The following is a 55,120-nucleotide window of genomic DNA, read 5'->3' as shown; positions in this document are numbered from 1 at the left end:
CGGTGCGCCGGTGAGGCACAGCTCCAGGGCCGCGGCACGCCCGGCCAGGCGCAGCAGGCGCTGGCTGCCGCCGAAGCCCGGGATCAGGCCGAGGTTGATTTCAGGCTGGCCCACCTTGGCGGTGTCGGCTGCGATGCGCAGGTGGCAGCACATCGCCAGTTCCAGTCCGCCGCCAAGCGCGAAGCCGTTAAGCATCGCGATGACCGGCTTCGGCATCTTTTCCACCCGCCGCATCATGCGCTGCCCGCGCAACGAGAAGTCGCGGCCCTGTACTGGCGTGAGCGAGTTCATCTCAGCGATGTCGGCGCCGGCGACGAAGGCCTTGGCGCCGCTGCCCGTCAGCACCACGGCGCGAACCGACGCATCGTCAGCCGCCTCATCGAACGCCCTGTGCAGGGCGTCCAGGGTGGCGACGTTCAAGGCATTCAGCTTGTCGGGACGGTTGACGGTGAGCAGGCGGACCGCGCCGTGGTCGGCGCGCAGCAGGGTAGGTTCGGACATGCGATGGCGTCTCGGTAGATAAAACGGGAGAAATGTCCCGGAATCCCGGCAAAAGCCCGCCGTGGAACTTCACCGGTGCGGTCCTGGTCATAGGGCCAGGTCGTCAGTGGCGGTTAAGCCGGGTGGCCGTTATCCTAGCGCGTCCATTTGGTTCACCCAGTTTCAGGGCATCCGATGGCGTACTCCTTCGGGGCGGCGTAACCCGCTTCGTTCTGCCAGGCGGCCCAGGCCGCCTTATTTTCAATGCGAGGTTGTTCCGAATGAAGTTGCGTTTGCCCGTCGCCGCCCTCGCGGCACTGACCTTGACCGCCGGCGCCGCCATGGCGCAGACCGCACCCGCCAAGCCCGCTGCTCCCAAGCCGGCCACGTCGACTGCAGCACCGGCAGTCGACAAGAACCACGCAAGTTATGCGTTCGGCTATTCGCTGGGCCAGGATCTGGCGCGCTCCGGCGAACCGGTCGACATCGCCACCGTGGTGCGGGGCCTGCAGGACGCCTACGGGAAGAAGCCGCCGGCCTACACCGAGCAGCAGTTGGAGGCGGCCTATTCCGGGTTCCAGCGCCGCGTGCAGGCCAAGATCGAAGACTCGTTCAAGAAGGCGCTGGCCGACAACCAAGCCAAGTCGGCTGAATTCCTCACCAAGTACAAGGCCGAGCAGGGCGTGGTCACGCTGCCGAGCGGCATCATGTACCGCGTCGTCCAGCCTGGTACCGGCGCCAAGCCGACCACTGCCAGCACGGTGGGCATTGCATTCCAGAGCTACCTCGCCGCTGTCGGCGTGCCGCTCAGCGACGTCCAGCAGCCGGCGCCGTTCAAGGCCGGTGAAGCACCGATCCCGGCGCTCAAGGAAACCCTGCCGCTGATGCAGCAAGGTTCGACCTGGGAAGTCGTGCTGCCGCCGGGCAAGGGCCTTGGCCCGGACAATGCCAAGTTCGCCAATCAGGTCATCCTGATGCGTTTCCAGCTTGGCAGCGTCAAGTAAACTCGACGCGCCACGTTATTCGACAACGCCGGCTCCGTGCCGGCGTTGTTTTTTAAGGGATTTTCGACTCAATGAACGCCCCCTTCCGCGCCGTGCTCAGCCCCTGCATCGGCGTGTGCAGCCTCGATGACGATGGCCTCTGCTCCGGCTGCCATCGCACGACTGCGGAGATCGCTCGCTGGGCGCAAATGGATGACGACGAACGCCTGCGGCTGATGGAAGCACTACCGCAGCGCGAATTGCGAATGCCCCGATGATGGCAACGTCCGACCTGCAGCGCTTGCGCGCCGCGTTGCACCCGTTGCACGCGCCGCCGAAGGGGCAGGGCTGGAACCACGATGAACTCGAAGGCCTGCTGTCGGACGACCCGCTCCGTGAAGCCGCCGTGCTGGTGGGATTGGTGCCACGCGAGGCAGGCTGCCAGGTATTGCTGACCCGACGTACCGATGCCCTGCGTCATCACGCGGGACAAGTGAGTTTTCCCGGTGGTCGGATCGAGCCCGGGGACATCGATGCCGTTGCTGCAGCGTTGCGGGAAACCGAGGAGGAAATCGGCCTGGCCCCGACGCTGATCACGCCACTGGGCTTCCTCGACCCTTTGTGCACGATCACCGGCTTCCGGGTCCTTCCGCTGGTCGCGCAAGTCGATCCCGCGTACGAGGCGCGCCCGGATCCCAACGAGGTCGCCGCGGTGTTCGAAGTACCTCTGGCCTACCTGCTAAATCACGACAATCTCACCACCCACGACATCGAATACCGCGGACGACCGCGTCGGGTGCTGGAATTCCGTTCTTCCGAGCATGCCCCGGAGCAGCGGATCTGGGGCGTGACTGCATCGATTCTCTACAACCTGCGCGAACGCATCGGAGGAGAGTGATGGCCGGCTGGAACACCCTCGTGCAAGCGGAAACCCTGTCGGTCGCACTCGGCCGCCCGGATCTGGCGATCGTCGATTGCCGCTTCTCTATCATCAACCCTGGCGCCGGCGAGTCCGCCTACCTGCTCGGACACATCCCGGGGGCGGTGTACGCGCACCTGGATCGCGACCTGTCGGACATGAGCAAGCATGGCGACGGTCGCCATCCGTGGCCGGACGCCGACACCTTCACCGCCAAGCTTGGCGAGTGGGGTATCGCCCCACATCACCAGGTCATCGCCTATGACGATGGCGATGGCGCGCACGCAGCGCGCTTGTGGTTCCTGTTGCGTGCGCTGGGGCACGAGAAAGTCGCCGTACTCGATGGCGGATGGGCGCGCTGGACGGTGCTCGGCTTGCCGATCGACACCCAGGTCCGCAACCCCGCCCCGCTGCGTTACACCGGCAGCTTCGACCGCACCCGTTTGCTCGACCCCGAAGCAGTGCAGGCACGGCTCGACGCCGGCGAACTGCTGCTCGACGCACGCGCCGCCGATCGCTTCCGCGGCGAGAACGAAATGATCGACCGTGTTGCCGGCCACGTGCCCGGCGCGAAGAGTCGGCCATACGCTGAGAACCTGATCGATGGCCGCTTCAAGGCACCGATGCAGCTTGCCGACGAGTTCCGCGCGCTGCTCGGGACGCGCACGCCGGACCAGGCGATTGCGATGTGTGGCTCCGGCGTCACTGCGTGCCACCACCTGCTGGCGATGGAACGCGCTGGCCTGAAAGGCGCGAAGCTGTTCACTGGCTCGTGGAGCGGCTGGATCAGCGATCCGTCGCGGCCCATCGCAACAGGGGCGGATTGATGTCGTTGCCGGGCACGGCCCGATAAGGCGCAGCGGTTACTTCCCGATGCGCGCCAGCATCGCGCGTAGGCCTGCCTGCGTATCGGGCATGGACCAGCAATCGATGAATAGATCGAGATTGATCCGTTTTGGATCGGTAATCGCTGCGATCAGATCGGCGCGGGCGATTTCACGGGTGGCCCGCAACGGGGTCTGCGGCAGCTTCAGTCGCGGCTGCAGCCAGGCCAAGGCGTGCTGCATGGCATCGCCGAATGCGCAAACCTCATCAACGATGCCCAGGGCACGCGCTTCGTCGGTGGTGAGCATGGTGCCGTCGGCGAGCAGGCGTTCGCTGCGCTGGTAACCGACGATGCGCTGCATCAGGTATTGCACGGCTTCCGGCGCGACCAGCCCGACAGCGACTTCGTTGAGACCGATGCGGAACGGCTTCGCGTCATCCGGTGCGCGCGCCATGATCCGGTAGTCGCAGCACAACGTCAGCACGCAACCACCGGCGGGATTGTGGCCGTCGATCGCAGCGACGATCGGCACTGGGCTGCGCGCGATCGCACCGCAGGCGCCGAAGAATGCACTCCAGGCCGCCATCAGCCCGGAACGATCGTCGCCAAGGCCGAGGAGGTAGGGCACGTCCAGCCCCGCCGAGAACACGCCGTGCCCGCCTGACAGCACGATCGCGCGCGCACCGTTGCCAGGCGCCGCTTCCACCGCGTCGCGCACGGCATTGCAGAGGTCGGGATCGAGCGCATTGACCGGCGGGCGCACGAGCCTGATTTCGATGATGTCGCCGACGTGATGGATGGTTTCGGTGGTCATGGACGGAAGCGTATGGAAGCAGTCGCTATCATAGGCGGATGAACCTGCTCCGCGCCTGCGTCATCTCGTTCTCGCTGCTCTTCATCGCCATGCCTGCCTGCGCGCGCGAGTGCGCACCCCAGGTACGTGAAGGCTGGCTGCGCTTGCCGCCCCTGCCTTTATCGAAAATGCCAATGCCAATGCTGGCCGGTTTCGGCCGCATCGAGAACAGTTGCCCAACCCCGGTCACCATCGTGGGTGTCAGCAGTCCCGCTTTCGCCGACACGTCGCTGCACGAGACCCGCATCGTCGATGGCGTCAGCAAGATGCGCGCGCTGCCCGAATTGCGCATTGCCCCCGGCAGCGCCGCCACCCTCAAGCCCGGCGGCATGCACCTGATGCTCATGCAGCCTCACGCGCAGTTGAAGCCCGGCAGCAAGGTGGTGGTGGAGTTCGCGCTGAAGGACGGCGGCATGCTGCGGGGCGAATTTGAAGTGCGCAAGCCGACGGAATAGGCCGGGCTGCAGACCCAGCTGTGCGCCGCGACTACAACGCGGCGCGCAACGCCGCGTCGTTCATGCCGCAGACTTCCGCTTCGCGGGTTTGGTTTCGACGCCCAGCGTCTTGGCGAGGAAGCGGCCGGTATGCGAATGCGTCAGTTTCGCCAGGTCTTCGGGCGTGCCGGTGGCGAGGATGGTGCCGCCGCGATGACCGCCTTCGGGACCGAGGTCGATCACCCAGTCGGCGGTCTTGATCACGTCGAGGTTGTGCTCGATCACCACGATGGTGTTGCCGTCGTCGCGCAGCTTGTGCAGCACGGCGAGCAGGTGCTCGATGTCGTGGAAGTGCAGCCCGGTGGTCGGCTCATCGAGGATGTAGAGAGTCCGGCCGGTATCGCGCCGCGAAAGTTCCTTCGACAGCTTGACGCGCTGTGCCTCGCCGCCTGAGAGCGTGGTCGCCGGCTGGCCGAGCTTGATGTAACTCAGGCCGACATCGAGCAGCGTCTCCAGCTTGCGCGCGATCGACGGCACCGGCTCGAACAGCGACAGCGCATCCTCGACCGTCATTTCGAGCACGTCGTGGATGCTGTAACCCTTGTAGAGGATCTCCAGCGTCTCGCGATTGTAGCGCTTGCCGTGGCAGACGTCGCAGGGCACGTACACGTCGGGCAGGAAGTGCATCTCGACCTTGATCAGGCCATCGCCCTGGCAAGCCTCGCAACGGCCACCGCGCACGTTGAACGAGAAGCGCCCGGGCGAATAGCCACGAGCGCGCGCTTCCGGCACCTGCGCGAACAACTCGCGCAACGGGGTGAACAGGCCGGTATAAGTCGCGGGGTTTGAGCGCGGCGTGCGTCCGATCGGCGACTGGTCGATATCGACGACCTTGTCGAACAGATCGAGTCCTTGCACCTCGCGGTATGCCTTCGGCTTGTGCGAGGCGCCGTTGATCTCGTTCGCGGCAAGCGCGTACAGCGTGTCGTTGATCAGCGTCGACTTGCCGGAACCTGAGACGCCGGTGACGGCGGTGAACAGTCCGGCCGGGATCTCGAGGTCGACGTCCTTCAGATTGTTGCCGGAGGCGCCAAGCAACTTCAGGAGCATCTTCTTGTTCGGCTTCTGTCGCGTCGCCGGGACTTCGATCTGTTTCTTGCCGCTGAGGTATTGCCCGGTGAGCGAACGCGGCGCCTTCAGGATGTCGGCGTAACTGCCTTGCGCTACGACTTCGCCGCCGTGCACGCCAGCGCCAGGGCCGATGTCGACGATGTAGTCGGCGAGGCGGATCGCGTCTTCGTCATGCTCGACCACAATCACGGTGTTGCCGAGATCACGCAGGCGGGTGAGGGTGCCGAGCAGGCGCTCGTTGTCGCGCTGGTGCAGGCCGATCGACGGTTCGTCGAGCACATACATGACGCCGACCAGGCCCGCGCCGATCTGCGAGGCCAGGCGAATGCGCTGGGCCTCGCCGCCCGAGAGCGTGTCGGCCTTGCGCTCGAGCGTGAGGTAATCGAGGCCGACATCGACCAGGAAGCGCAAGCGATCGCGGATTTCCTTGACGATCTTTACAGCGATCTCGCCGCGCCAGCCGGCGAGGCTGAGTTCGCCGAAGAACGCCAATGCCTCGTCCACCGGCAGCACAACGATTTCAGGCAACGGCTTGTCGGCGACGAACACGTTGCGCGCGCTGCGATTCAGGCGCGCACCGCCGCAGTCGGGGCAGGGACGCTCGCTGATGAACTTGGCCAACTCCTCGCGCACCGCAGAGGACTCGGTGTCGCGGTAGCGGCGTTCGAGATTGGGCAGGATGCCCTCGAACTTGTGCTTGCGCTGGTGGCGCGCGCCGCTGTCGCTGATGTAGTTGAAGCTGATCAGGTCGTTGCCGCTGCCGTACAGCACCGCCTGGCGCACGTCTTCGTCGAGATCCTGCCAGAGCGTATCGACGTCGAAACCGTAATGCTTCCCTAGCGACACGATCATCGCGAAGTAATACGCGTTGCGCCGATCCCACCCGCGCACCGCACCGGCGGCGAGCGAAAGTTCCGGATGCACGACCACGCGCGCCGGATCGAAGAACTGCGACACGCCGAGGCCATCGCAGGTCGGGCAGGCGCCGACAGGCGAATTGAACGAGAACAGTCGTGGTTCCAGTTCCGGCAGCGAGTAATCGCAGACCGGGCAGCTGTATTTCGACGAGAAGAGCAGGGGCGCGGCCGGGCTTTGTCCAGGCGCGGGGTCGTCGAGCGATTGCACCGCCGCCATCCCGTCGCCGAGCTTCAACGCTGTTTCGAACGATTCGGCCAGGCGCTGCTTCAGATCGTCGCGCACCTTGAAACGGTCGATCACCGCTTCGATCGTGTGCTTGACCCGCAGAGCCAGCGGCGGCACCGCATCGATCTCGTGCAAGACGCCATCGACGCGCACGCGCACGAAGCCCTGTGCACGCAATTGCTCGAACACCTGCACATGCTCGCCCTTGCGCTCGCGGATCACTGGCGCGAGCAGCATCCAGCGTTGTTCGCTCGTCTTTGGATCGTTGCCCAGCGCCAATACCTGGTCGACCATCTGGCTGACGGTCTGTGCTTCCAACGGATAGCCGTGGTCGGGACAGCGCGGCAGGCCGACACGCGCGTACAGCAAGCGCAGGTAGTCGTAGATCTCGGTGATGGTGCCGACCGTGGAGCGCGGATTGTGCGAAGTCGCCTTCTGCTCGATCGCGATCGCCGGCGAGAGGCCTTCGATGTGATCGACGTCGGGCTTCTCCATCACACTGAGGAACTGCCGTGCATAGGCCGACAGCGATTCGACGTAGCGGCGCTGGCCCTCGGCGTAGATGGTATCGAACGCCAGCGACGACTTGCCCGAGCCCGACAGGCCGGTAACGACGATCAGCTGATCGCGTGGCAAGTCGAGGTCGATGTTCTTGAGGTTGTGCGTCCGCGCGCCGCGGATGCGGATGAAGTCCATCGCCATCTAGGGGGAGATCCGTGCCGGGGCGTGCTGGGAAATGGAGGAGCGAACAGGGAAGCGTAACGAGCTGGCGATTTGGGGGCAAATCGCCAGGACGCCAGCTTGCGACAGGGCCGTCGCACGTCATGCGACGGTTGCGGTTCAGGGCGGCAATGCGCAAGCGGACGTCGAAGCGCCACTGTTGGCGCCGGCACTCAGCCGCGGAAATACGCGAAGGCACCGACCAGTAATGCGCCGATCAACAACCAGGGCAGCCATTTGCCCAAGCCCCCGCCGGCGCGTGCGGTGTCGTCGGTGGCCTGGTCGGTATCAACTGTTGCCGCGCCGGCCATGGCTGAGGTCTCGACAGCGGTTGGCACCGAGCCGAAGTGGCCAAGTTCCTCGAGCACATTGCCGAGCCAACCCTTCAATCTGTCCGGGACGTTGACGCCCAGGTCGCCGTGCTCGCTCAGGGTGTCGACGGCATCCGGCAACATTGCCGCGGCGGCGCTGCTGACCGTCTCGCGTGACAGGCCCAGCTTGGCGCTGATCGAAGAGATGGCATCCGCACCGAGCACGCTTTCGAGCTGACTGGGGGTGATCGACTGGTTTGGCCCTCTCCCGAGCCACGAGCCAACCACGCCCCCCAGGTCCTGGTCGCGAAACGCGTTCACGAAGCCCGCTGGACCACCGCGCTTGGGGTTGAAGATCTGGCCGACCAGCATGCCCAGCAATTGCTTGGTTTTTTCCTGACTGAGACTGAAGCGGCTGGCCGCTTGCTGGACTATCCGCTCGTACATGGCGTTCCCTTCCCCATCCTGGGTTGAGTGGGCCGCGGCCGTGGCTGCAGCGGGCCGAGTACAGCACGGGATTGGTTAAGGCCTGGGCAAGCCCACTCCGGGGCGTGGCCCCTGGCCTACCCCATCCGGGCAATTACGGCCCCTGGAGGCCGGTTAAGACCCACCCTGACGACTTTGCTGGCTGGGATAGTTGCCGTAAGCCACTGATACCCCGTACAATTCCGCTTCTGTCCGCCCTCGATGGCAGGCAGGCGACCACAATAACTACAGAGGAAGTCTGGTCATGTACGCAGTTCTAGTCACCGGCGGTAAGCAATACCGCGTGATGAAGGGCGAAACGCTCCGCGTTGAGCTCCTCGATGCCGAAGCCGGCAGCGAGATCAAGTTCGACAACGTCCTGATGCTGGGCGACGGCGAGGGTGTGACCCTCGGCGACGCACTCAAGGGCGCGAGCGTCACCGCCACCATCAAGGGTCACGGCCGCGCCGACAAGGTGCGCATCGTGAAGTTCCGCCGCCGCAAGCACCATCGCAAGCAGATGGGCCACCGGCAGCACTACACCGAAATCGAGATCACCGGCATCGCCGGTGGTAGCAAGAAGTAAGGAGAAGCAGCCATGGCACATAAAAAGGGCGTAGGTTCATCGCGCAACGGCCGCGACTCCAACCCGAAGTACCTGGGCGTGAAGTTGTACGGCGGCCAGGCCGTCGACGCCGGCAACATCATCGTGCGTCAGCGCGGCACGCAGTTCCATCCGGGCATGGGTGTCGGCCTCGGCCGCGATCACACCCTGTTCGCGCTGGTCGACGGCAAGGTCGAGTTCTCGACCAAGGGCCCGAAGAAGCGCCGTACCGTCAGCGTCGTCAGCGAGTAAGCACCCATCAGTTCAAGCCAAGGCTTGAACTGGGCGCCCGACGTTGTTCGAAGGCCCCGCTTCGGCGGGGCTTTTCGTTTGTGATACCCCGAATGTTCCTATCTAATCGCAGCCATTATGAAACTCGTCGACGAAGCTGAAATCACAGTCACCGCAGGCAATGGCGGCAACGGCTGCATTGGTTTCCGTCGTGAGAAGTTCATCCCGCTCGGCGGTCCCGATGGCGGCGATGGTGGCGATGGCGGCAACGTCTGGCTGCAGGCCGACGAGAACCTCAACACCCTGGTCGATTTCCGCCACCAGAAGCAGTTCAAGGCGCAGCGTGGCGAGAACGGCATGGGCTCGCAGCGCTACGGCAAGGGCGGCGAGGACAGTACGATCGTCGTGCCGGTCGGCACTGTCGTGATCAACGTCGACACCGATGAGGTGATCGGCGATCTCACCACGCACGGCGAGCGCCTGCTGGTCGCCAAGGGCGGCAAGGGCGGGCTCGGCAACATGCATTTCAAGAGCTCGATCAATCGTTCGCCGCGACGCGCAACGCCCGGTACCGAAGGCGAGCAGCGCACGCTGAAACTGGAACTGAAGCTGCTGGCCGACGTCGGCCTGCTCGGGTTCCCCAACGCTGGCAAGAGCACCTTCATCCGTGCGGTTTCGGCGGCGACGCCGAAAGTGGCGGATTACCCGTTCACCACGCTGTATCCGAACCTCGGCGTCGTCAGTGTCGAGGTGGGCCGCAGTTTCGTCATCGCCGACATTCCGGGCCTGATCGAAGGCGCGGCCGACGGTGCCGGCCTCGGCAGCCTGTTCCTGCGCCATGTGCAGCGCACACGTTTGTTGCTGCACCTGGTCGACCTTGCGCCGATGGAGGGTGGAGTGGAGGTCGCGCCGGCCGAGCAGGTGCGCGCGATCGAACGCGAGCTGCAGAAATACGACCCTGCGATGCTGGAGAAGCCGCGCTGGCTGGTGTTGAACAAGGCCGACCTGATGTTCGAGGACGAAGCCCGTACCCGCGCCGAAGAGGTCATTCGCGAACTCGGATGGACCCAGCCCTGGTTCCTGGTCTCTGCGATCGGCCGCGAGGGCACCTGGCCGATCATGCTCGAGGTACAGGCCTTCTTCGATCGGCTGCGTGAGGAAGCGGCGGAGTGGGATGCGTCCCGCGATGCTTGAGCAGGTTCGTCAGGCAACAAAAAACCCGGCCGGAGCCGGGTTTTTTGCGTATGACTGCGTGCCTGCCTTAAGCGGCCTGCAGCGCCTTGATACGCGCGGTCAGGCGGCTCTTGTGGCGGGCGGCCTTGTTCTTGTGGATCAGGCCGCGCGAGCTGTAACGATCGAGGATCGGCTGGGCGACGGCAAAAGCGGCCTGCGCGCCAGCGGCGTCGTTGGCGTCGAGTGCCTTCAGCACCTTCTTGACGGCGGTGCGGAGCATCGAGCGCTGGGCAGCGTTGCGAGCATTGCGCACGACGGTCTGCTTGGCGCGCTTCTTTGCGGACTTGATATTGGCCACGACGGGAATCCTGGAAACTGGGTGAGAATGGAAAACGAAGGTTTTGGGTCAATCAGACAGAAAAGTATGGGCGATTCAGGGGCTTGCGTCAACAACCATGGCAGCCGGGCATGAGCCGGGGCCTGCTGCGCTCGACCGCAGTGTTCAGCGCTATGACGCTGCTGTCGCGAATTGCCGGATTCGCCCGCGACACCCTGCAGGCGACCCTGTTCGGCACGGGCGGGGCGATGAGTGCCTTCATCGTGGCCTACCGCATCCCCAATTTCCTGCGTCGGGTCTTCGCCGAAGGCTCGATGTCGATGGCCTTCGTCCCGGTGCTGAACGAGATCAGGGAGCGCGGCGACAAGGCTGCGCTGAAGGATTTCGTCGATCACATGGCCGGGGCGCTGTGCGCCGTGGTGCTGGTGGTCTGTGGGCTGGGCGTGCTGCTGGCACCGGCGATCGCGTCGGTGTTCACGCCGGGCTGGGCCCTGGATCAGCCGGACAAGTTCGCGTGGACCACGCAGATGCTGCGGATCACGTTCCCGTACCTGCTGTTTATCTCCATGATGTCGCTGGCGGCATCGGTGCTCAACAGCTTCGGCAAGTTCGCCCTGCCGGCATTCACGCCGGTCCTGCACAACCTGACCCTGATCGCGGCGATGCTGTGGCTGGCGCCGCAATTCGATATCCGGCCATTCGGCCTCGCCTGGGGCGTGTTGATCGCTGGTGCCCTGCAACTGGTATTGCTGTGGCCGGCGTTGGGTCGGCTGGGCCTACGACCGCGCTTGCGGGCCGGTTTCCACCACCCGGAAGTCCGCAAGGTGGCCAAACTGATGCTGCCGACGCTGTTTTCGTCGTCGGTGGCGCAGGTCAACCTGCTGGTCGGCACCGTGTTCGCTTCGTTGCTGGTCGATGGCAGCCAGGACTGGCTGTATTACTCGGACCGGTTGATCGAATTCCCGCTTGGCCTGTTCGGCGTGGCGATTGGCACCGTGATCCTGCCGCACCTTTCGCGCAGGCACGCCGCCACCGATGCGGTCGGCTATTCCGGCGCGCTCGACTGGGGCCTGCGCTTGGCCCTGCTGGCAGGCATTCCGGCCGCGCTTGGCTTGTTCCTGCTGGCCGAGCCGATCACCGCCACCGTCTACAACTACGGCAAGTTCGAAGCCTTCGATTCGCGCATGACCGCGATCAGCCTGACCCTGATGAGCCTCGGCATCCCGGCGTTCATGTTGAGCAAGGTGCTGTCGCCGGCGTTCTTCGCGCGTCAGGACACCAAGACGCCAATGCGCGCGGCACTGCTGACCGTGGCGGCCAACGTGCTCTTGACCATCGCCTTCACGACGCCGTTGTGGCTGTACAAAGTGGAAGGCGCACATGGCGGCATCGCCCTGGCGACCGCGCTCGCCGGCATCTTCAATGCCTGGCTGCTGTGGCGTTATCTGCGCCGCGCTGGTCTGCTGCAGCCGCAGCCAGGCTGGGGGCGGTTCTCATTGCAACTGTTTGCGGCCTGCGTGGTGATGGCAACGATCGTGGTGGGATTGCGCCTGTGGATCGGAAGCTGGACCGAGATCGCGCAGCCCACCCACCGGATCTTCTGGTTGTTCGTGGTGATCGGTGCCGGCGCGTTGTCGTATGCCGCGACCCTGCTGGCATCGGGCCTGCGGCCGCGCGATCTGCGCCACTGATCGCCCGATTGAGCTGCACCGCTATACTGAGAAGTTCAATGAGCAGGCTGTTCCGTGACGTCGAAGGTGGGCCCTTGTGCCCCCAAGGCAGCGTGGTCTGCATCGGCGCCTTCGACGGCCTGCATCTCGGCCATCGCGCGCTGGTGCGCCACGCGGTCGCGCGTGCGCAGGCGTTGGGCGTGCCAGCTGTCGCGGTGAGTTTCGAGCCGCTGCCACGTGAATTCTTCGGCAAGGCGGCGCCGCCGCCGCGGTTGACGCTCCCGCGGGCGAAGGTCGAAGGCTTGTTGGCGCTCGGTGTCGATCATGTGGGTCTGCTGCGCTTCAACGCGCGACTTGCAGCGATATCGGCGGAGCAGTTCGTGCGCGAGGTCCTGATCGCACGGCTCCAGGCATGCGAGGTCTGGGTCGGCCCGGAATTCCGTTTCGGCAAGGGTCGGGCAGGGGATATCGCGACCTTGCAGGCGTTAGGTGTCGAGCTTGGTTACACCGCCGACGAAATCGCCCCCGTGCTGCTCGATAGCGAGCGCGTTTCCAGCACGCGCATCCGTGCCGCCCTGAGTGCGGGCGACTTCGCGAACGCCGCGCGCCTGCTCGGGCGCCCATATGCGATCGGCGGACATGTCATCCATGGCCAGCATCTCGGTCGCACGCTTGGCTTCCCGACCGCCAACCTCCGTTTCGGCGGCAAGGTGCCGGCGTTGTCCGGGATCTACGCCACGCGTGTGCATGGTGTTGGCGCGCGGGCGTGGCCGTCGGTGTCCAGCTTCGGTACAAGACCAACCGTCGATGGCGTCGAGCCATTACTCGAAGCGCATCTGTTCGACTTCGATGGCGACCTGTACGGGCGCCGCATTGAAGTCGAATTCGTCGCCAAGCTGCGCGACGAAGAAAAATTCCCGGATCTGCCGACGCTGGTCGCGCAGATGCACCGCGACGCGACAGAAGCGCGTCGTCTCCTGATGAACGAACAGCAGCGAGCCACTGCGTGAGCCACGACTACAAAGCCACCATCCACCTTCCCGCAACGGATTTCCCGATGCGCGGCGATTTGCCCAAGCGCGAGCCGGAAACACTCAAGCGCTGGCAGGGCGAAGACCTCTACGCGCAGATCCGCGCCCAGGTGAAGGGGCGTCCGTCGTTCGTTCTGCACGACGGCCCGCCATACGCCAACGGCGCGATCCACATCGGTCACGCCGTCAACAAGGTGCTGAAGGACATCGTGGTCAAGTCGAAGCTGTTGTCGGGTTTCGACGCGCCCTACGTACCGGGCTGGGATTGCCACGGCCTACCGATCGAACTGGCGGTCGAAAAGAAGCACGGCAAGGTCGGCGACAAGCTCGACGCCGCTGCGTTCCGCGCCAAGTGCCGCGAATACGCGGCCGAACAGATCGACGGGCAGCGCAGCGATTTTCAGCGCCTCGGCGTGATCGGCGACTGGAGCAATCCTTACCGCACGATGGATTTCCGTTTCGAAGCGGACATGCTCCGCGCGCTGGCGAAGATCGTCGACCGCGGCCATCTCAGCCGCGGCGTGAAGCCCGTTCACTGGTGTTTCGATTGCGGCTCGGCGCTGGCCGAGGCCGAGATCGAATACCAGGACAAGAAATCGCCCGCGGTCGACGTTGCCTATCGCGCGCGCCAGCCGCAGGCATTGGCTTCTGCATTCGGCATCACGCTGCCGGACGGCATCGACATCGCCGTGCCGATCTGGACCACTACGCCGTGGACGCTGCCGGCGAGCCTCGCGGTCACGCTCGGCCCGGAACTCGAATACGTGCTGGTCGAAGGCCCGACGCGCGACGGCAAGCGCCAGTGGTTGGTGCTGGCAGAAGCGCTGGCGACGGGTGCATTACAACGTTACGGCGTCGAAGACATGGTGGTGGTGCACGGCCGTGCGCAGGGCGTCGATCTCGAAGGCCAGCGCCTGCAGCATCCGTTCTATGCCGAGCGCGAGATCCCGATCCTGCTCGGCGAGCACGTCTCCGCCGAAGACGGCACCGGTGCCGTGCATACCGCGCCTGGCCATGGCCAGGAGGACTTCGTGGTCGGCCAGCGTTACGGCCTGGTCGAGCAATACAGCGCGGCGCAACTGAATCCGGTCGACGGCCGCGGCGTGTACCTGCCCTCGACGCCGCCAGCCGATGGCGCCGCGCTTGCCGGCGTGCATATCTGGAAAGCGAACGATGTCATCGTCGAAGTGCTGCGCAGCAATGGTGCGTTGCTGGCCTTCGCCACGCTCGAACACAGCTATCCCCATTGCTGGCGCCACAAGACGCCGGTCGCGTTCCGGGCCACTCCGCAGTGGTTCATTTCGATGGAGCAGGCCGGGTTGCGCCGCGATGCGCTGACCGCGATCGGCCAGGTGCAGTGGTTCCCGGAGTGGGGCGAGGCGCGCATCTACGGCATGGTCGAGGGCCGTCCGGATTGGACGATCTCGCGCCAGCGCTACTGGGGTGTGCCGATCGCACTGTTCATCGATCGCGAAAGCGGTGATCCGCATCCGGAATCGCCGACGCTGATGCGCAAGATCGCGGAAAGGGTTGAACGCGAAGGCGTCGATGCCTGGTACACGCTCGACTCCACCGAACTGCTCGGCGCCGATGCGCCGCGCTACGACAAGATCACCGACATCCTCGATGTCTGGTTCGATTCCGGCGTCACTCACGATTGCGTGCTTGCGCAGCGTGGCGATGACGGCCTGCGCAAGCCAGCCGATCTTTATCTCGAGGGTTCGGACCAGCACCGCGGCTGGTTCCAGTCGTCGCTGCTGACAGGCGTGGCCATGGATGGCGTCGCGCCATACAAGCAGGTGCTGACGCACGGTTTCGCGGTCGATGCCAACGGCCGCAAGATGTCGAAATCGCTCGGCAACGTCATCGCGCCGCAGTCGGTGATGGATGCGATGGGCGCCGACGTGCTGAGACTGTGGATCGCCGCCACCGACTACCGCAATGAGATGTCGGTGTCGGACGAGATCCTGAAGCGCAGCGGCGATGTCTACCGTCGCATCCGCAACACCGCCCGTTTCCTGCTCGGCAACCTGCACGGCTTCGATCCAACCGAGCATCTGCTCGCGACCAAGGACATGGTCGCGCTGGACCGCTGGATCGTGCATCGCGCCTATGAGCTGCAGCAGAAGATCGTCAACGCCTACGCGCGTTACGACTACGCCGAAATCGTGCAGGCGCTCGGCAACTTCTGCAGCGTCGACCTTGGTGCGCTCTATCTCGACGTCACCAAGGACCGGCTGTACACCATGCCGGAGGCCTCGCCCGGCCGTCGTTCAGCGCAGTCGGCGATGTTCCTCATCGCAGAAGCGTTCGTGCGCTGGATCGCGCCGATCCTCAGCTTCACTGGCGACGAGATGTGGCAACACCTCCCCGGCAAGCGCGAAGGCAACGTCCTGTTTGCGACCTGGTTCGAAGGCCTGGCTCCACTGGGCGAAGACGCCGCGCTGTCGACGGAGGATTTCGATCGCCTGCTGGCGTTGCGCGAACAGGTCGCCAAGACGCTGGAGCCGATGCGTGCCAACGGCGCGATCGGTGCCGCTCTGGAAGCGGAGATCACCCTGCGCTGCGGTGTTGCCGACCAGAACTGGCTCGCGCCGATCGTGGAAGAACTCCGCTTCCTGCTGATCAGCGGCGATGTCTCGCTGCATGCCGACGACAACGCTGCCGAGATCGAGATCACCGCTGCACCTACGCAGAAGACCAAGTGCGTACGTTGCTGGCATCACCGCGCCGATGTCGGTGCCATTGCCGCGCATCCGCAATTGTGCGGACGTTGCGTGTCGAACGTCGAAGGCCTGGGCGAAGTACGGAGTTGGTTCTGATGGCTGTCAAACCGAATGCCTTGCCGTGGCTCGTCGTCTCCGCGCTGGTGATCGTGCTCGATCAGCTGAGCAAAGCATGGGTCATGGCGGAGTTGCCCGAGTTCCAGGCCATTCCGGTCATCGACGGCTTCTGGAACTGGTACCGCACCTACAACACGGGCGCTGCGTTCAGCTTCCTGAGCGACGCCGGTGGCTGGCAACAATATTTCTTCGTCGCGCTCGCCCTTGCGATCACCGGTTTGCTCGGATACTGGCTCACGCGCACGCCACGTCGGGATTGGAAAACCGCGTTGCCTTACGTGCTGGTGATCGGCGGCGCGCTCGGCAACGTGATCGATCGGCTTCTGCACGGCAAGGTCATCGACTTCATCCAGTGGTATTGGCACGACTACCACTGGCCGGCATTCAACGTCGCCGACTCGGCGATCGTCGCCGGCGCCATCGGTATCGCCCTGTTCGGCCTGTTCGGCGGGAATAAAGCTGCCGAAGGCCGGCGGGAGTAAAATCGTCCCATGGATGTCCTGCTCGCCAATCCCCGCGGCTTCTGCGCCGGTGTCGACCGCGCCATCGAGATCGTCAAGCGCGCGCTGGAAACGCTGGGCGCCCCGATCTATGTGCGCCATGAAGTCGTGCACAACCGCTTCGTCGTCGACGACCTCAAGCACCGCGGCGCGATCTTTGTCGAAGAGCTCGACGAAGTGCCCGACAACGCCACCGTGATCTTCTCTGCCCACGGCGTTTCACAGGCAGTGCGCAACGAAGCTGCACGCCGCGGCCTGAAAGTGTTCGATGCCACGTGCCCGCTGGTGACCAAAGTGCACCTGGAAGTCGCACGCCAGTGCCGCGCCGGCCGTGACATGGTGCTCATCGGCCATGCCGGCCATCCCGAAGTCGAAGGCACGATGGGGCAGTGGAGCGCACAAGCTGGTGCGGGCCACATTTACCTGGTCGAAGACCTCGACGACGTTGCCACGATTGCGATCGGTCAGCCAAAGAATTGTGCCTACACCACGCAGACCACGCTTTCGGTCGATGACACCCGCGGGATCATCGAGGCGCTGAAGGCGCGGTTCCCGGCGATCCAGGGCCCGCGCAACGACGACATCTGCTATGCCACCCAGAATCGCCAGGATGCGGTGCGCGAGCTGGCCAAGCATTGCGACCTGGTCCTGGTCGTCGGCTCGCCCAACAGCTCCAATTCCAACCGTCTGCGCGAACTGGCCGAGCGTGAAGGCGTCGAGGCACACCTGATCGACGGCGCCATCGAGATCGATCCGCACTGGGTCCAGGGCCGTCGCCACATCGGCGTCACCGCCGGCGCCTCCGCCCCGGACGTCCTCGTGCGCGGCGTGATTGAGCGACTGCATGAACTGGGGGCCAGCGGCGTACGTGAACTGGACGGCGAGCCGGAGAACATGGTGTTCGCCCTGCCGAAGGAACTGCGGCTGACCCTCGTAAACTGACCTGCTACAATTTGCGGCCACGCCGGAATAGCTCAGTTGGTAGAGCGGCGCATTCGTAATGCGTAGGTCGTAGGTTCGATTCCTATTTCCGGCACCATGATCAAGCAAGAGGCCCGCTTCGGCGGGCCTTTTGTTTTTTGGTGCCGAACGATCTCGCGCAATGCGACGCCCGCCGGCTACAGTGCGCCATCGCCACTGATTCGACGCGCATGTCCGCCAAACCCAGCAAGTCAGCCACGAAGGCCAAGACCGCGTACGTCTGCTCCGAATGCGGCGCCGACCACAACAAATGGCAGGGCCAATGCGACGAGTGCGGCGTGTGGAATTCGCTTTCCGAAATCGTGCTTGAAGCGGCCACGCAGTCTCCGGCGGCGCGACGCAGTGGGTGGGCCGGGAAGGTCGAGGCGCCCAAGGTCATGGCATTGAAGGACGTGCGCCATAGCGAGGACGCGAGGGTTTCGACCGGCATCGGCGAGTTCGATCGCGTGCTCGGCGGCGGGTTGGTGGAAGGTGCGGTGGTACTGGTTGGTGGTGATCCCGGCATCGGCAAGTCGACGCTGTTGCTGCAGGCAGTCGCGCGCATGGCTGGCGACATGCCGTCGCTGTACGTCACTGGCGAGGAATCGCTGGCGCAAGTTGCCGGGCGCGCGGTGCGGCTCGGCCTGCCGCTGGATGGGTTGAATGCATTGGCCGAAACCGGCATCGAACGCATCCTCGAGCATGCCGCCGCCAGCAAACCCAAGTTGATCGTCGCCGACTCGGTACAGACGCTGTGGACGGAATCGCTGACCGCCGCGCCTGGTTCCGTTAGCCAGGTGCGCGAAAGCGCGGCGCGGTTGGTGCGCTACGCCAAGGAAACCGGTACTGCTGTGTTCCTGGTCGGCCATGTCACCAAGGAAGGCGGTATTGCCGGGCCACGCGTGCTTGAGCACATGGTCGACGCGGTGCTGTATTTCGAAGGCGAGAGCGGCAGTCGCTTCCGCGTGCTGCGCGCTTTCAAGAACCGCTTCGGCGCCGTCAACGAACTCGGCGTGTTCGCGATGGGCGAGAAGGGCCTGAAAGAAGTACCGAATCCGTCGGCGATCTTCCTTTCCGGCGGTAGTACCGCGCAGCCGGGCAGTGCAGTGATGGTCACGCGCGAAGGCACCCGGCCGCTGCTGGTCGAAGTGCAGGCGCTGGTGGATTCGTCCCCGCTCTCGAATCCGCGCCGCGTCGCGGTCGGCCTCGAACAGAACCGCCTTGCCATGCTGCTCGCGGTGCTGCACCGCCACGGCGGCATCGGCGTCGGCGACCAGGATGTGTTCGTCAATGTGGTCGGCGGCATCCGCCTGCAGGAAACCGCGGCCGACCTGCCGGTGCTGCTGGCGATCCTGTCATCGCTGCGCGACAAGCCGCTGGCGGAAAAAACCGTTGCCTTCGGTGAAGTCGGCCTGTCCGGCGAGATCCGCCCCGTGCCCAACGGCGAGGAGCGTTTGAAGGAGGCCGCCACCCATGGGTTCAAGCGCGCGATAGTGCCTAAGGCGAATGCGCCGAAGGCAGGCAGCTACAAAGGGTTGGAAGTGATCGCGGTCGAGCGGCTGGCGGACGCCTTGCAGGCTGCAGGCTGAAATCAACCTGCTACAGGCTGCTTCGGATCCACAACTCTTCCTCCACATCGGGGACTGATCTCGCTGATCGTCGGCCTCGCTGGTTTACCAGTTGTCCTGGATCCTGCGCTTGTTCGAGACGATTTCGTAGTCGATCCCGCGCGTTACTGCGCGCGGGTGAGGGCAGCTTGCAGTTGTTGCACCCGGTTTGCGTTGCCGTCGTCCAGCTTGATCGCAAGGTCCGGCGCGATGCCCTCGATCTCGTTGGTGCCGTCATCGAGGAAGCGCGCGCAGTTCGGCATCCACACGTCCACCGGCACGACTTCCAGGCGCGTTGGATTGCCGCCGTTGACATAGCCGCAACCGGCGCCGGCAGTACGGTCGCCAATCACGGTCGCGATCTTGTTCTGCTGCAGCCAGGCGACGAAATCCTCCGCAGCCGAACCAGTACCACGATCGGCGAGGATCAATACCGGTCCGCGCCACGCGCCGTTGCCTTGCAGCGTGGCGCGCTCACCGTTATCCGCCGCGAAGACGGGGCAGGGTGCCGGCTCGCCGCGCCAGACAACACCGCGATCGCAGGTCGGACCCACCCTGCGCGCTTCCAGGCGAGTCATGGATCGGTCGGTCATCAATGCGATGACCTCGCTGACCCATTCGCTGCCGCCCCCATTGCTGGAGACATCCACGAGCAAGCGCCGCGCACCCTTGGCCTGCAGTTCTGCCAGAGTCTCGCGCAACTGGACCTGTTGGCGCGCACGCACCGCAAGCTGCAACGCACGGTCGCCGATGCCGGGCTTGAACACGGCTTTGCAAGCGGCGAGGTAGCGGTCTTCGCCGAATTGCGCGATGCGCAGGACGCCAAGGTCGCCGACCAGGCCACTGGGGAAATCGCCGTCGCGCAGGGCGGTCCATCCCGCCAACTGCGCGAACGGGAAACGGAAGGCGTGATCGTCTTCCTCGTAGCCAGCCGCCGCGCAGTCCGTGCCCGCTGGTGGATCGACCTGTTCTGCATCGCGCATGGATGATGCAGCCGCAGGCACGGCTGGTGCAGGCCGTTCGCCGGGTTTCATGCGGAAATGCGGATCATTGAAGCTGCGAATAAAACCGCGCAGGGCCAGGAAGGCGCGTACTCGCGAGTGCGCGTTTTGCAGTGCGGTGGTCGTCTTGCGATCCAGCGCCGGCAAGTCGACGCCACGTTTCTCGACGACCCAGTCGAGATTGGCGTAGCCCTGCGCCATGTCGTGCTTGAGGCGGCTGTAATCAGCCAGCCAGGCGTCGGCGTCGTATGTGGCCACGTCCCAGGCCAAGGCCAGCAGCAGGAGCGCGCTGATGGTCAGCGTCGCACGTTTGAAATACTTCTTGGCGCGGTTGAAGCGGGAGTGTTGGTCGATGCGATTCACGTCGGCACAAGTCCTCGAAAATTGCCGCGGACGATAGCCGAAGCCTTCAGCGACGCGGATGTCGAAGCGACGAAACCGGGAAGAGGGCGATAGAACGGGCTCCGATCGGTGCGAAAGCTCGCAGGAAGCTCCAGCTCTACAAATCAAACGCGCTTCAGCAGCAACTCCAGCACGAACTTGCTGCCAAAAAACGCCAGCACCAGCAGCGCCATCGCGATCAACGTCCAGCGCACCGCCATCGCACCACGCCAGCCGTAGCGCCAGCGGCCCAGCAACAGGCCGCCGAATGCCAGCCACGACAGCACGCTGAGCACGGTCTTGTGCACGAGGTGTTGGGCGAGGAGGTTTTCGACGAATAACACACCGGTGAGCAGCGTCGCGGTGAGGAGGACGAAGCCGACGGTGATGGTGCGGAACAGCAGGGATTCGAGTTCGGTCAGCGGTGGCAATGCACGTAGCCAGCCGTGGAATTCGCGACGGCGGAGCGCGCGCTCCTGCGCCCACAACATCAGCGCAAGCAAGGCAGCGACCGCGAGCGTGGCATACGCGAGCAGGGCACACCACGCGTGCAGTTGCAGGCGCCAATCCAGGATCGCGATACTGGCGTGGCCGTAGTTCGCGTAGCCCAGCAGCGACACCGCGGCGATCGGAAACACGATCACGCCGAGCGCGGCCATCCGGCCACTGGCGTCATACAGCGTGGTCAATGCGGCCATGCCGAGGCCGACCAGCGACAGCGCGGCGAAGAAGTGCAGGTCCGCGCCACCTGCCGCTTGCCAGGCGTGGACGTGCGTCGCGGCGTGGATGGCCACTGCAGCGACGGCGGGCAGCAACCAGAGGCGCGCCGATTCCAAACCACGGGCAACCGAACGCACCAGCAAGCCGGCTGCGATGAGATAGAGGACGGCGGCGATGAGAACGAATGTCATTGCTGCAGTGTCGCATAGCGGCTGCTTCTTGTAGGAGCGGCTTATAGCCGCGAGCTTTGGTGCCTGGGAAAGCCGCAAGAGCTCGCGGCTATAAGCCGCTCCTACAGGGAAGGGGATTTCCCATCGGGCTATAATTCGCGTCCGTTTTCAGCCCGCCTTCGCCCCCATGTTCGAATCCCTCACCCAGCGCCTTTCCGGCACCATCGAGCGCCTGCGCGGCCGCGGCCGGCTGACCGAGGAGAACATCCGCGAGGCGACGCGCGAAGTCCGCATCGCACTGCTCGAAGCCGACGTCGCGCTGCCGGTGGTGCAGGCGCTGATCGAGCGCATCAAGGTGCGTGCGGTCGGCCAGGAAGTGCTGAAGTCGCTGACCCCCGGCCAAGCGCTGATCAAGGTCGTGCGCGACGAGCTGACCACGGTGATGGGCTCGCAGGCCAGCGACCTCAACCTCAACGTGCCGGCGCCCGCAGTGATCCTGATGGCGGGCCTGCAGGGCGCGGGCAAGACCACCACGGTCGCCAAGCTCGCCAAGCACCTGAAGGAGCGCCGCAAGAAGAAGGTGATGGTGGTCAGCGCCGACGTCTATCGTCCGGCCGCCATCGAGCAGCTGAAAACGCTGGCGCAGCAGGTCGACGTGCTGTTCTTCCCGTCGGATGTGTCGCAGAAGCCCGAAGCCATCGTTCGCGCCGCGATCGACGACGCGCGCAAATCCTTCGCCGACGTGCTGATCGTCGACACCGCCGGCCGCACCAGCATCGACGAAGCGATGATGGCCGAGATCAAGGCGCTGCACGCCGCGGTCGCGCCGGTCGAGACCCTGTTCGTCGTCGATTCGATGACCGGCCAGGATGCTGCGGTCACCGCCAAACACTTCAGCGAAGCGCTGCCGCTGACCGGCGTCGTGCTCACGAAAACCGACGGCGATGCCCGTGGCGGCGCCGCGCTGTCGGTGCGCTACATCACCGGCAAGCCGATCAAGTTCATCGGTGTCGGCGAGAAGCCCGACGGCCTCGACGTGTTCCACCCGGACCGCGTCGCCAGCCGCATCCTCGACATGGGCGACGTGCTGTCGCTGGTCGAGCAGGTCGAGCAGCAGGTCGACAAGGACAAGGCGCAGAAACTCGCCGAGAAGGTCGCCAAAGGCAAGAAGTTCAACCTTAACGACATGCGCGACCAGTTTGAGCAAATGCAGAACATGGGCGGCCTGTCCGGCCTGATGGACAAGCTGCCGGGCATGGGCCAGATCCCGGACGCAGTGAAGGCCCAGGTCACCGGCAAGGAAGTCCCGCGAATGATCGCGATCATCGGTTCGATGACGCCGAAGGAGCGCCGCAATCCAGGCCTGCTGAATGGTTCGCGCCGTGCCCGCATCGCCCGGGGCTCCGGCACCACCCCGGCCGACGTCAACAAGCTGCTCAAGCAGTTCCAGCAGATGGAAAAGATGATGAGCAAACTCGGCGCGGGCGGCATGAAGGGGATGATGCGGGGCATGAAGGGGATGATGGGTGGGCGGGGAGGAATGCCGTTCCGGTAATTCCGATCCGTTAGGCCTGTTACCTTATGCCTTAGGCCAAATGGGCCGAGAGTCATCCACTAAAGGGATTCGGGATGAAGAGCGCCTCTGCGACCGTTGCCGCCCTTTTGGCTATTGTGTTGCTGCTTTTCGCGGCTCCTGCTGTGCAAGCACAGCAGATTTTCTCATTCGTAAGTACGCCTGGTGATCCTATAGGCGCTGGGGAAAGTGGCACCTATACGCCTGCCAATACCTCTTCGTTCCAGATCAGTACTCAGGACGAAGGAATTGACATATATCTAACCGGTGGTTGGGACTGGCACATTAGTTTGATTGCGGGCAAGGGCGATACCTTGCACGAAGGTCGTTATCGCTATGTCGAACGAAGCAGTTTCCGCACCGGAAGAAGTCCGGGCCTCGAGGTCACAGCGATGGGGCGGGGTTGCAACGACATATCGGGCGAGTTCGGCATCAAACAGATCGAGTTCGACGCAACCGGCAAGATCGCCCACCTCGAAGCAGACTTTCTGCAATATTGTGACGGGCAACCGCCATTGGCGGGAGTCATCCTCTACAGGACCATGCCGCTGTCGCTGAAACTCATCTCAGCGCCGGGTGACTATGTCGGTCGGGGCATATCCAAGACCTACTATGGCGACACGAGCACGTTCGCACTCGCACCCAATTTGCAGGGGGGTGCTCGATTCGCCGTCTCCGGGCAGGGGAACGAGTGGATCGCATTCATAGATCCTCCCGTTGGTCAGCAACTCAGGGTCGGAACCTTCAGTACGAGCCGGCTAGCCACGGCTTCGACTGCCGGATTGGACTTCTATGGCAACAATCGCAACGGCTATAGGTGCAATCAATCGACCGGCACCCTGGTGATCAAGGACGTCCGGTTTATCGATGGTTTCGTGGTCAGGCTCCTGGCGAGCTTCACCCAGTATTGCGACGGTAACCCCGCGCCGCTCAAGGGCACTATCCGTTATCTGCTCTAGCAGTCGGCGCCCTTGCTTGGAAACCAAGCTCGGCGCGGGCGTGATGGGCGGCCGCGGCTTTCCGCCGATGCGCTGACTGATTCCTGGGGTTTCCTCGGCCCGATCAATGGCTTACAATACCCGGCTTACCTCGGCACGTCCGCCGACTGGGCAACACAGGAAGCTCCACCCATGGTCAAGATCCGCCTCACCCGTGGCGGCGCGAAGAAGCGCCCCTTCTACCACATCATCGTCACCGACAGCCGTAGCGCCCGCGACGGCCGCAACATCGAGCGCGTGGGTTTCTACAACCCGGTCGCTGCCGGCAACGAGAAGCGCGTTGAACTGAACCTCGAGCGCGTCAAGCACTGGGTGGGTCAGGGCGCACAGCTGACCGAGAAGGTCGCCGACCTGTACAAGCAGGCTTCCAAGGCCCCCACGGCCTAAGCCTCCAGGCCGCGCCACCGTGCGCGGCCATGCCTCCATGACAGAACAAACGCGCCGCATCCTGTTGGGCAGGATCCACGGCGCGTTTGGCGTTCGTGGCGAGTTGAAACTCGAATCGTTCACCGAGCCTGCCGCCACAATCTTCAGCTACCAACCCTGGACCTTGCGCGACGCGCAGGGGCGCGAGCGCGAGCTCACGGGCGCGCGCGGACGCGAGACCAACAAGGGCCTGGTCGCGACATTTGCCGACATCACCGACCGCGATGCCGCCGAGGCACTGCGCGGGACCGAAGTCTATGTACCGCGTTCGGCACTGCCGCCGCCGAAGCCCGGCGAGTACTACTGGGTCGACCTCGAAGGGCTGCGCGTGGTGAATACCGAAGGCGTCGACTTCGGTACCGTCTCGCACCTGTTCTCGACCGGCGCCAACGACGTGCTCGTCGCCCGCGGCGAGCGTGAGCGGATGATTCCGTTCCTCGAGCCCGATTACATCAAGTCGGTCGATTTCGACGCTGGCGTGGTCACGGTCGACTGGGATGCCGACTTCTAGAAGGTATGCCTCTGATGCGCATCGATCTCGTCAGCCTCTTCCCCGAGTTCGTCGCCCAATGCGCCGGCTTCGGGGTGGTCGGGCGGGCGCAGGAGCGGGGGCTGCTGTCCATCCACGGCTGGAATCCGCGCGACTACGCTGAAGGCAACTACCGCCGCGTCGACGATCGCCCCTTCGGCGGTGGTCCCGGCATGGTGATGTTGATCGATCCGCTGCGGGCCGCGATCCAGGCCGCGCGCGCCGCCGATCCGACCCCGACGCAGGTGGTCTACCTCAGCCCGCAGGGCGAGCGCCTGACCCAGGCCAAGGTCCGCGAACTGGCCGGACGCGAGCGCCTGATCCTGCTCTGCGGCCGCTACGAGGGCATCGATGAGCGCCTGATCGCGGCCGAAGTCGACGAAGAATTGTCGATCGGCGATTACGTCCTCTCTGGCGGCGAGCTGGCTGCTGCAGTCGTGATCGACGCCGTGGCCCGCCTGCAGGAGGGCGCGCTGAACGATGCCGAGTCCGCCGCCCAGGACAGCTTCGACGAGGACGGCTTGCTGGACTGCCCGCACTACACCCGCCCGGTCGAACATGAACTGGGGTCGGTGCCGGCCGTCCTGCAGTCCGGCAACCATGCCGAAATCGCCCGCTGGCGCCGGATGCAGGCCCTGGGCCGCACCTGGCAGCGGCGCCCCGACCTGATCGACGAAGCCGGGCTGTCCAAGGCCGACCGCAAGCTGCTGGATGCCTTCCGGGCCGGACCGGGCGCAGACCCAGCCAAATCCACGTAAGCCCCTAGCAACGCTCGGAAAATTGCCGCTATAATGCGCGGCTTAGCTCCATCCATGCCATGACGCGGGTCCACGTGCACTCGCGCAACAACATGCCCATCAGGGCAATTACAACAGGCCGTGCCATGAACAAACCCTCTCTCAACACGCTGCTGCAGAACTTCGAAGCCGAACAGATCCAGCGCGAGCTGCCCGCCTTCGGCCCCGGCGACACCGTTGTCGTCAACGTCAAGGTCAAGGAAGGCAACCGCGAGCGCGTCCAGGCCTATGAAGGCGTGGTCATCGCCAAGAAGAACGCCGGCCTGAACTCGGCCTTCACCGTGCGCAAGATTTCGCACGGCTACGGCGTCGAGCGCGTGTTCCAGACCCACAGCGCCGCCATCGACTCGGTCGAAGTGAAGCGCCGTGGCGCCGTCCGCTCCGGCAAGCTGTACTACCTGCGTGGCCTGGAAGGCAAGAAGGCGCGCATCAAGGAAGACCTGGCCGGCAACGCCAAGGCCAAGGCCGCTGCCCAGCAGTAATTGCGGGCTTGCGCTTCCGACGAACGGCCGCCTCATGGCGGCCGTTTGCGTTTCCGGGTACCTGAATGCACACGCCGCGCTGGTTCACAGGCGTACGCTCACATGGTCATGCCGACCACTTCGATCGCTACCTGTGTCATCGGTCTTTCGCCAATGTGAGTTCCGCTTTTATGAGGAGTTGAACGACTTCCTCAAGCCCGAATGGCGGAAGCGCAGCTTCACACATACCTTCGACGGCACACCGGCGGTCAAGGACCGGATCGAATCGCTCGGCGTACCGCATACCGAAGTCGATCTGATCCTGGTCGACGGCGACGCCGTGCCGTTCGCGCACAAGCTGCGTGGCGGCGAACGCGTCGCGGTTTATCCGATGTTCGAACGCCTCGAACTCGCCGGCACCAACCGGTTGCGTCCGCGCCCGCTGCGCCAACCTCGATTCGTGCTCGACGTGCATCTCGGTCGTCTCGCTGCCTACCTGCGCCTGCTCGGCTTCGACTGCCTGTATCGCAACGATTACCACGACGACGAGTTGCTGACGATCTCGCGCGCCGAGCATCGAACCGTGCTGACCCGGGATACTGGCTTGCTCAAGCGCGCTGCGCTCACGCATGGCGCCTTCCTCCACGCCATCGATCCGCGCCGGCAGCTGCGCGAGGTGTTGGACCGCTTCCAGCTCGAGTCACGCATCGCACCATTTACGCGCTGCGCGCGCTGCAACGGCGTGGTGGAGCAACTACCGGGCGAACAGGCTGCGACAACGGTGCCGGCCGACATTGCGCGTCGCCAATGCGATTTCAGCCGCTGTAATAGCTGCGGGCAGGTCTATTGGCCCGGCAGTCATCTGACGCGACTACGGCAACGACTGGCCGAAGTCGGCGTAACGATCTAACGTGGTTGCCGATATGAGCGAAACCGGAATCCAGGAACACATCCGCCTCGACCTCTGGCTCTGGGCAGCGCGCTTCTACAAGACGCGCAGCCTGGCCAAGCACGCGATCGAAACGGGCAAGGTCGACGTCGGCGGACAGCGAGCCAAGCCGTCGCGCGTCGTGCGGGTTGGCGACGCGATGCGCGTCATGCGCGGCGAGGAAATCTTCGAGATCGAAGTGCGCGGCCTGAGCGATACACGCGGCCCCGCCAGCGTCGCGCAAACGCTTTATGCCGAAAGCGAAGCCTCACGCGCGCGTCGCGAAGCCGAACGCGCGACCCGCGCCGCTGCGCGCGCGGGCTATCAGGCACCGGAAACCAAACCCAGCAAACGTGCGCGGCGTTTGATACGTGCGTTGGGGGATATCGACGCGTTGTAGGGGAGCCTTCAGCTGCACAGCCTTCCTTGACTGGCCCTGAGCCTCAGGCTAAGTTCTGTCCGGGTGTAACTGGTTCGGCATATGTAGCGGTACTAGCAACAGCTTGACGGGCTTGCGGGAAGCAAGTCTTGCGGGTGTGGGGAAGGATGCGGCCATTCGCTGGCCGATAAGGATATCCGGGGAAAAGAAAAGGACTGAAATGAGGGATGCCAGGGGAGGGCAGCGTCAGCGTCAGCTGATGCTTTCTATGTCAGGTCTCGGGCTGAGCAGCCCAGCCGTTGAGCTTTCAAGCCAATTTCATCGAGCGCCGTCCACGCGCCCGGCTGTCGGGCGTGTCCGTCGCCGGTCGTGCTTTCTGTTCAGCGCCTGTCGCGCGTGTCAATAACGTCAACACAAAAACTGCTGGTGAAGCGTGAACCATAGAATCTTAACTCGTATTCTTTCCCTGGCGCTGATTATCGTGATGACGGGATGCGCGACGACTCCAGTTCCAGATTTCAAGGGACGTTGGAAAGCGGTCAATCGCTATGCCGATACGCCGCAGGAAATCCCTCTGCATCAATCGTATGTGTTTTATCCGTCGCCGATGGATGGCACGCTCAAGAACATGCTGGTGCGCTGGGCGAAGGATTCGGATATGACTTTGTCGTATCTGCATCCTTCGGATTTCACGCTGCATGCGGCGGTAGCGCAGATCCATACCAGCAGCTTGCAGGAGGCAGTCTCCAAGCTGACGCTGGCTTATGCCGGGCAAGGCGTTGCGATCACGGCAGAAAACAACCAGATTGTGGTTCGTACAGCAGTGACATCAATGATCGCTCCTGCAGGTAACACGACAGCGTTAACACCTTGATCCCAGCAGCAGACACGGGATCAGTCGAGCAACGCGCGATCCCTCCATTCCCGCCACGGATGCAACATAGATGTTCGGAATAAGAGTAGGTACCCCGCAGGTTGAAAGTGTCGTCGCCAAAGCCGTCAATTTCGAGGTGACAGTTGCTGATATGGCGCGACGTAGCGAACGTCGCGCATGGCGGGTCGCATGGTCGGCAATCCTGATGGCGTTGATTCTGGCTGGTGGCTACTTCTATTTTCTGCCGCTCAAGGAGAAGGTGCCCTACCTGGTGATGGCGGATGCCTACACGGGCACCAGCACCATTGCTCGACTGACCGGGAATTTTGGCGATCAGAGCATCGCGGCGAGCGAGGCGCTCAACAAGAGCAACATCGCTCATTTCGTGATGGCGCGAGAGTCGTACGACAATTCGCAGATCGGGCAACGCGACTGGAACACTGTCCACGCGATGGCGGAACCTCAGGTGACCGCAGGCTATGCCCAACTGTATTCCAGTACAAATCCCAATAACCCGATCACGCTGTTTGGAAAAGCCAAGACGATTCGGGTCAAGATTCTCAGCTTGCAGTTGCAGGGCAGCCCGAACACCAACGAACAGTTCAAGACCGCTACGGTGCGCTTTCAGCGCAGCCTTTACGACAAGGCATCCGGCACATCCGAACCGATGGACAGCAAGATCGCGACGCTCGAGTTCGTATACAAATCCAACCTGAAGATGGACGACAGCAATCGCATCCTCAACCCGTTGGGTTTTCAGGTCACGGGTTATCGCGTCGACAACGATTACGCCGCTTCACCGCAGGCGGAAATCGAATTCTCCACGGCCCCTACTGTTGCACAGGCTCTCGGCGTGGGTGTTCCAAGCGTGCCGGCGGCGAACGCAGCTGATATTGCAGGCCCGACACAAGTGCCTGGTGCCACTCCGTTACCTCCAACCACCACAGCTAGCTCAACAACGATGCCTGCACCTGCAGCGTCCAGCACTGCGAATGGAGTTAGTACCCGATGAATTGCCTGCGTCTACAGAGCCTGGCCGCCTTGTTGTTCCTGGCGATCTCCTCGGCAACGTTGCCAGCTGCTGCCCAGGTCATCCAGGAATACGAGTACGAGCCCAACCGCATCTATCAGGTGCGGACTGGACTGGGCATCACCACGCAGCTCGAACTAAGTCAGAACGAGAAGATTCTGGACTACAGCACGGGCTTCAGCAGCGGCTGGGACCTGAGTCGACGTGACAACGTGTTTTATCTGAAGCCGAAGAATGTCGATGTCGACACCAATATGATGGTTCGTACCGCGACTCACTCTTACATCTTCGAGCTCAAGGTCGTCGCAACAGACTGGAAAGCGCTGGATCAAGCCAAACAGGCCGGCGTGCAATACAAGATCAGGTTCGTATACCCGAATGGCACCGAGTTCACCGCTGCAAACGAAGCGGAGTCCGCTCCGCAGCTGAGTACGCAGTTGGATAAGAGTCGGCAGTACAACTTCGACTATCAGTATTCAACGCGCACAAAGCAAGCTTGGTTGATTCCCGCCAACGTCTATGACGATGGCCAGTTCACCTACGTAAAGATGAGCGGGTTGAAAAGTTTGCCCACTGGCAATTTCCCGGCGGTGTTTGCTCGCGAGCGTGAGTCCGGCGAAGACTTCGTCATCAACACGACGGTCGAAGACAACACGATCATTATTCACGGCACCTATCCCTACTTGATCATTCGTCACGGCAGAAATGTCGTTGGCCTGCGCAGGAACAAGCAGAAATGAGCCAGAACACGCCGCCCAGCCACTTCGGCCAATCAGACGAGCATCTGAGGACCAATCCTTACTACGGCCAGCAACAAGGCACGGCGCCGGACCTGGATGCTAATGCCCCACTACTGCAGTCCAACGATGCGCAACGACTCAACCGTAAGGCGCTCGTTTTTCTGGCGGGTATTGTCGGCCTGCTGATCGTGGCTGCTATCTGGATGTTCAACAGCGCAACGTCGAGCAAGGACGATGTGGCCAAAGTCGATGAGGAAGAGATACGCATCCCCGATCTCCCCAAGGCGGCGACAGAGATACAAGTTCCGCTTCCGGCTGACGATGCTGCCGATCTACCGCCGTTGCCGCTGGTGGAAATACCATCCATGCAACCGCAGTCTGACTTTGCATCGTTACCATCGTCAGGCGGGTCCCCAATGGGGCCGCAGAAGCCGACCCTGATGGAGCGCCGCATGTTGAATAGCGCGGATGGTTCGTCGCAGACGGGCCCCGAGGGGGCAAGCACGGGGATGATGACTCCCGAATCGTATGCCCAGGCGATACTTTCCGCTCAGGGGCAGCAGGCACGTGAGCCGGCCCGCCCTGAAATCGCAAGCGCGCAACCTATCTACAATCCCGACACCTTGCTCGTACGCGGTACCTATATCCGCTGCGTGATGGAGACACGGATTGTCACCGACGTGCCTGGTTTTGCTTCGTGCGTAGTTGCCGAACCAACCTATTCGATCAACGGCCGTCGCTTGTTATTGCCGAAGGGTTCGAAGGTATCCGGCAAGTACCAGAACGACAATATCAATGGGCCACGCGTCTCGGTGATCTGGGATCGAATCACCACTCCTACCGGCCTCGACGTCAATATGGCTAGCCCAGGCGTGGACAATCTCGGCGGTGCAGGTCATCCCGGCGACTACGATGCGCATTGGGCCAGTCGTATCACATCGGCGCTTCTGATCAGCATGATCAGCGATGCATTCAAGTATGCCGGCGCCAAGCATGGACCGCAGAGTGCCTCAATCACCAATGGAGCTGTCGTCGTAGCACCATACGAGAGCAATACGGCTCGAGCGATGGAACGATTGGCCAATCAGGCATTGGACCGTAGCGTGAATCGCCCACCCACGGTGACGATCAATCAGGGAACCGTGGTCAACATCTATGTTGCCAAGGACGTGGATTTCTCCACGGTGCTGAGATAGAGATGGGTGCGACCACGAGTTGATATGGACATCGAGAATTCGCCAGTCGCGAGGATTTCGAATGACTTCCTTGAATACCAGTACAACGTGCTGGGCATTCTGGAATACATGAACTCTCCGGAGGTCACCGAGATATGTATCAACCGGCCGGGTGAGTTGTATCTCGAAACACGGCACGGCTGGCAGCGGCTCGAGGTGCCGACCCTGACCTTCGAACGCGCCCGGCAGTTCTGCACTGCGATAGTTAATGAGAGCAATACTGGGCAGCGCATCACGGACGCTGATCCTGTCGTATCACTGACATTCCCGACCGGCCAACGAGCGCAATTTGTCATTCCGCCTGCCTGTGACGCAGGCAAGGTGTCGATCACTATCCGCCTGCCTTCCAAGCACAGCAAGACGCTTCAGCAATACCAGGAAGACGGTTTTTTTGCCCAGATCCTTGAGCAGACACACGCGCTCAACGACCACGACCGGGAACTTCTCGACCTACGCGCTTCCCGCAATTACGCCGAGTTCTTCAAGAAGGCGGTTCTGTACAAGAAGAATATTGTGGTGGCAGGAGCCACCGGCAGCGGCAAGACGACCTTCATGAAATCTCTCGTCAACCATATTCCGGATGACGAACGCCTAGTGACCATCGAGGATGCCCGTGAACTGTTCATCGGTCAGCCCAATGTGGTGCACCTGCTTTACTCAAAAGGCGGGCAGAGCACGAGCAACATCACTGCCAAGAGCTGCATGGAAGCCTGTCTGCGAATGAAACCGGACCGGATCATCCTGGCCGAGTTGCGCGGCGATGAATCTTTCTACTTCATCCGCAATTGCGCCTCTGGCCATCCGGGCTCGATCACTAGTTGCCACGCAGGCAGCACCACCCAGACCTGGGATCAGCTGGCGTTGATGGTAAAGGCCTCGACTGAAGGCTCCGGACTGGAGTTCCAAGTCATCAAACGCCTATTGATGATGACGATAGATATCGTCGTGCACATTAAGGCGCATACAGGGCAACGTTACATTACGGGTATCGATTTCAATCCGGAGCACACGCATGGTGACTAATGGCGGCTATGCCGGTTGCGACCGTGCGCTGAATCTCGCTTGTTGACATCGCTTCCGGCGACATGAATTATTGGGATGCGATACCGGTGGATAGAACTGCAGATCGTTTAAGGGAGTAGTCGGTGCTGTAGACGCCGAGACAAGGATCAGGGGGTAGGAGTGTTACCTGGCATGGAGCTGATGAACTGCCCGAGCTTGGCAGTTCCCAATGAAGTCATGCACCACGTTGTGCGTGTGGAATCTTCGTTCAACCCCTATGCCATTGGGGTTGTAGGTGGACGACTAGCGCGTCAGCCCAAGACTCTTTCCGAGGCCTTGGCTACCGTGCGCATGTTGGAAAGCCGTGGCTACAACTTCTCGCTCGGTCTGGCTCAGGTCAATCGATACAACCTGAGCAAGTACGGACTCGATTCCTACGAAAAGGCCTTCCAAACCTGCCCGAACCTTCAGGCCGGATCGCGCATTCTTGCCGAGTGCTACGGTCGCTCCAGCGGCGACTGGGGTAAATCCTTCAGTTGCTACTACTCCGGAAATTTCGTCACTGGCTTCCGTCATGGCTATGTCCAGAAGATCTACGCATCGATAAGCGAAACTCCCTCAGTTGGCGCCGCCAATGAGGCCATCGAGGTGATCAGCAAGCCATCGCGGCGGTCGGTCGCAGTGTCAAGGCACCCGGTGTACGCGACGGGTCAGCAGCATTTGCAGTCGCAACGCGTAGCCATTTCGCTTGCGCCACCGGGATTACAGCAAAGTTCTGTGGATGCTTCCGAGCTGCAGTCTGGCGAAGTATCTGCCCCAAGTAGTACCACTGCTGTCGCATTGCAGGATACGCATCCGGTTACGGCTATGCCGACTCCAGAAGCCATACCTGCCGTAAACCAATCGACCATGGATGGGGCATTCGTTTTCTAATGCCCCCATGTACTGCCATATCGATAGCGGATGATTCGGTGTTTTTTGACTGCCTTTAAACCATTGTCATCATCAACGAGGGGGCTCTTCATGAACTTAAATGTACAAATCAAGAACACCGTTTCAGCTTTTGTCATGGCCGCTCTGTTTGTCGGAATGCTAGTGCTGCCTGAAATGGCATTCGCGCAGACGGCCAATGCAGAATCGAGGGTGAAGGGCTTCCTCAATAACATTAATAGCTTGCTCAATATCGCCTCGCTGGCAATCGTGACTATCGCTGTGATTTTTGCGGGCTACCAGATCGCCTTCGCTCACAAACGCATCTCTGATGTCGCGCCGATCTTGATCGGCGGCTTCCTGATCGGTGCAGCGGCCCAGTTGGCCAAGATGGTGATTCCGGACAATCCCACCACGACGGCCAGCGTCGTTCTGAATGCATTGCAGGCGTATGCATAAAAACGTGTTGTTCCGCGGTTGCACGCGCCCACCCATGTTTCTGGGGGTTCCGTATGTCCCCTTTACCGTTGGTGCCGGCGCGTGCCTGCTGCTCACGTTCTACATCAACATGTTCTGCCTGCTGCTTTTGCCGGTGGTCATCTTCGTGATGCGGCAGATGGCGCGGCGCGATGAGATGATTTTTCGCCTACTCGGTTTGCGTTGGCAGTTCCGGACGAAAGTCCGCAACTTGCAGCATCATTCCGGCATGTGGGTGTTCTCCCCCAATATCTATTGCAGCAACGCTGACAGGAGAGCGGAAAAATAGTCCAGTGCCACGCCACACATGACGATCTTCCATCTGTGATTCAACGGTTAAGCAGTCTGTGCAATTGCATTTTTGACAGCAAAAAAATCGTTCCCACCCTATCTCCACCAACACGGCAGTCCCAACCCAATGTTGACTCCCGATACACCCATCAGCGAATTCATACCGCTGTCCACACATGTCTCGCCTACGGTGCTGAAAACGACTGGTGGCGACTATTTGCTGGTGTGGCACCTTGGCGGGCTGCCATTTGTCGGTAGGGAAGAGTGGGAGATCGAACACCGGCACAATACGTTCAACCGCATGCTGCAGACCCTGCGGGCACCGGATTTCGTCAACGTGGCGTTCTGGGTACACGACGTGCGTCGTCGACGGAGTATCAGCACCCACAGTCGGTTCGACCAGGTCTTCAACCAAGACTTGTCCGACGGATATTTCGCGGGCTTGTCGACCCAGAAGATCATGCAGAACGAGCTGTACATCACCATGATGTATCGCCCGGTGGTGTCCGGTAAGCGCTTCGTCGAAAAATCGGCCGATCATCGCCAGTTGCAGGCCCTGCAAGATCAGGCGGTGGCGAAGATCCAGGAGTTGGCTGGCAACGTCGAAGCCGTACTCAAGGACTACGCGCCCTATCGCCTGGGTATGTACGAAGCAAGAAATGGTGTGGTGTTTTCTGAAGCGCTCGAGTTCTTTGGCTATTTGCTCAACCGCATCGACGAGCCTGTACCGGTGTTGCAAGCCCCGGTTTACAACTACCTGCCGGTCAGCCGGCATATGTTTTCCAACAAGACCGGCGATTTCGTCGTCAACACGCCAACCGGGGCGAATCATTTCGGTGCGATCCTCAATATCAAGGAATACACCGACGCCACTTATCCAGGCATCCTAAACGGGCTCAAGTACCTTGATTTCGAGTACGTCGTCACCCATTCGTTCAGTCCGATGGGCCGGCAGGATGCTCTCAAAGTACTCGACCGCACCAAGGGCATGATGATTTCGTCAGGTGACAAGGCGGTAAGCCAGATCATCGAGCTCGATCAAGCCATGGACCAGCTGGCATCCGGTAATTTCGTGCTGGGCGAATACCATTTCATCCTCGCCCTCTATGCCGAGAGCCAGGAAAAGCTCGCGCAGAACGTGGCTATGGCACGTGCCGAGCTGTCCAACGCCGGCTTCGTATCCGCCAAGGAAGACCTCGCAGTGGCGTCCTCGTTCTATTCCCAGTTCCCGGGTAACTGGAAATATCGAACCCGCTTGGCCAACGTCAGTTCACTCAACTTCTTGGGATTGTCTCCGCTGCATAACTTCGCAACGGGTAAGAAGGAGAACAATCCCTGGGGCGAGTCTGTTACGACCCTGCAGACTACCAACGGCCAGCCGTACTACTTCAATTTCCACGCCACGCATCCAACAGAAAACTCGTTGGGTGAAAAAGCCATCGCCAACACGATGGTGATCGGCAAGTCAGGTACCGGCAAGACCGCGTTGATAAACTTCCTGCTCAGCCAGGTGCAAAAGCTCAAGCCGTCACCGACTATTTTCTTCTTCGACAAGGACCGAGGCGCCGAGATTTTCGTGCGCGCCTGCGGTGGCAATTACCTTGCGTTGGAAAACGGGCAGCCCACCGGTTTCAATCCGTTTCAATGCGAGCGCAACGAGGCCAACAGTCAGTTTCTGGCCGACCTCATCAAAGTGCTGGCCGGCAAGCCGCAGTACACCGCGCGAGAGGATGAAGACGTCTTCCGCGCCGTCGAGAACATGCTCGACACGCCGCTGCACCTGCGCAACATGACCAATTTCCAGAAGAGTCTGCCCAACATGGGCGATGACGGCCTCTTTTCGCGTCTGCGCAAATGGACTTGCGGCAATGCATTGGGTTGGGTTTTCGACAATCCAGTCGACACCATCGACCTGCAGAAAGCGAACATCATTGGCTTCGACTACACCGAAGTCATCGACAACCCTGAAGTGCGGGTGCCGGTGATCAACTATCTACTGCATCGCCTCGAGGCCTTGATCGATGGCCGGCCGTTGATCTATGTCATGGATGAGTTCTGGAAGATCCTCGATGGCAGTGGCGGTCTAAAGGAATTTGCCAAGAACAAGCAGAAAACCATCCGCAAGCAGAACGGTTTGGGGATTTTTGCGACACAAAGTCCGGAGGATGCGTTGGCGAGTGACATTTCGGCCGCGTTGATCGAGCAGACAGCCACGCTGATTCTGTTGCCAAATCCCAACGCGAGCCGCGAGGATTACGTTGACGGTCTCAAGCTCACCGACGCGGAATATCAAGTGGTAAAAGCCTTGGACGAGCGCTCACGTTGCTTCCTCGTCAAACAGGGCCATGCGGCCAACGTCTGCCAGCTCAACCTGCGCGGCATGGACGACGCCCTCGCCGTGATCTCGGCGTCTACCGACAATATCGAGATCATGCATCGGGTGTTGCAGGAGCAGGCCGACGTCGCGGGTGTGTCCCCCAACGAACTGCGCCCCGATCAATGGCTCGATCGCTTCTATGCCGAACGCAAGGGGTCCGGAAAAGGCAAAGACAGCGCCAAGACACCCCGCGCCAAGGATCAGGCCCATGCGTAAACGATCACAAGTCAGCCAATCGGCACCTGCAAGCTCGTGTAATGCACCCATGGAGAGGAACTGCAAATGAGCCCGACCAGCACGCTCAAGTCCAAGCCCCTGTTTATGTTTTTGGCCCTGTTGTTGATCGGTGGTGGCGCTGCGGTGATGCCTCGGCCAGCCCAAGCGGTTGTTCCCTGTACCCCACCGCTGTGTGCGTCAGAATACACGCAGTTGATGAACAATTATGAGTTGATCATGCAGTACAAGGCGCAGATCGACCAATACACGGCGCAGCTGGACCAATACCGGACCCAGCTCAAGCAGTACGAACAGATGTACATCCAAGGCACCGCATACCAAGCCACGCCAGGCTTCCGTGAGAACATCGAGGAGCGGTTCCCAGAACGCGACATCAACCAAGGTGTTGCCGAGGCATGCGGGACAGCCCCGAAGAAAAATCCCGTCGGCCTACAACAACGCGACTACTGCGTGGCCATCGTCCAGACCCAGAACCGGCGCTATAACGCCATGCGTGCCCTGCTGAAGGACGTCGCAAAGAATGATGCAGACCTCGCGGACGCCAGCAGCGAACGCAGGCGCATTCCGAAAGAGAACTTGGGTGCGCTGCAGGCCAATACCAATTTGATCGCATCGATCCATACCAAGATGCAGAACGATGTCCAAAGCGCGAAGTACACGATGGATGCGTACAACGCCGCGTTGACGACATTGAACGATGACATGGTGCGCAGTGCCAACGTTGCCTTGAAAAACAAGAACGACCTGCTGGGCACAGCTGTGCAGGGTGCAACCTTACATCTCGCGCTCAAAGCGGCGCGTCTGCGCGATCGCTAATGTAGGAATCGGGGCGGATAGTCAATCCGGCCCAAAGGGCTGCGTCTACTGCTCTTGCGCAGAATTTCAGGACGAACAGGTTTCAGTAGAAAGAATCGCAGTTGGGTCAGCGACGCTGGAAGCGGTCCCAAAAATCGGATGGTTTATGGATAGCAGTGCAGCACTAGGGATGGTGGGTTCGCTTTTTGACTGGCTGAATTTTCAGGCGGGCAGCCTTCCCAACATGGTCTTCTTTTCGGAAATCAACGATTTCCTTGATGACGAGATCAAGGAATTCTCCGGCAACCTGCTCCAGCGGGTCGGCAAATTTGTCGGCAGTGTGGCGCTGTGGCTGACGACCCTCTGGATCATCTACCAGGGCTATCGCATCGTCACCGGTCAGTCCCGTGAACCGATGATGGCGCTGGTGACCAATTCCCTGCGGGCCGTGTTGATCGTAGGCATAGCTATCGGCGCGGCAGTGGGTGCCGGATCAACCTATCAAGTGATGACCAACGGCCTCAACGAGGTGGTTCGCGGAACGCTTACGGGCAAGGATGGCAAAAGCACTTACGAGGATATCGACAAGACCTTGGCGATCCTGCAAGTGGCGCTCGAGGTGATCGATGGAGTCGACACCGGCAACGATGTAATTACCGACAAGAACAAGGACCGCGCGCTGACATTTACGGGCGTGGGTCTGGGCGGTCCGGCGCTCATGGCGGCCACGATGTTGCTGCTGAACAAGATCGCCATGGCACTGATTGTGGGGCTGGGCCCGTTCTTCATACTGTGCTTGCTGTTTGACCAGACCAAGCAGTTGTTCAACAAGTGGCTGTATTACGGCATTGGCACAATCTTCTCGATGGCGTTTTTGACTGTGATGATCACCCTAGCGCTGGATATGGTGATCGCAGTGGGCACAGCGTTCTGGCTTCCCAGCGTGTGGTTGTCAACCGATACAGAAAGCCTGACCAGCATGGCGATGCAGCAGGGCGGAATGGGGGTGATCCTGACGATGCTGATTATTAGCGCGCCACCGATGGCGGGATTGTTCTTCAACGGAGTGATGGGCAGCTTCACGCCATACAGTGCGTTTGCGCAGCAACCCGGTCCTGCTGGAGCTCCGGGACAGCCGGGGTATCCGGCGTATAGCCCACCACCACCAGTGGCAAGCACAGGAACGCCTAGAGCAGCCGACTCAACTACTGGTGCGAGGCTCGCGGGTACGCAGCCATCAACTGAGTCGCCTACCGGCCAACGCGGACAGGCGAGGAGCTAACGGATGACTAAGTGGTGGTTCCCCTTTGGCCTGCTGGCTTTAAACGGTGTCGCATGGGGACAAACGGCTTGCCCCGGGGGGGTGTCGCCTGGAGACCCACGTTGCGGCCCATCGCCCAATGCATCAGTGCCTCTACCTCGTGGCCCTCAGTGGCAACTGACATGGGGGGCAATTGCCTCGGATAGCACTACAGGCGATGTTGGAACAACTGTCGGCCATCTCTCCAGGGGGGAAGCCAAGCGCGAGGCATTAAATAAATGCGCGGCAGGAGGGGCCAAAAAATGCAGAGTGGTGCTTGCCTACAAAAACCAATGCGCGGTTTACGTAGCGCCCACGGAAAAAGGGGAATCCGTTGCAGGCGTTGCCTTTGCGCAAGGTGGTCCATCCATTGACGTCGCGTCACAGTTAGGGATGTCGGCCTGCAGAGAGGCGCGTGGCGGCGGCGAATGCTCAGTTATTTATTCCGACTGTACGCGTCCGGTGCAAGAGAATTGATATTGGGAAGTGCATGCAACCTCCTCCGAGGTGCATTTCAGTTTCTGTCTGAAAATTTACACTGCTTGTAAGGGAGTCTTTATGAATAACAAAAAATTATTTCTGTTGATTACGATGGCTCTGCTAAGTGCCTGCAATGCATCTGCGCCTATGAGCAATGGGACTTCGTCTTCATCCGAGGCTTCAGCAACCACCTACGCGCCGGAAATGAGTGCGCCAAGTAATGCGACAACAGAGCAAGGTGCGGACATAGTGGGTGCGACCACTCCAGCCACTTCGTCATCCCCGACCATTGCCAACGGAGAAGCTTCCATGTTGCGAAACACCTACGATCAATGCCTTGAAGTCGCCAGTGGCGTCACCCCGGACATTCAGGATTGCATCGAACGGGAGTATGAATATCAGGACGATCGTTTGAGCAAGGCGTATCAGCTGTTGCTGTCAAGGCTAAATAACAACAAGAAACTCGAGCTTGAAGCAGAACATAAGAAATGGCTGTCTATGCGTGATGCAGAATGCGGTTTGGATGTGGAAGCAGGAGGGCAGGGTCAGCGGCTGGAAGCGAATGATTGCTTTCTGGAAATTACCGCAAGACGTGCAGCTGAGTTGGAGGCGCGCTGAAGCTATCTGCTTTTGGTAGGAGCCGCACGGACGATCTTGTTTTATAAAGGAGTTAGAGCATGGCGGACCAAAACGATTGGTATCTCGGCCAGTCATCACAGCGATATGAGACGGGTGGCCGTGGCGCGAGCACGATTTCTACGGGCAAGGGTGACAGAGGAGGCGTTTCTTACGGCTCTTATCAACTATCCAGCAAAATGGGAACGCTGCAGGAGTATCTCGATCAATCGCCATACAAGAGCCGGTTCGATGGGTTGCAGCCGACAACGCCCGAGTTCAATGCGGAATGGCGTGAGATAGCTAGGACCGACCCCGGGTTCGCCCGAGATCAGCACGATTTCATCAAGCGCACGCACTATGACGTGCAGGCTGGCAGGCTGAAAACCAACGGTCTTGATTTGTCTGATCGCGGTCCCGCTGTCCAAGACGCCTTATGGAGCACATCCGTTCAGTTCAGAGGGTTGACGCCGAGTATTTTTGACAAAGGATTACAGGAGAAGTTCGGAAAGGATTACAAGCTGTCCGAACTTTCCGACAAGGACATTGTCGGGGCCGTCCAGGATTATAAGATCAATCACAATCAGCAACTTTTCAGCAAATCTCCGAAATTGTGGGACGGCTTGTTGAAGCGTGGGGAGCATGAGAAAGCAGATCTGTTGGAGTTGGCAGGGCAAGAAAAAGCGATTGACCGACGCGGACAGCACCACGTCCCTGATGCGCATGACGCACGTGACGTGCACTCGCCTCACCGTGTCGCCAATGGCCTGCTGGAGCAGAACGAAAAGGGCTCAGATATCCGCGAGCTACAGCAGTCTTTGAACAAGCTGGGCTACCGCGACGCACAAGGCCATGCGCTTAAAGCGGATGGCGATTTCGGCAAACACACGAAAGAGGCCGTCGAGGCGTTCCAGCAGGCCCATGGGCTGAAGGTCGACGGCATCGTCGGCACTAAGACCCAAGAGGCTTTACGCCAACCAAACCACAAACCGCAGGTGACCGATCCGAACCACCCGGACCACGCCTTGTACGAACAGGCCTTGAAAGCAGTACACCAAGCAGAAGAGGGACGCAAGATCGGTCCTGGCGTGCACAGCGTGAATCTTGCCGCGGCCCTGGTGGTGGAGGCCAGGCGCGAAGGCATCACCCGGGTGGATCGGGTGGAATTGAACAATGATGGGACCTTGGCGCGCGCAGTGCAGGTGAATCCGAGCCGAGATGATCCACCGATAAACAAGAACACGGACGCGATCAGCACGAAGCAAGCGATCACTCAGCCAGTGCGAGAGAGTAGCGAGCAGTTGGAACAGGTGAACATCAACTTGCAGGCACGGCAGGCCGCGGAACGGAATCAGGCCCAAGCACCAGCCTTCGCTGCCCCGTAGGCATAGCGTGTCCATCGCGACCGACATCTACTGGCAGCGACAGAGTGACAACATGACGAAACCCACCACCGACGTGCCGACCAAGCTGTTCCGTGATGCTGCCGCCTGGGAGAAATGGCTGGTTGCACATGTCGGCGACGCAGGCGCCTGGTTGAAGATCGCCAAGAAAGGGCAGGGCGTCGTATCAGTGAGTTATGCCGAAGCGCTGGATGTGGCGCTATGCCATGGCTGGATCGATGGGTTGAAGCACGCCTGCGATGAGCAGTATTTCCTGCAGCGCTTCACGCCGCGCAAACCCAAGAGCCTGTGGTCGAAGATCAATATCGCCAAGGTCGAGGCGCTGATCGCCGCTGGCAGGATGCAGCCGGCCGGGTTGCGGGAAGTCGAGGCGGCGAAGGCGGACGGGCGATGGCACGCCGCGTACGATTCTGCGAGCAACATGGCGCCACCGGACGACCTGCTGGCCGCATTGGCGAAGAACAAGAAGGCCAGGCTGTTCTTCGAGGCGCTCGACAAGACCAATCGCTACGCGGTCTGCTGGCGAGTCCACACCGCGAAGAAGCCGGAGACGCGCCAGGCACGGATCGAAAAGTTCGTCGGGATGCTGGCCAGAGGCGAGAAGATCCATGCGACGGCAAAGAAATAGCTGGGGAGCGGCACTGGAGCGCACCCTGGAAGAGTTCTAGCATCGCTTCGACGCGATGGATGTCCTGGCGCTTTGCCGTTGGGAGGGGCGCTGGACACAGCACGCGCAACATCTGGGGCAACGCCCCATAGAGAAGCAATGAGGCTTGCGCATGGCATCGCTCCGCGGCTCGGCTTAGTTCAGGTGTTAGCGCCCGCAGTGCTTGCGCGTCGAGCCTAAATCTAGCGGAGGTGTGGCAATGCGCCAGGACAGAGTCTTCAAAATCAAGTTCTCGAGCTTGTACCCCCTGTACGTTAAGAAGGCAGAATCCAAGAACCGCTCGAAAGAAGAACTCGATCGAATCATCTGCTGGTTGACGGGCTACAGCCAAGAAGGACTACGGCATCAGATAGGAAGTGAAAGCGACCTTGAAACCTTCTTCGCCCAAGCGCCAGCGATCAATCCAAATGCTTCGCTCATCAAGGGCGTGGTGTGCGGCATTCGAGTGGAGGAGATCGAGAACCCGCTCATGCAGAAGATCCGCTACTTGGACAAGCTCATTGATGAGCTCGCAAAGGGTAAGGCGCTGGACAAGATTCTGCGGCGGTGACCCGTTCATGCGCCCATGTCACAAGCAACTCGGGTGCCAACAATTCATTCAAGCCGAAGCTGCTTCGCGGCTCGGCTTAATTCAGGCGTTAGGCGTCTTACAACCGACTTCCACTTGCACAAGGAGAGATGAGTGAACATGTCACATAAATTCACACGTCGTCAGGCGCTCGCAGTTATGGCTACACTCCCCTTGGTTGCGGCAGCGAAGGATCTCGTACTCAAGAAATCAAAGAAAGGTCGGGTTGTCACGCTCGACGCAAAACCAGAACCGATCGCGATTGATACCGCTACGGCCGCGGTAATCGTAGTCGACATGCAGAATGACTTTGGCGCTAAGGGCGGCATGTTCGACCGTGCCGGCATTGATATTTCCGGCATTCAAAGAGTGATCGGCCCCACGGCAAGAGTCCTAGCCTCGGCCCGCCACGCGGGCATTAGGATCGTATACCTCAAGATGGGGTATCGTCCCGATCTCTCGGATCTAGGTGCTCCCGACTCTGTGAATCGGGTGCGTCATCTGCGGTTGGGCGTTGGAAAGGCCGTTGATGCCCCTGACGGTAGGAAAAGCCGGATTCTGGTCCGTGACACCTGGAACACAGACATCGTCCCCGAGCTCAGGCCGGAGCCCGGCGATGATCTTGTCTACAAAACGCGATTCAGCGGCTTCTACGAAACCGACTTGGATGCCAGGCTCAAGAAGATGGGCATCAAGCACCTGATCATCGCCGGCTGCACCACAAGCATCTGCGTGGACTCGACGGTCAGAGACGCCATGTTCAGAGATTACTTATGTGTCTTGCTGGCGGATTGTATGAGCGAGCCCATCGGATCTGGCCTGCCCAGAAGCAATCACGATGCTTCTCTCTTGGCTGTCGAAGTTCTACTCGGCTGGGTTTCCGGCTCAAACGAATTCACAAAAGCCATCGAAGCGCCTCCGCCCACCGAAGGAGCCGCCTAACAATTCACTCAAGCAGAAGCCGCTTCGCGGCTCGGCTTAATTTAGGCGTTAGGTGCCGCCCCGCATACTGCCGCATTCCAAAGAGGTTCTTATGCACCACTCCCGCCTCTGCGCACTTTTGATTGATTGCCGCACATCGGATGTTGATCAGGCGGCCAGGTTCTGGGCCGATGCGCTTGGCCGTGCAGTCGACCCCGACCACCCCGGGACGCGCGGAAACTACCGCATGCTGGAAACTCCCCCGGATGAACCCATTGTCCAGATCCAGCGCGTCGAACATGAGAGCCGGGTTCATATCGACATTGAAACCGACGATATTCCAGCCGAGGTTGTCCGCTTGGAGGCTCTGGGAGCAGAAGTCGTAGAGCGTTTGGAACGCTGGGTGGTGATGCAGGCCCCTACTGGGCAGCGCTTTTGCGTTGTCCGGGTTCAGCGCCCTGGGTTCCCCAAGAACGCCACGCGCTGGGGTTGAAAATGGCGGCGACCCCTGGCAACGCATTCAAGCCGAAGCCGCTTTGCCGCTCGGCTTGGTTATTAGTCCCACTGGTTGATCATGCGCACACCTAACCCAAAGCAAAGGCTGGACTGGCGCAGAATTGCGCTTGCTGCAGCTGCCATCTCAATTGCTGCATTCAGTGCAGTTGCCATTCCATTGATTCGTCAGGAGTGGGCCGCGCGCGAAGAGCGAAGACTTGAGGCCATGTACGCAACCGGGCTATCGCCTTGCGGGCGATATCGCCCGAGCGACATAGACGCTCTGCTTAAACAATACTTGCCGGGGACGCCAACCGCCTCAATTACCGTAAGTCCTTCTTTTTCACCGACAGTGGCCATCCGCCTCATCGGCGAAGACCTCTACTATTTCGTCCTGGAGTTCCCAATCTATGAAATGGGTGGCAAGCCACCTCCCACGCTAAACACGAAGGGCGTCCCTGCTGTGCATCATTCCCGCGTTTCCAGCGAAATCGCACGTCAGTTGCCATTGATTCTGGCCAATGACATCAAACACGCTCAAGCGGAACTCCCGCTCGGGCTGGATGGGACGACCTATTACTTTCAAACATCCCAGGAAAACTGTGCGAAGGCTTGGTCGCCTGACACTGATACACGTGCAGGCCAGTTTGTAGCCCTGTTCGAACAGCTTGAAAAACGCGCACAACCTAACGGTATATCCTCGGTTGGCGATCATGAGATTCTGAAGAGCCTCAAGTTGCTGCAACCTGATTAAGCTGCGATGTCCCTTCTCGCGCATGAGGATGAAACGACATGTACATCAAGACGCTTTACGCGGGCTGGGCGGACATGGATTTCAACTCCCACATGAAGAACACGGCATACCTCGACAAATCTGCCGATGTTCGACAGATGTTCCTGATCGAAAGTGGATTTCCTGTTGAAGAGTTCTCGCGCCTCAGGATTGGTCCAGTAGTGAAGAAGGACGAGGTCGAGTACTTCGCCGAGGTTTATCTGCAGCAACACATTACAGTGACCTATTCAATCGCTGGCCACGCATTGGATGGCAGCCGCTTTCTCCTCAGGCACGAAATCTTCCGTCCAGATGGGAAGCTGTGCGCACGAGTAACGAGTCTCGGAGGATGGTTGCACCTCGATGAGCGCAAGCTCGTCGCACCGCCGCCGCCGCTCCTTGCTGTGATGAATTTGCTGGAAAAGACGGAGGACTTCATAGTCCTTCCATCGAGCATAAAGACCAATGTCTAACAGTTCATTCAAGCCGAAGCCGCTTCGCGGCTCCGCTTAGTCAGATGTTAGGCGCCGTACCAATCTTTCGTTGGAGCCGAACATGAAGCCATTCCAATGTGTCCTCATTGCAATCGCCCTCCTGATTTTTGCGGGCCACAGTCATGGTGCAGAGCCCCCATCTCAAATCGCCAAAACAGCCGACTTGGATACGATGCTCGTCAAGTATGCCGAGGCGGCAACAAAGTTCTATGACGGCCAGCCAGGTGCAGTAAAAGAGCTCTGGTCTCATGCGGATGACGTGACGCTATCTGGCGCAGCTGGCGGCGAGACAGCTAAAGGATGGAGCAATGTCAGTGCAAGGTTGGACTGGGCTAGCTCGCAGTTCTCCAAAGGATCCAAAGACATTGAGCTAATTCAAAAAACAGTGCGTGGCGACTTCGCCTATATAGTTCAATATGAACACATACTCTTCTATCCCCCGGGAAATCCTGCGCAATCAAAGCGAGACTACCGAGTCACTACGATTTTTAGGCGAGAGCCGGAGGGATGGCGAGTTGTTCACCGTCATGCAGACACACTCATGACCAGACAAACCATCCAGTGAGTATGCAAACGGCGCCTAACAATTCATTCAAGCCGAAGCTGCTTCGCGCCGCCGCTTAGTCATACCGCAGAACAAACCATCGTAGCGACCCACAAGGAACTCCCATGAAGCGTGTGACCGGCATCGGCGGCATCTTCTTCAAGTCTGCGGACCCGAAGGCCCTAAGCGCCTGGTACAAGAACCACTTGGGCCTTGACGTTACCGACTGGGGCGGTGCTCTTTTCCATTGGGGCGGAGAAGGTAGCGAGCCTGGAACTACCGTTTGGAGCCCGTTTGCCCAAGACACGAACTACATGCAGCCCAGCTCTGCCGCATTCATGATCAACTACCGAGTTGAGAATCTTGATGAGCTACTCGCAGTCCTCAAGGGTGAAGGGTGCAATGTCGTAGACAAGACCGAGAGCTCGGAGCAAGGCAAGTTTGGGTGGGTGATCGATCCTGAAGGCAACAAGATCGAGCTGTGGGAGCCACCGAAGGGGCAGTAGCGGTCTGCGGTCTAACGCTGAATTAAGCCGCGACTCGAATGAATTGTTAGCCGTCACTCCATTGCTTGTCGAACTATCGTCTTCCACCTGTCTGGCGATGCCCTGCGAACATCTGACAAGTAAATCTCGTGGTGCTTTCCCCTAAGAGCAGAGCGGCTTGCGACGTACTCATGAACGCGTTGAATGGTTGGCCCCTCTTAATGGACCAATGTGCAGAAGCTGCGTACAGCGCCCCTCTCTGAATTTCTCAAAGCGAAGCCCTTTAATCCCAGGTAGGTCTTTCTTGGGCCGAATGTTATGCACAGTTGACTCAATTTGATCTTTGGTCACGAATGATGGCTGCATGATCATTAGTGTCCATTTCCATTTCGCTTTTCGGCTTTTTGGAAGCTGGACATGTCATCTGCCCACCACAGACCTTCAAGCGGCATCACAACATAGTCGATGCCACTGTCCTTCTTGGTTGAGAACTTTACGGCGTAAGAGACAGAAAAAAGAGCTTCTACGGCTCCCTTGCACATCTGTGAGGTGTTGGGGTCGCCTTCGCCGTCGATCATTAGAAAGCTGAACTGAGGAACATTCACCTCAGAAACTTCCTTGGCGGATGGTCTGTAGAGTTGCTTGAACTCAGCTTTTAGGTCGAGCTTTTCCATGAGCCACCAGTGACGGCTAACGCTAGAATTAAGCCGAGCCGAGAAGCGCCTTCGGCTTGAATGAACTGTTAGACCGCGCCCCCGAGTAACTGATAATCATGTGTTGAAACCCCGGGAGTGTCTTGACTTGAGCTCCAGATAGCAGGCCGCGCAGACAATTTTCCTGTTATTGAACCCACAGAATGCTTCTGTCTTATCGTCCTCACGCAAGAACATCGCCTCGCAATCCTCGCACCAGGCCTGCAGATCGTTTGGATCGCTACTGTTCTCGACAAAGCCCACAGGTAGGACTTTGGACTCGATCATGTGGCCGCAGACAACAGCAGCAATACAGGCGCCGCCGTGTGTCTTGCAATTGATTCTTAGTGCGTCGTGTTCTGACATGGCTGCGTGATCTAACAGTTCATTCAAGCCGAAGCCGTTTTCGCGACATCTCTTGAGTAGTCGTAGAAGACTCGGAAGACATTGCCGTCCAGATCGGCAGCGGTGAACTCATGGAGCATCCAGGGCTTCGACTCTGGTTGGGCCGTGATCGTGGCACCGTTCGCCTGCCACTCCGCGTGCTGTGCATCAACCTCAGCCTTGCTATCGAGGTTTAGCCACGTGACGACGGGCGGCGAGTTGGCGCGCTTTTCCCGGAACGCTGAGTCAGTCAGGAACATCCGGCATTGCCCGCGCGAGACACCCGATATGCCGTCGTCTTTGCTGCCCCAGTCGACGTCGAAGCCGAGACAGTGCTTGTAGTAATCGAGGGCGGCTTCCATGTCACTCACCGGGATCTCGGGCACCGCACCGGGGAAGGTCTTGTGCATGGCGGCTCCTTGACTACTGACTCTCGCTCCGCGGGGTTGCCGCTTGCGAGGCTTGGCAGTTCACTCAAGCCGAAGCCGCTTCGCGGCTCAGCTTGAGCAGGCGATTAGCGATCGACGTTGATATCCGCGAACGACTCCACCCGGACATGGCCGTGCGTGGCCTCGCCCGTTCGCGGCTGCGGATAGTCCTCGCGCCGATCCAGCATCACCGTGCGCAGGCCGGCTTCACGTGCGGCGTCGAGTTCCTCGATGACATCGGAGAGGAACACGATGTCCTCGGGTCGGTGGCTCAGTGAATCGGCGATCAGGCGATAACTGTCGGCGCTGCGCTTGTGGCCGACTTCGGTATCGAACCAGGCAGAGAACACGGGCTGCAGGTCGCCGGCTTCGCTGTAATGGAAGAGCAGTTTCTGCGCGGCGACCGAGCCCGACGAATACACCGCCAGTGAGTATCCGGCCTCATGCCAGCGCTGCAGCATCTCCGCGGCGTCGGGGTAGACGTGCGCCCGGTAATCGCCACGTTCGTAGCCTTCGCGCCAGAGCATGCCTTGCAGAGCCTTGAGCGCGGTGTGTTTGCGATCCTGGTCGATCCAGCCCTGCAGGGTCTCGACGATGACGTCGTCGCTGCAGATACTGCCGTGCTCGACCGCGACCACGTCCAGCCAGTGCCGCACGTCCGGTTCGTGGCCGTGCTCGTGGACGAAGCGCGGCAATTCGCGTCGCGCGTAGGGAAACAGCACGTCCTTGACGAAGGAGATGCTGCTGGTGGTGCCTTCGATGTCGGTGAGAATGATCGTTTTCAAAACTAGCCCGCTTGGCCAGGTTCGTAACGCGGGAATTTCTGTGCGATGTCGGTGCCGGTGAAATGCCCGACCCAGCCATCCGGCTCGGTGAAGAAACGGATCGCGACAAAACTCGGCGAGGGACCCATGTCGAACCAGTGCTTGGTGCTGTCCGGTACGGCGATCAGGTCGCCCTGTTCGCACTTGATCTCGTAGACCTTGCCGTCGACGTGCAGGGTGAACAGGCCGGAGCCGGCGACGAAGAAGCGCACTTCGTCTTCCTTGTGGAAGTGCTCGTCGAGGAACTTCTTGCGCATTTCCTCGCGGTTCGGGTTGTCCGGCGCGATGCTGACCACGTCGACGGTCTTGAAGCCGCGTTCGTTCACCAGGCGATCGATGTCGGTGCGATACGCGGCCATCACGTCTTCCGACGACGCGCCCGGTGCGATCGGTTGCGTCGCCTGCCACTGCTCGAAGCCGACGCCGATCTGCGCCAGCTCGCGCGCCATGTCCGCCTGCACGCTGGTGCTCGACAGTGGGGCGTCGGGATGGTCTTCGGCAAAGATTCGCAAGCGGCTCACTTCAGTTTCCTCAATTCCAGTTCGCAACCCAGCAGGAATTCGAACGCTTCCAGGTGCCGCCGCGCCTCGGCCATGTCGCGGCCCCAGGCATACAGGCCGTGGCCGTCGATCAGGTAGCCCCACATCGGTCGCTGGTCGAGCAGGGCGTCGACCTGTGCCGCCAGGGTGTGCATGTCCTGCGTGTTGGGCAGCACCGGGATATCGATCTCGGTGTCGTGGGTGGTGTTGCCGGTGAAGGCTTTCAAGAGCTCGTAGCCTTCCAGGTGCACGTGTCCGGCGCCGGCATACAGGCGCGAGGCGATGGTCTGTGCCTTCGAATGCGTGTGCAGCACGCAGCCGATTTCGGGAAAACGCTTGTACAGCTGGGTATGCAGCAGGGTCTCCGCCGACGGCCGGTGCTCGGTGGCGACCGGGTTGCCATCGAAGTCGACGACCATGATGTCGGCCTCGGTCAGCCTGCCCTTGTCGCGACCGGAGACGGTGATCGCGGCGTGCCTGTCGTCAAGCCGGTGCGAGAAATTGCTGCTGGTCGCAGGCGTCCAGCCAGCGGCGGACAATTCGCGCACGTTGGTGATGATCTCGCCGGCGAGGTGGCGCAGGCGCTGGACGTCGAAGGGGAGGGCGTCGGTCATGACGCGGAGTTTAACAAGCTTGGGCGGAGAGTCCGGGCAAGGACTTCCGTAACAAAAACGGCGCGGTTGCCCGCGCCGTTTTGATGACCATGACCGCTGGATCAGCCGCCAATCGTCGGCGGTGGTACTTCCAGTGTCGGGATCGCATCGCCGCGGGCGATGTGGCTACGGCTGCGGCTGTAGAGGAAATACACGGCCAGGCCGATTACGGCCCAGATCAGGAACAGCTTGATCGTGTACCAGCCGAGGCTGAAGAACAGCAACAGGCAGCCGGCCATCGCCAACGGGCCGACGATCCACACCAGCGGCGTCTTGAACGGGCGCGGGCGGTTCGGCTCGACCTTGCGCAGGATCATCACACCGGCGGCCACCATGAAGAACGCGAACAGCGTGCCGGAGTTCGAGATATCAGCCAGCGCACCGACCGGGAACATCGCCGCGAACAGCGACACCGCGATGCCGGTCACCCAGGTCACGACGTGCGGGGTGTGGAACCGCGGATGCACCCGGGAGAAAGATTCCGGCATCAGGCCGTCGCGCGACATCGTGAACAGGATGCGGGTCTGGCCGAAGATCATCATCAGCACCACCGACGGCAGCGCGACGATCGCGGCGATCGCGACCCAGTTACCGATCTGCGGGTAGCCGAGTTCGCGCAACACGAACGCCAGCGGCTCCTTCGACTGCGACAATGCGCCGCCCGGCTGCGCGCCCATCGCGCCGACCGCCGCGTAGGACACCAGCAGGTAGAACACGGTGCAGATCGCGAGCGAGCCGATCAGGCCGATCGGGATGTTGCGGTTCGGGTTCTTGGTTTCCTCGGCTGCGGTGGAGACCGCGTCGAAGCCGACGTAGGCGAAGAAGATCGAGGCAGCAGCACCCAGCACGCCCACGCCCGACAGCGGCGTGCCCCAACCGTTCGGCAGCATCGGCGAGAAGTTGACCGACTGCACCGCCGGCATGGCCAGGATGATGAACGCGCTCAGCGCGACGATCTTGACGATCACCAGCATCGCCGTGAACTTCGCCGACTTCGACGTGCCCAGCACCAGCAGCAGGGTGATGAGCAGCGACACCAGGAACGCGATCAGGTTGAACGAACCGGCGGCCGTGGTGCCGTCGGGGAGATTGATCGTGTCGCCCGGACCGGCTGTCAGCGCGATCGGCAAGCCCATGCCTATCTCTCGCAGGAAGCCGTTCGCGTACCCCGACCAGCCCACTGCCACGGCCCCCGCCGCGACCGCGTATTCAAGGATCAGCGCCCAGCCGACCATCCAGGCGATGATCTCGCCCAGCACGGCATAGGAATAGGTGTAGGCGGAGCCCGAAACCGGCACCATGGCGGCGATTTCGGAATAGATCAACGCGGTCAGCGCGCAGACGAAACCGGCGATGACGAAGGAATACATCATGCCCGGGCCGGCCTTGTTGGCCGCGACCGCTGTCAGCACGAAGATGCCGGTGCCGATGACGGCGCCGATACCGAGCATGGTCAGGTCGAAGGCGCCAAGCTGGCGCTTCAATGACCGTTTCTCGGCGGTTGCGAGGATGAGATCGAGTGATTTCTTGCGTTCGAACAGCATCGCGTAGTTCCCCAATGGCGAAATGCGGGTAGCGGACAAAAACCGCCGAATTGAACCCGGCGACCTTACCCCGTCGCATCGCGCCGGCACAAGCGCCGAACGGGGGTGACACGCGATAATTGCAGCCTCCGATAGCTTTGGTGCATTGCAGCATGAGCGTGGTACAGGCAGAGGCTCTTGATTTCCTACTTGAAAATTATTGCCAGCGATGGCCAGAGGAGGCTGAAGCGGTCGCCCTGTTCATCGAGTTGCTGGACGACCGCGCGAATGCGTTCCTGCGCTCGCGGCTTGCTGGACACTTCACGGGTTCGGCGTGGCTGGTCGATCGCTCCGGTACACGTGTACTGCTTACACATCACCGCAAACTCGAGCGTTGGCTGCAGCTCGGCGGCCACGCCGATGGTGAAAGCGATCTGGCGCGCGTCGCGCTGATCGAGGCGGAGGAAGAGTCGGGCTTGTCGGATTTGACTGTCGAGCCGGCGATCTTCGATCTGGACAGGCACTGGATTCCCGAACACAAGGGCGTGCCGGCGCACTGGCATTACGACGTGCGCTACGTGGTACATGCCGACGCGAACGAGGACTACATCGTCAGCGACGAATCGCACGACCTCGCGTGGCGCGAGATCACATCGTTGGTCGACGATGAAGCGGCGGATCCGTCGTTGCGGCGGATGGCCGAGAAATGGTTGGCACGCTGAGAATTCCTGTGGGAGCGACGTGAGTCGCGATCCGGACCACACGATCGCGACTCACGTCGCTCCCACAGGGGAAGGGGGCACGGGGATCAGTCGGCGCGGCCGGCGAACTCGCCCGTAGTCGTATTCACCAGCACCCGCTCGCCGGTGGTGATGTACTCCGGCACCTGAATCTCGATCCCGGTGGACAGCTTGGCCGGCTTCGGACGCTTGGTCGCGGTGCCACCCTTGAGCTCCGGGGGCGTCTCGACGACTTCGATCGCCACGCTCGACGGCAGCTGTACCGCCACGGGCATGTCGTCGATGATTTGCACGTAGCAGCCGCTCAATTCGTCGACGATGTAGCCGGCCGCGTCGCCGACCACGTCGGCATCGAGCGTATACGGGGTGTAGTCCTCGTCGTCGAGGAACACGAACGCATCGCCGTCCTTGTACGAGAACGTCGCCTGGCGGCGCGACAGCTCGACTTCCTTCAGTTCGTCCTCGGCACCGAGGCTGAGGTCGAACTTGGTGCCGCCCGGCACGCTGTACATGGTGAAGCGGAACTTGACGTTGCCGCCGCGGCCCTGCGGCGAACTGCGCTCGATGTCGCGCACCTGGTAGACGGTGCCGTTGTGCTCGACCACGTTGCCTTTCTTGATGTCGTAAGCCTTCATTGCGTATGTCCGTCCATGCTTTTTCGTAGGAGCGGCTTATAGCCGCGAGCTGTTGATTGGATCCCGTAAAAAGCTCGCGGCTATAAGCCGCTCCTACAGGTAAGGGTTATTTGGGTGCGAGACGCGTGGCGCCATCGAGGCGGATGGTTTCGCCGTTGAGGTAGCGGTTCTGCAGGATGTAGGCGACCAGGTCCGCGAACTCTTCCGGCTTGCCGAGGCGCGACGGGAAGGGGATCGACGCGGACAGGGACTGCTGCACGGCTTCCGGCATGCCATCGACCATCGGCGTCCAGAAGATGCCCGGCGCCACCGTCATCACACGGATGCCGAAACGCGACAGCTCGCGCGCCATCGGCAGGGTCATGCCGACCACGCCGCCCTTGGACGCGGAATACGCGGCCTGTCCGATCTGCCCTTCGTACGCCGCGACGGAAGCGGTGTTGACGATCACGCCGCGCTCGCCGTCTTCACCGGCTTCGTTGTTTTGCATCAGCGCGGCGGCGGCCTTGGCGACGTTGAAGCTGCCGACCAGGTTGACCAACACGGTGGTCTGGAACGTCGACAACGGCATCGCGCCTTCCTTGCCCAGCACGCGGCCGGCACCGAGGATGCCGGCGCAGTTGATCGCCGCGTTCAAGCCACCGAGGAACTCCCTGGCGGTGTTGACGTTGGCGACCACGCCCGCTTCGTCGGTGACATCGGTCTTGAAGTAACGCGCGTTGGCTTCGCCGAGCGTGGCGACGGTGGCCGCGCCCTTGTCGTCGTTGACGTCGAACAGTGCGACCTTGCCGCCGTGGGCCACGAGGTGCTGGGCGACGGCGAAGCCAAGGCCGGAAACGCCGCCGGTGACGATGGCGCGGGTGGTGGCGAGTTGCATGGAGAGTCCTGCGAGCGGAAAACGGCAATTTTAAGCTTTTCCCTTCTCCCTTCGGGGTGAGCGAGTGCTGCTTGCGAGCCATTGGCTCGCGCACCCGCGAACGCCTCGGTGCTATGCGCCGAGGCCGGGGCAGGTGCCCGGAGGGCGGATGAGGGGTCGGCGAAGCGACAGAGGTCGAACCTGTAGCGAATGTTTGGGATAGCGAAATGATCTGGAGTTGCTATCGCTTGGCCGCCCCCTCACCCCAACCCGCACCCCAGCCCAAGCGCATAGCGCTTGGGTGTTCGCTGACGCGCGAGCCAGTGGCTCGCAAACGCGCCAGCTCACCCCGGTGGGAGAGGGGCTTAAACGAGATTCACAGGTCCCGCAGGTAGAACGTGTTGCAACCGCCATGCCCGGTTGCGCCCAACGGGCCGTCGATGCGGCGGAAGCCGGTCCGCTCGTACAGCCGCATCGCCGCGTCCATGTTGCCCAGCGTTTCCAGGTAGCAGCGCTTGAAGGCGAAGCCGCGCGCGGCTTCCAGACAACGTGCCATCACGGCGGCGCCTGCACCGAGTCCCCGCAGCCGTGGCAGAAAGTACATCTTGCGCAATTCGCAGGTGTCGGGGTCGCCACCTTCCAGTGGTGCGACGCCGCCGCCGCCTTCGACGATGCCTTCGCGCTCGACCACGAAGAACGCGCTGCGCGGCGCGTTGTAGGCGCGGGACATCCAGTCGACTTCCGGGTCGTTGATGGCGAAGCCGCTGCCGATGGCGCCGAATTCAGGCATCACGGAACGGATGATCGTGGCCATCGCGGCATCGTCGCGCGCTTCGATCGGGCGGATGAGGAAAGGTTGCGTCGGCATATCAGGCATTGGCGAGGAGGGATTGTGAAAAACGGAAGCCGAACTCTTCCGACGTCAGCCCCGGGGCGAACAGGAAGCCTTGTCCGGTCGTCACGCCCAGGCGTAGCAGGAACTGGCGCTGGGCTTCGGTCTCAACGCCCTCGGCGACGAGGGTGAGGCCCAGGCTCTGGGCGATGCCCGCCACGGCCTGGCAGATCGCGACGTCCGACGTGTTGTTCGGCACGCCTTGCAGGAACAATTGGCTGAGCTTCAGGCCGTGGATCGGCAGGCGGCGCAGGTAATTGAGCGCGCTGTAGCCTTCGCCGAAATCGTCAATGCTGAGCACCACGCCGAGGAGTCGCAGTGCGGCGAAGGTGGCGAACGTGTCGGGCGCATCCTCGATGAGGACGCGTTCGGTGAATTCGAGTTCCAGGGAATCGCCGGACAGCCCGGCATTGCCGAGTGCGGTGGCGACGGTGTCGGCCAGGTCCTCGACAAGGAATTGGCGGTAGGAGACGTTGACCGCGACCCGGGCGATCGGCAGTCCGGCTTCGCGCCAGCGCCGCACCTGCTGGCAGGCCTCGCGCAGCACCCAGCCCCCGATGCGGACGATGTCGCCGGTGGTTTCGGCGTGACTGATGAAATGGTCCGGGCGCATCTCGCCCAGCGCTTCGTTGCGCCAC

General features: G+C 61.3%; 60 protein-coding genes, 1 tRNA gene and 1 pseudogene (2 of these 62 running past the window's edge). 45 read left to right on the top strand and 17 right to left on the bottom strand.

Going from position 1 to position 55,120, the window contains the following annotated elements; all coding sequences use genetic code 11:
* Positions 1 to 501 carry the 5' portion of an enoyl-CoA hydratase-related protein gene (locus MO486_RS02360; RefSeq protein WP_242904247.1) on the bottom strand. It extends 282 nt beyond the left edge of the window, so 501 of the gene's 783 nt are visible here — the first part of the coding sequence; the start codon lies at positions 499 to 501; the stop codon falls past the left edge of the window.
* Between the two features lie 260 nt (positions 502 to 761).
* Here MO486_RS02360 and MO486_RS02355 point away from each other — a divergent pair, with 260 nt between their 5' ends.
* From MO486_RS02355 to MO486_RS02345, 3 genes and pseudogenes are all read left to right on the top strand, one after another.
* Positions 762 to 1,484, top strand: coding sequence for an FKBP-type peptidyl-prolyl cis-trans isomerase N-terminal domain-containing protein (locus MO486_RS02355; RefSeq protein WP_242904246.1), 723 nt, complete (start codon positions 762 to 764; stop codon positions 1,482 to 1,484).
* A 71-nt stretch (positions 1,485 to 1,555) separates the two neighbouring features.
* A pseudogene (locus tag MO486_RS02350) lies at positions 1,556 to 2,361 on the top strand (CoA pyrophosphatase).
* On the top strand, positions 2,361 to 3,209 hold the full coding sequence (locus MO486_RS02345; protein WP_242904245.1) for a sulfurtransferase: 849 nt from the start codon (positions 2,361 to 2,363) through the stop codon (positions 3,207 to 3,209). The pseudogene MO486_RS02350 and the gene MO486_RS02345 overlap by 1 nt, the downstream one beginning before the upstream one ends.
* A 36-nt stretch (positions 3,210 to 3,245) precedes the next feature.
* Here the strand turns inward: MO486_RS02345 and MO486_RS02340 are convergent, their stop codons facing one another.
* A complete protein-coding gene (locus tag MO486_RS02340; protein WP_242904242.1) occupies positions 3,246 to 4,022 on the bottom strand; it encodes an enoyl-CoA hydratase/isomerase family protein in 777 nt (258 codons plus the stop codon).
* Between the two features lie 38 nt (positions 4,023 to 4,060).
* On the opposite strand from MO486_RS02340, the gene MO486_RS02335 reads away from it, so the two are divergent.
* Entirely contained in the window at positions 4,061 to 4,516 is a 456-nt protein-coding gene (locus MO486_RS02335; protein WP_242904240.1) for a copper chaperone PCu(A)C, read from the top strand.
* A gap of 60 nt (positions 4,517 to 4,576) precedes the next feature.
* On the opposite strand, the gene uvrA is transcribed toward MO486_RS02335, so the two are convergent.
* The gene (gene uvrA / locus MO486_RS02330) at positions 4,577 to 7,471 is read right to left on the bottom strand and encodes an excinuclease ABC subunit UvrA (protein ID WP_242904238.1); all 2,895 of its coding nucleotides are present in this window, start codon (positions 7,469 to 7,471) and stop codon (positions 4,577 to 4,579) included.
* Between the two features lie 191 nt (positions 7,472 to 7,662).
* Positions 7,663 to 8,247 carry a YidB family protein gene (locus tag MO486_RS02325; RefSeq protein ID WP_242904236.1) on the bottom strand — a complete coding sequence of 195 codons (585 nt, stop codon included), beginning with the start codon at positions 8,245 to 8,247 and terminating at the stop codon, positions 7,663 to 7,665.
* Positions 8,248 to 8,530: 283 nt separating this feature from the next.
* Between MO486_RS02325 and rplU the strand changes: the two genes are divergently transcribed.
* The 3 genes from rplU (at position 8,531) to obgE (ending at position 10,294) form a co-directional block, all read left to right on the top strand.
* The gene (rplU, locus tag MO486_RS02320) at positions 8,531 to 8,851 is read left to right on the top strand and encodes a 50S ribosomal protein L21 (RefSeq protein ID WP_242904235.1); all 321 of its coding nucleotides are present in this window, start codon (positions 8,531 to 8,533) and stop codon (positions 8,849 to 8,851) included.
* A 12-nt stretch (positions 8,852 to 8,863) separates the two neighbouring features.
* Complete coding sequence (rpmA, locus tag MO486_RS02315) at positions 8,864 to 9,121, top strand: 50S ribosomal protein L27 (protein ID WP_242904234.1); 258 nt, start codon at positions 8,864 to 8,866, stop codon at positions 9,119 to 9,121.
* Between the two features lie 117 nt (positions 9,122 to 9,238).
* On the top strand, positions 9,239 to 10,294 hold the full coding sequence (obgE, locus tag MO486_RS02310) for a GTPase ObgE (protein ID WP_242904233.1): 1,056 nt from the start codon (positions 9,239 to 9,241) through the stop codon (positions 10,292 to 10,294).
* 67 nt (positions 10,295 to 10,361) lie between these two features.
* Here obgE and rpsT read toward each other — a convergent pair whose 3' ends face one another.
* A complete protein-coding gene (gene rpsT, locus MO486_RS02305) occupies positions 10,362 to 10,631 on the bottom strand; it encodes a 30S ribosomal protein S20 (RefSeq protein WP_242904232.1) in 270 nt (89 codons plus the stop codon).
* A gap of 110 nt (positions 10,632 to 10,741) precedes the next feature.
* On the opposite strand from rpsT, the gene murJ reads away from it, so the two are divergent.
* The 7 genes from murJ (at position 10,742) to radA (ending at position 19,203) form a co-directional block, all read left to right on the top strand.
* Positions 10,742 to 12,301, top strand: a complete 1,560-nt coding sequence (gene murJ / locus MO486_RS02300; RefSeq protein ID WP_242904231.1) for a murein biosynthesis integral membrane protein MurJ — start codon at positions 10,742 to 10,744, stop codon at positions 12,299 to 12,301.
* A gap of 38 nt (positions 12,302 to 12,339) precedes the next feature.
* On the top strand, positions 12,340 to 13,290 hold the full coding sequence (locus MO486_RS02295) for a bifunctional riboflavin kinase/FAD synthetase (protein WP_242904230.1): 951 nt from the start codon (positions 12,340 to 12,342) through the stop codon (positions 13,288 to 13,290).
* Positions 13,287 to 16,133 (top strand): isoleucine--tRNA ligase, encoded by a 2,847-nt coding sequence (ileS, locus tag MO486_RS02290; RefSeq protein ID WP_242904229.1) that lies wholly within the window; start codon positions 13,287 to 13,289, stop codon positions 16,131 to 16,133. Before MO486_RS02295 ends, ileS begins: the two co-directional genes overlap by 4 nt.
* Positions 16,133 to 16,636, top strand: a complete 504-nt coding sequence (gene lspA, locus MO486_RS02285; protein ID WP_242904228.1) for a signal peptidase II — start codon at positions 16,133 to 16,135, stop codon at positions 16,634 to 16,636. The genes ileS and lspA overlap by 1 nt, the downstream gene beginning before the upstream one ends.
* A 9-nt stretch (positions 16,637 to 16,645) precedes the next feature.
* Positions 16,646 to 17,596, top strand: a complete 951-nt coding sequence (gene ispH, locus MO486_RS02280) for a 4-hydroxy-3-methylbut-2-enyl diphosphate reductase (RefSeq protein ID WP_242904227.1) — start codon at positions 16,646 to 16,648, stop codon at positions 17,594 to 17,596.
* Between the two features lie 21 nt (positions 17,597 to 17,617).
* Positions 17,618 to 17,693 (top strand) — tRNA-Thr (locus MO486_RS02275).
* 112 nt (positions 17,694 to 17,805) lie between these two features.
* On the top strand, positions 17,806 to 19,203 hold the full coding sequence (radA, locus tag MO486_RS02270) for a DNA repair protein RadA (RefSeq protein ID WP_242904226.1): 1,398 nt from the start codon (positions 17,806 to 17,808) through the stop codon (positions 19,201 to 19,203).
* Between the two features lie 143 nt (positions 19,204 to 19,346).
* Here the strand turns inward: radA and MO486_RS02265 are convergent, their stop codons facing one another.
* Entirely contained in the window at positions 19,347 to 20,585 is a 1,239-nt protein-coding gene (locus MO486_RS02265) for a S41 family peptidase (protein ID WP_242904225.1), read from the bottom strand.
* A gap of 143 nt (positions 20,586 to 20,728) precedes the next feature.
* Complete coding sequence (ccsA, locus tag MO486_RS02260) at positions 20,729 to 21,514, bottom strand: cytochrome c biogenesis protein CcsA (RefSeq protein WP_242904224.1); 786 nt, start codon at positions 21,512 to 21,514, stop codon at positions 20,729 to 20,731.
* Positions 21,515 to 21,680: 166 nt separating this feature from the next.
* Here ccsA and ffh point away from each other — a divergent pair, with 166 nt between their 5' ends.
* The 30 genes from ffh (at position 21,681) to MO486_RS02110 (ending at position 46,337) form a co-directional block, all read left to right on the top strand.
* Positions 21,681 to 23,048, top strand: a complete 1,368-nt coding sequence (ffh, locus tag MO486_RS02255) for a signal recognition particle protein (protein ID WP_242904223.1) — start codon at positions 21,681 to 21,683, stop codon at positions 23,046 to 23,048.
* A 74-nt stretch (positions 23,049 to 23,122) separates the two neighbouring features.
* Positions 23,123 to 24,025, top strand: a complete 903-nt coding sequence (locus MO486_RS02250) for a hypothetical protein (protein ID WP_242904222.1) — start codon at positions 23,123 to 23,125, stop codon at positions 24,023 to 24,025.
* Between the two features lie 171 nt (positions 24,026 to 24,196).
* Positions 24,197 to 24,451, top strand: coding sequence for a 30S ribosomal protein S16 (gene rpsP, locus MO486_RS02245; protein WP_242904221.1), 255 nt, complete (start codon positions 24,197 to 24,199; stop codon positions 24,449 to 24,451).
* Between the two features lie 37 nt (positions 24,452 to 24,488).
* Complete coding sequence (gene rimM / locus MO486_RS02240) at positions 24,489 to 25,001, top strand: ribosome maturation factor RimM (protein WP_242904218.1); 513 nt, start codon at positions 24,489 to 24,491, stop codon at positions 24,999 to 25,001.
* A gap of 14 nt (positions 25,002 to 25,015) precedes the next feature.
* Positions 25,016 to 25,777 carry a tRNA (guanosine(37)-N1)-methyltransferase TrmD gene (gene trmD / locus MO486_RS02235; protein ID WP_242904217.1) on the top strand — a complete coding sequence of 254 codons (762 nt, stop codon included), beginning with the start codon at positions 25,016 to 25,018 and terminating at the stop codon, positions 25,775 to 25,777.
* Between the two features lie 125 nt (positions 25,778 to 25,902).
* Positions 25,903 to 26,298, top strand: coding sequence for a 50S ribosomal protein L19 (gene rplS, locus MO486_RS02230; protein WP_242904216.1), 396 nt, complete (start codon positions 25,903 to 25,905; stop codon positions 26,296 to 26,298).
* Positions 26,299 to 26,332: 34 nt separating this feature from the next.
* Positions 26,333 to 27,187, top strand: coding sequence for a Mut7-C ubiquitin/RNAse domain-containing protein (locus tag MO486_RS02225; protein ID WP_255745552.1), 855 nt, complete (start codon positions 26,333 to 26,335; stop codon positions 27,185 to 27,187).
* Between the two features lie 13 nt (positions 27,188 to 27,200).
* Positions 27,201 to 27,605, top strand: coding sequence for an RNA-binding S4 domain-containing protein (locus MO486_RS02220; RefSeq protein WP_242904214.1), 405 nt, complete (start codon positions 27,201 to 27,203; stop codon positions 27,603 to 27,605).
* A gap of 463 nt (positions 27,606 to 28,068) precedes the next feature.
* The gene (locus tag MO486_RS02215) at positions 28,069 to 28,458 is read left to right on the top strand and encodes a toxin co-regulated pilus biosynthesis Q family protein (RefSeq protein WP_242904599.1); all 390 of its coding nucleotides are present in this window, start codon (positions 28,069 to 28,071) and stop codon (positions 28,456 to 28,458) included.
* 70 nt (positions 28,459 to 28,528) lie between these two features.
* On the top strand, positions 28,529 to 29,470 hold the full coding sequence (locus tag MO486_RS02210) for a type IV secretion system protein (protein ID WP_242904213.1): 942 nt from the start codon (positions 28,529 to 28,531) through the stop codon (positions 29,468 to 29,470).
* The gene (locus tag MO486_RS02205) at positions 29,467 to 30,228 is read left to right on the top strand and encodes a TrbG/VirB9 family P-type conjugative transfer protein (protein ID WP_242904212.1); all 762 of its coding nucleotides are present in this window, start codon (positions 29,467 to 29,469) and stop codon (positions 30,226 to 30,228) included. The genes MO486_RS02210 and MO486_RS02205 overlap by 4 nt, the downstream gene beginning before the upstream one ends.
* Complete coding sequence (locus tag MO486_RS02200) at positions 30,225 to 31,424, top strand: TrbI/VirB10 family protein (protein ID WP_242904211.1); 1,200 nt, start codon at positions 30,225 to 30,227, stop codon at positions 31,422 to 31,424. Before MO486_RS02205 ends, MO486_RS02200 begins: the two co-directional genes overlap by 4 nt.
* Positions 31,425 to 31,448: 24 nt before the next feature.
* The gene (virB11, locus tag MO486_RS02195) at positions 31,449 to 32,486 is read left to right on the top strand and encodes a P-type DNA transfer ATPase VirB11 (protein ID WP_242904210.1); all 1,038 of its coding nucleotides are present in this window, start codon (positions 31,449 to 31,451) and stop codon (positions 32,484 to 32,486) included.
* Between the two features lie 171 nt (positions 32,487 to 32,657).
* Positions 32,658 to 33,398 (top strand): lytic transglycosylase domain-containing protein, encoded by a 741-nt coding sequence (locus MO486_RS16460; protein ID WP_345779191.1) that lies wholly within the window; start codon positions 32,658 to 32,660, stop codon positions 33,396 to 33,398.
* 90 nt (positions 33,399 to 33,488) lie between these two features.
* On the top strand, positions 33,489 to 33,854 hold the full coding sequence (locus tag MO486_RS02185; protein ID WP_242904209.1) for a TrbC/VirB2 family protein: 366 nt from the start codon (positions 33,489 to 33,491) through the stop codon (positions 33,852 to 33,854).
* Positions 33,847 to 34,161, top strand: a complete 315-nt coding sequence (locus MO486_RS02180) for a VirB3 family type IV secretion system protein (protein WP_242904208.1) — start codon at positions 33,847 to 33,849, stop codon at positions 34,159 to 34,161. Before MO486_RS02185 ends, MO486_RS02180 begins: the two co-directional genes overlap by 8 nt.
* 129 nt (positions 34,162 to 34,290) lie before the next feature.
* Positions 34,291 to 36,756 carry a VirB4 family type IV secretion/conjugal transfer ATPase gene (locus MO486_RS02175; protein ID WP_242904206.1) on the top strand — a complete coding sequence of 822 codons (2,466 nt, stop codon included), beginning with the start codon at positions 34,291 to 34,293 and terminating at the stop codon, positions 36,754 to 36,756.
* Positions 36,757 to 36,822: 66 nt separating this feature from the next.
* Positions 36,823 to 37,593, top strand: a complete 771-nt coding sequence (locus MO486_RS02170; protein WP_242904204.1) for a hypothetical protein — start codon at positions 36,823 to 36,825, stop codon at positions 37,591 to 37,593.
* A 145-nt stretch (positions 37,594 to 37,738) separates the two neighbouring features.
* Positions 37,739 to 38,854, top strand: a complete 1,116-nt coding sequence (locus MO486_RS02165; protein WP_242904202.1) for a type IV secretion system protein — start codon at positions 37,739 to 37,741, stop codon at positions 38,852 to 38,854.
* Between the two features lie 3 nt (positions 38,855 to 38,857).
* Positions 38,858 to 39,349, top strand: a complete 492-nt coding sequence (locus MO486_RS02160) for a DUF4189 domain-containing protein (protein WP_242904201.1) — start codon at positions 38,858 to 38,860, stop codon at positions 39,347 to 39,349.
* Between the two features lie 81 nt (positions 39,350 to 39,430).
* A complete protein-coding gene (locus tag MO486_RS02155) occupies positions 39,431 to 39,970 on the top strand; it encodes a lysozyme inhibitor LprI family protein (RefSeq protein ID WP_242904200.1) in 540 nt (179 codons plus the stop codon).
* 59 nt (positions 39,971 to 40,029) lie between these two features.
* Positions 40,030 to 41,352, top strand: coding sequence for a peptidoglycan-binding domain-containing protein (locus tag MO486_RS02150; protein ID WP_242904199.1), 1,323 nt, complete (start codon positions 40,030 to 40,032; stop codon positions 41,350 to 41,352).
* A gap of 52 nt (positions 41,353 to 41,404) precedes the next feature.
* Positions 41,405 to 41,998 (top strand): YdeI/OmpD-associated family protein, encoded by a 594-nt coding sequence (locus MO486_RS02145; protein WP_242904198.1) that lies wholly within the window; start codon positions 41,405 to 41,407, stop codon positions 41,996 to 41,998.
* A gap of 238 nt (positions 41,999 to 42,236) precedes the next feature.
* Entirely contained in the window at positions 42,237 to 42,587 is a 351-nt protein-coding gene (locus tag MO486_RS02140; RefSeq protein ID WP_242904197.1) for a DUF2200 domain-containing protein, read from the top strand.
* A 138-nt stretch (positions 42,588 to 42,725) separates the two neighbouring features.
* Positions 42,726 to 43,547, top strand: coding sequence for a cysteine hydrolase (locus tag MO486_RS02135; RefSeq protein WP_242904196.1), 822 nt, complete (start codon positions 42,726 to 42,728; stop codon positions 43,545 to 43,547).
* A gap of 91 nt (positions 43,548 to 43,638) precedes the next feature.
* Positions 43,639 to 44,019 carry a VOC family protein gene (locus MO486_RS02130; RefSeq protein ID WP_242904194.1) on the top strand — a complete coding sequence of 127 codons (381 nt, stop codon included), beginning with the start codon at positions 43,639 to 43,641 and terminating at the stop codon, positions 44,017 to 44,019.
* A gap of 81 nt (positions 44,020 to 44,100) precedes the next feature.
* A complete protein-coding gene (locus MO486_RS02125) occupies positions 44,101 to 44,775 on the top strand; it encodes a hypothetical protein (RefSeq protein WP_242904192.1) in 675 nt (224 codons plus the stop codon).
* Between the two features lie 38 nt (positions 44,776 to 44,813).
* Positions 44,814 to 45,266: a thioesterase family protein gene (locus MO486_RS02120; protein WP_242904190.1), complete on the top strand. Its 453-nt coding sequence runs from the start codon at positions 44,814 to 44,816 to the stop codon at positions 45,264 to 45,266.
* Between the two features lie 82 nt (positions 45,267 to 45,348).
* Complete coding sequence (locus MO486_RS02115) at positions 45,349 to 45,852, top strand: nuclear transport factor 2 family protein (protein ID WP_242904188.1); 504 nt, start codon at positions 45,349 to 45,351, stop codon at positions 45,850 to 45,852.
* A 104-nt stretch (positions 45,853 to 45,956) separates the two neighbouring features.
* Positions 45,957 to 46,337: a VOC family protein gene (locus MO486_RS02110; RefSeq protein WP_242904185.1), complete on the top strand. Its 381-nt coding sequence runs from the start codon at positions 45,957 to 45,959 to the stop codon at positions 46,335 to 46,337.
* 350 nt (positions 46,338 to 46,687) lie between these two features.
* Here the strand turns inward: MO486_RS02110 and MO486_RS02105 are convergent, their stop codons facing one another.
* From MO486_RS02105 to MO486_RS02080, 6 genes are all read right to left on the bottom strand, one after another.
* Positions 46,688 to 46,990, bottom strand: coding sequence for a GyrI-like domain-containing protein (locus MO486_RS02105; RefSeq protein WP_242904183.1), 303 nt, complete (start codon positions 46,988 to 46,990; stop codon positions 46,688 to 46,690).
* 407 nt (positions 46,991 to 47,397) lie between these two features.
* Positions 47,398 to 47,802 carry a VOC family protein gene (locus MO486_RS02100; RefSeq protein WP_242904181.1) on the bottom strand — a complete coding sequence of 135 codons (405 nt, stop codon included), beginning with the start codon at positions 47,800 to 47,802 and terminating at the stop codon, positions 47,398 to 47,400.
* 104 nt (positions 47,803 to 47,906) lie between these two features.
* Entirely contained in the window at positions 47,907 to 48,605 is a 699-nt protein-coding gene (mtnC, locus tag MO486_RS02095; RefSeq protein ID WP_242904180.1) for an acireductone synthase, read from the bottom strand.
* A gap of 2 nt (positions 48,606 to 48,607) precedes the next feature.
* Positions 48,608 to 49,165 carry an acireductone dioxygenase gene (locus tag MO486_RS02090; RefSeq protein ID WP_242904179.1) on the bottom strand — a complete coding sequence of 186 codons (558 nt, stop codon included), beginning with the start codon at positions 49,163 to 49,165 and terminating at the stop codon, positions 48,608 to 48,610.
* The gene (locus tag MO486_RS02085; RefSeq protein ID WP_242904178.1) at positions 49,162 to 49,797 is read right to left on the bottom strand and encodes a methylthioribulose 1-phosphate dehydratase; all 636 of its coding nucleotides are present in this window, start codon (positions 49,795 to 49,797) and stop codon (positions 49,162 to 49,164) included. The genes MO486_RS02090 and MO486_RS02085 overlap by 4 nt, the downstream gene beginning before the upstream one ends.
* Before the next feature lie 101 nt (positions 49,798 to 49,898).
* A complete protein-coding gene (locus MO486_RS02080; RefSeq protein ID WP_242904177.1) occupies positions 49,899 to 51,380 on the bottom strand; it encodes an amino acid permease in 1,482 nt (493 codons plus the stop codon).
* A 152-nt stretch (positions 51,381 to 51,532) separates the two neighbouring features.
* Here MO486_RS02080 and MO486_RS02075 point away from each other — a divergent pair, with 152 nt between their 5' ends.
* A complete protein-coding gene (locus MO486_RS02075; RefSeq protein WP_242904176.1) occupies positions 51,533 to 52,081 on the top strand; it encodes an NUDIX hydrolase in 549 nt (182 codons plus the stop codon).
* Between the two features lie 86 nt (positions 52,082 to 52,167).
* On the opposite strand, the gene yeiP is transcribed toward MO486_RS02075, so the two are convergent.
* The 4 genes from yeiP to MO486_RS02055 all read right to left on the bottom strand — a co-directional run.
* Entirely contained in the window at positions 52,168 to 52,734 is a 567-nt protein-coding gene (gene yeiP / locus MO486_RS02070; protein ID WP_242904175.1) for an elongation factor P-like protein YeiP, read from the bottom strand.
* A 106-nt stretch (positions 52,735 to 52,840) separates the two neighbouring features.
* Complete coding sequence (locus MO486_RS02065; protein WP_242904173.1) at positions 52,841 to 53,611, bottom strand: SDR family NAD(P)-dependent oxidoreductase; 771 nt, start codon at positions 53,609 to 53,611, stop codon at positions 52,841 to 52,843.
* Positions 53,612 to 53,966: 355 nt separating this feature from the next.
* Entirely contained in the window at positions 53,967 to 54,458 is a 492-nt protein-coding gene (locus MO486_RS02060) for a GNAT family N-acetyltransferase (RefSeq protein ID WP_242904172.1), read from the bottom strand.
* Between the two features lies 1 nt (position 54,459).
* Positions 54,460 to 55,120: the end of an EAL domain-containing protein gene (locus tag MO486_RS02055; RefSeq protein WP_242904597.1), read on the bottom strand. It continues 1,913 nt past the right edge of the window; the window shows 661 of its 2,574 coding nt (coding positions 1,914-2,574); the start codon falls outside the window, past its right edge; the stop codon is at positions 54,460 to 54,462.

Source organism: Lysobacter sp. CFH 32150 (genome assembly GCF_022758295.1).
GTDB lineage: Bacteria > Pseudomonadota > Gammaproteobacteria > Xanthomonadales > Xanthomonadaceae > CFH-32150.
The sequence above is the reverse complement of the archived record's forward strand: the minus strand, read 5'-3'. Positions and strand labels throughout refer to the sequence as shown.

What these genes read in the sequence shown, in the direction of transcription:
- MO486_RS02355 (WP_242904246.1), top strand. Translation starts at nt 762, where the DNA reads ATGAAGTTGCGTTTGCCCGTCGCCGCCCTCGCGGCACTGACCTTGACC.
- MO486_RS02345 (WP_242904245.1), top strand. Translation starts at nt 2,361, where the DNA reads ATGGCCGGCTGGAACACCCTCGTGCAAGCGGAAACCCTGTCGGTCGCA.
- MO486_RS02340 (WP_242904242.1), bottom strand. Translation starts at nt 4,022, where the DNA reads ATGACCACCGAAACCATCCATCACGTCGGCGACATCATCGAAATCAGG.
- MO486_RS02335 (WP_242904240.1), top strand. Translation starts at nt 4,061, where the DNA reads ATGAACCTGCTCCGCGCCTGCGTCATCTCGTTCTCGCTGCTCTTCATC.
- uvrA (WP_242904238.1), bottom strand. Translation starts at nt 7,471, where the DNA reads ATGGCGATGGACTTCATCCGCATCCGCGGCGCGCGGACGCACAACCTC.
- MO486_RS02325 (WP_242904236.1), bottom strand. Translation starts at nt 8,247, where the DNA reads ATGTACGAGCGGATAGTCCAGCAAGCGGCCAGCCGCTTCAGTCTCAGT.
- rplU (WP_242904235.1), top strand. Translation starts at nt 8,531, where the DNA reads ATGTACGCAGTTCTAGTCACCGGCGGTAAGCAATACCGCGTGATGAAG.
- rpmA (WP_242904234.1), top strand. Translation starts at nt 8,864, where the DNA reads ATGGCACATAAAAAGGGCGTAGGTTCATCGCGCAACGGCCGCGACTCC.
- obgE (WP_242904233.1), top strand. Translation starts at nt 9,239, where the DNA reads ATGAAACTCGTCGACGAAGCTGAAATCACAGTCACCGCAGGCAATGGC.
- murJ (WP_242904231.1), top strand. Translation starts at nt 10,742, where the DNA reads ATGAGCCGGGGCCTGCTGCGCTCGACCGCAGTGTTCAGCGCTATGACG.
- MO486_RS02295 (WP_242904230.1), top strand. Translation starts at nt 12,340, where the DNA reads ATGAGCAGGCTGTTCCGTGACGTCGAAGGTGGGCCCTTGTGCCCCCAA.
- lspA (WP_242904228.1), top strand. Translation starts at nt 16,133, where the DNA reads ATGGCTGTCAAACCGAATGCCTTGCCGTGGCTCGTCGTCTCCGCGCTG.
- ispH (WP_242904227.1), top strand. Translation starts at nt 16,646, where the DNA reads ATGGATGTCCTGCTCGCCAATCCCCGCGGCTTCTGCGCCGGTGTCGAC.
- radA (WP_242904226.1), top strand. Translation starts at nt 17,806, where the DNA reads ATGTCCGCCAAACCCAGCAAGTCAGCCACGAAGGCCAAGACCGCGTAC.
- ccsA (WP_242904224.1), bottom strand. Translation starts at nt 21,514, where the DNA reads ATGACATTCGTTCTCATCGCCGCCGTCCTCTATCTCATCGCAGCCGGC.
- ffh (WP_242904223.1), top strand. Translation starts at nt 21,681, where the DNA reads ATGTTCGAATCCCTCACCCAGCGCCTTTCCGGCACCATCGAGCGCCTG.
- MO486_RS02250 (WP_242904222.1), top strand. Translation starts at nt 23,123, where the DNA reads ATGAAGAGCGCCTCTGCGACCGTTGCCGCCCTTTTGGCTATTGTGTTG.
- rpsP (WP_242904221.1), top strand. Translation starts at nt 24,197, where the DNA reads ATGGTCAAGATCCGCCTCACCCGTGGCGGCGCGAAGAAGCGCCCCTTC.
- rimM (WP_242904218.1), top strand. Translation starts at nt 24,489, where the DNA reads ATGACAGAACAAACGCGCCGCATCCTGTTGGGCAGGATCCACGGCGCG.
- trmD (WP_242904217.1), top strand. Translation starts at nt 25,016, where the DNA reads ATGCGCATCGATCTCGTCAGCCTCTTCCCCGAGTTCGTCGCCCAATGC.
- rplS (WP_242904216.1), top strand. Translation starts at nt 25,903, where the DNA reads ATGAACAAACCCTCTCTCAACACGCTGCTGCAGAACTTCGAAGCCGAA.
- MO486_RS02225 (WP_255745552.1), top strand. Translation starts at nt 26,333, where the DNA reads ATGGCGGCCGTTTGCGTTTCCGGGTACCTGAATGCACACGCCGCGCTG.
- MO486_RS02220 (WP_242904214.1), top strand. Translation starts at nt 27,201, where the DNA reads ATGAGCGAAACCGGAATCCAGGAACACATCCGCCTCGACCTCTGGCTC.
- MO486_RS02215 (WP_242904599.1), top strand. Translation starts at nt 28,069, where the DNA reads ATGACGGGATGCGCGACGACTCCAGTTCCAGATTTCAAGGGACGTTGG.
- MO486_RS02210 (WP_242904213.1), top strand. Translation starts at nt 28,529, where the DNA reads ATGTTCGGAATAAGAGTAGGTACCCCGCAGGTTGAAAGTGTCGTCGCC.
- MO486_RS02205 (WP_242904212.1), top strand. Translation starts at nt 29,467, where the DNA reads ATGAATTGCCTGCGTCTACAGAGCCTGGCCGCCTTGTTGTTCCTGGCG.
- MO486_RS02200 (WP_242904211.1), top strand. Translation starts at nt 30,225, where the DNA reads ATGAGCCAGAACACGCCGCCCAGCCACTTCGGCCAATCAGACGAGCAT.
- virB11 (WP_242904210.1), top strand. Translation starts at nt 31,449, where the DNA reads ATGGACATCGAGAATTCGCCAGTCGCGAGGATTTCGAATGACTTCCTT.
- MO486_RS16460 (WP_345779191.1), top strand. Translation starts at nt 32,658, where the DNA reads ATGGAGCTGATGAACTGCCCGAGCTTGGCAGTTCCCAATGAAGTCATG.
- MO486_RS02185 (WP_242904209.1), top strand. Translation starts at nt 33,489, where the DNA reads ATGAACTTAAATGTACAAATCAAGAACACCGTTTCAGCTTTTGTCATG.
- MO486_RS02180 (WP_242904208.1), top strand. Translation starts at nt 33,847, where the DNA reads ATGCATAAAAACGTGTTGTTCCGCGGTTGCACGCGCCCACCCATGTTT.
- MO486_RS02175 (WP_242904206.1), top strand. Translation starts at nt 34,291, where the DNA reads ATGTTGACTCCCGATACACCCATCAGCGAATTCATACCGCTGTCCACA.
- MO486_RS02170 (WP_242904204.1), top strand. Translation starts at nt 36,823, where the DNA reads ATGAGCCCGACCAGCACGCTCAAGTCCAAGCCCCTGTTTATGTTTTTG.
- MO486_RS02165 (WP_242904202.1), top strand. Translation starts at nt 37,739, where the DNA reads ATGGATAGCAGTGCAGCACTAGGGATGGTGGGTTCGCTTTTTGACTGG.
- MO486_RS02160 (WP_242904201.1), top strand. Translation starts at nt 38,858, where the DNA reads ATGACTAAGTGGTGGTTCCCCTTTGGCCTGCTGGCTTTAAACGGTGTC.
- MO486_RS02155 (WP_242904200.1), top strand. Translation starts at nt 39,431, where the DNA reads ATGAATAACAAAAAATTATTTCTGTTGATTACGATGGCTCTGCTAAGT.
- MO486_RS02150 (WP_242904199.1), top strand. Translation starts at nt 40,030, where the DNA reads ATGGCGGACCAAAACGATTGGTATCTCGGCCAGTCATCACAGCGATAT.
- MO486_RS02145 (WP_242904198.1), top strand. Translation starts at nt 41,405, where the DNA reads ATGACGAAACCCACCACCGACGTGCCGACCAAGCTGTTCCGTGATGCT.
- MO486_RS02140 (WP_242904197.1), top strand. Translation starts at nt 42,237, where the DNA reads ATGCGCCAGGACAGAGTCTTCAAAATCAAGTTCTCGAGCTTGTACCCC.
- MO486_RS02135 (WP_242904196.1), top strand. Translation starts at nt 42,726, where the DNA reads ATGTCACATAAATTCACACGTCGTCAGGCGCTCGCAGTTATGGCTACA.
- MO486_RS02130 (WP_242904194.1), top strand. Translation starts at nt 43,639, where the DNA reads ATGCACCACTCCCGCCTCTGCGCACTTTTGATTGATTGCCGCACATCG.
- MO486_RS02125 (WP_242904192.1), top strand. Translation starts at nt 44,101, where the DNA reads ATGCGCACACCTAACCCAAAGCAAAGGCTGGACTGGCGCAGAATTGCG.
- MO486_RS02120 (WP_242904190.1), top strand. Translation starts at nt 44,814, where the DNA reads ATGTACATCAAGACGCTTTACGCGGGCTGGGCGGACATGGATTTCAAC.
- MO486_RS02115 (WP_242904188.1), top strand. Translation starts at nt 45,349, where the DNA reads ATGAAGCCATTCCAATGTGTCCTCATTGCAATCGCCCTCCTGATTTTT.
- MO486_RS02110 (WP_242904185.1), top strand. Translation starts at nt 45,957, where the DNA reads ATGAAGCGTGTGACCGGCATCGGCGGCATCTTCTTCAAGTCTGCGGAC.
- MO486_RS02105 (WP_242904183.1), bottom strand. Translation starts at nt 46,990, where the DNA reads ATGGAAAAGCTCGACCTAAAAGCTGAGTTCAAGCAACTCTACAGACCA.
- MO486_RS02100 (WP_242904181.1), bottom strand. Translation starts at nt 47,802, where the DNA reads ATGCACAAGACCTTCCCCGGTGCGGTGCCCGAGATCCCGGTGAGTGAC.
- MO486_RS02085 (WP_242904178.1), bottom strand. Translation starts at nt 49,797, where the DNA reads ATGACCGACGCCCTCCCCTTCGACGTCCAGCGCCTGCGCCACCTCGCC.
- MO486_RS02080 (WP_242904177.1), bottom strand. Translation starts at nt 51,380, where the DNA reads ATGCTGTTCGAACGCAAGAAATCACTCGATCTCATCCTCGCAACCGCC.
- MO486_RS02075 (WP_242904176.1), top strand. Translation starts at nt 51,533, where the DNA reads ATGAGCGTGGTACAGGCAGAGGCTCTTGATTTCCTACTTGAAAATTAT.
- yeiP (WP_242904175.1), bottom strand. Translation starts at nt 52,734, where the DNA reads ATGAAGGCTTACGACATCAAGAAAGGCAACGTGGTCGAGCACAACGGC.
- MO486_RS02065 (WP_242904173.1), bottom strand. Translation starts at nt 53,611, where the DNA reads ATGCAACTCGCCACCACCCGCGCCATCGTCACCGGCGGCGTTTCCGGC.
- MO486_RS02060 (WP_242904172.1), bottom strand. Translation starts at nt 54,458, where the DNA reads ATGCCGACGCAACCTTTCCTCATCCGCCCGATCGAAGCGCGCGACGAT.